This window comes from Pseudomonas sp. TH08 (genome assembly GCF_016651275.1).
Classification (GTDB): Bacteria; Pseudomonadota; Gammaproteobacteria; order Pseudomonadales; family Pseudomonadaceae; genus Aquipseudomonas.
Genome location: NZ_JAEKEE010000003.1, coordinates 464,736 through 521,337, shown reverse-complemented (window position 1 = coordinate 521,337; position 56,602 = coordinate 464,736). Strand labels below are relative to the sequence as shown.

The following is a 56,602-nucleotide window of genomic DNA, read 5'->3' as shown; positions in this document are numbered from 1 at the left end:
GATGGAGTTGTCGAGGAAGATCGAGTCGGACTGGCGCAGGTAATCGAAATCGTCGTTACCGTTGTTGCGCTGGTGAGAGAGGGCGACGGAATGCGCGCCGAGTTTCACGCCGACACGGCCGCTCCAGATGTTGTTGTCGAACTCGCCGAGCAGTTGTTTGCCTTCGTCGACAGCCTTGTAGTAATTCAATCCGCCAAACAGCGACAGGTCATCCGCGAGTGGGTATGTCCACGCGGTGCCGGCGTAGTACTGGTTCCAGGCATCCTTGAGACGACTGGAGTACAGGCTGAAGCTGAGGTTTTTGTTGAGCGCATAGTCGCCGCCACCGTAAGCGATCCACGGCGAATTGACCGGGCCGGCATAGAAGGTCGCGAAGTTCTCGCGCATGTCGCTGGACACCGGTTGGCTCATCGCGTGCAGTCGACCGCCCTGAACCGATAGACCTTCAATACTGGTGTTGGTCGCCGTCACGCCGCGAAAGCTTTCCGGCAGCAAGCGCGAATCGCCAGCGGCAACCACCGGGTTGGCCGGGAACACATCGCCAACTTTGACCACCGTATCGAATGCGCGCACTTTGGCCGCGCCACCAAACTTGGTGTATTCGTCCCGCGCTTTGCCGTCGCTGTTGACCGGCAGCACATCGAACGAACTGCGCCCGCCGTTGCGCCCGTCACCGGTATCAAGCTTCAAGCCGATCATGGCAAACGCATCAACACCAACCCCAACGGTGCCTTGAGTAAACCCGGATTCGAACTTGCTGATCACCGCATGCGCCCACGCTTCGGAATAGCCGTTACCGGTAGGGCTGGACTGGCCGTTGCGGTGATCACGATTGAAGTAGAAGTTACGGTTGAGCACCGTCAGGCTGCTGCCTTCGACAAAGCCTTCAGGCTTGTCTTCTGCAAACACCATGGACGGCCCGGAGCCGACCATCACTGCTAAGGCGGCTATCGACATTTTTGTATTGTTAACCATCAAACACTCCTTGGGTTCGGCAGAACGGGAACGTGCTTCGGCGTGGGTTTTATTGTTCGACGGGCAGGCGCCCGCCGGCATTGGTCGCCGGGTCACATCGTTGCAAGCTGCGGATAACGCCAAGGTGATGGGGCAATTACAATTTCGTCATGTGGTAGATGGATTGAGTGAGCGCCACACAAAACTGTGGGAGCGAGCCTGCTCGCGAAAGCGGAGTTTCAGGCATTCAAGATGGTGGATGTGCTGCCGCCTTCTTCGGAACGCTGCCCGGAGCAGGCTCGCTCCCACAGTGGTCCGGATGATTCTGATAGATCAAATGTGAGCGGATGTGCCTTTTTACCTTTCGAAGGTATCCAGCAAGCTGTGTGATAGAGAGGAATCAATTTCGTCGGGACGCGTAAATTTGCCCTTCATGGTGCCGATCCGTTTTACACGGGTCTTCTCCAAGGTGATTTTTCCTTGGCGCTCTTCGTTTAACGCATCAAGGCCATCCATCAATTCTGAATAAACATCCCGCTTCATGGTTCGTGGATCTCCACTTGATAGGTGATCCTCAAATTTAACCGCAATCACCTTCTGCCGAATGTCAGCCATTGCTCGATACTTTGCAGGAAAATTCTTAAAAAGGTGAGAGTGTGAAGACCAAGAAAGCGTAGCGAGCGATCATCTGGACGCGCTGGCGCAGTCTGCTGATATTGAACCCTACAAACGCGAAGGCGGCACCTGAGGGTGCCGCCTTTTTATAAAGTTCTGCGAGGGCAAGAGTACTTTAGTTGCGTTGTCATCTGTTATCTAAAGCTATCTCTTTTCTATTGATAACTTTTTCGTTAACGATACGGCGTACAACCGGTGCAGAAGGTTTTTCTGGTGGTGTAGGTCTTGTCGAATTTTGTGGCTTAGGCCGATCATTAGTAGCTTTCATTTCTGGTCCCTATTGGCGCCGCCGTTAACATCGTCGTACGTTCTTCTAGAAGATGGAGCAGTCGGTTTCACAGGAGCTTGGGGCAAAGGTTTTTTTCACTTGATGTTGGCTTACTGGATTCGCTCAATTCTTCTGCCCCTTTATCAAGAAGTATATTTTCAAGGATTATAGTCCTTTTTTTCAAATCTGCTACGTCTTCGGCTTTTGAATCATTCAGCAACTGCTTTCTCAAGTCGAATATCTGATCGCCCACGTACGTATCTTTTATTGCAAAATTCTTCCTGGGCGAGGAGGTATCCATGTCAAAAAGGACAAACAGCAAGCTACCGATAGCGAGAGGAATGCAGGCCATCAGAAAAGTTGAAATGGATTTGAAAACCCACCGTGATCGCTCTTCATTGACTAAAGCATTGTGTGTGGAGCAACTGATGTAGGTGTTTGAAATGAAGCTTGCAGTTTCTTTGTCAGGATCGATCAAAGGTATTTGTTCGTGCTGCGATACCTGTGAGTTATATTTGCCAAGTTCAATGTTGTATTCTGTTTGGCTGTCGTAATATTCTTTTATTTTTTCTGCGTATGGCATTCTGTTGAATTCAGATCCGCTAAAGGCTCTGAAGTTGAAGTATGTTGAGATGGTTGAAATTGTCAGGGTTAAACTTACGAGAAAGGAAATGATATATGCAATTTCGGGGTTGAAGGTGAAATCCAAAAAACGAGCTAGGTAGATGGTTGCGGAAGCTAGCGCAAATATCGCAGTGAAAATTATTTGAGTTTTTATCGAGATGCTGTTTTTTATCTCTTCTTCGTATGCATACATTTTTTCATATGTGGTGTGGATGTTGTCAGTGTTCAATATGGTTTCCTTGTGCCCTGTTGGTCGGCAAGTACTTTCAATGTGCCTTCGAGTTTTCGCTTTGCCCCACACATACACAATAGCTCCAACAGCCGGATGCGGACTGTAGGACGAAACCGATAATTGAGCGGGAGCTTTCTGGGCGTTCAGCAGGAAGGGCAGGGCATCAGTAAAAGATCCCACAAAAACAAAAACGGCACCCGAAGGTGCCGTTTTTGTTTGTAGCCCGTCGAGCTATCAGCCCGCCAGACCCGCCTGCTGAACCAGTGTCAGCAATGGCTGCGGGTAAACACCCAAGAAGAACGCAACCAGGGCGATTGCCAGCAGCATCACGCCGCCTGCCTTCTGTTCCCAGTGCAGCTGGGCGTCGTGGCGACGCAGGTTTGGCTCGATCAGGTACAGGGTGACCATCACGCGCAGGTAGTAGAAGACGCCGATGGCGCTGCCCAGAACCAGCGAACCGACCAGCCACCATTGGTGCGATTCGACACCGGTAGCGATGATGTAGAACTTGCCGATGAAGCCTGCGGTCAGCGGGATACCGGCCAGCGACAGCATCATCACGGTCAGAACGGCGGTCAGGTACGGACGGCGCCAGAACAGGCCGCGATACTCGTACAGGGCATCTGCGTCACGGCCGTTGTACGGCGAGGACATTAGAGTGATCACGCCGAACGCGCCAAGGCTGGTGATCACGTAGGTGACCAGGTAGACGCCGATGGCTTCCACCGCCAGACCCTTGCTCGCCACCAGCGCGATCAGCAGGTAGCCGAAGTGCGCGATGGACGAGTAACCGAGCAGACGCTTGAGGTTGCTCTGGGTCAGGGCCAGCAGGTTACCGAACAGGATCGAGGCGATAGCGATGACGGTCAGCACGTCGCTCAGTACGCCACTGCTTGCGGCAGGCGAGATCTGGAACAGACGCACCATCACCGCAAACACTGCCACCTTCGAAGCGGTCGCGAGGAACGCAGCCACCGGTGCCGGAGCACCTTCGTAGACGTCCGGCGTCCACAGGTGGAACGGTACCAGCGACAGCTTGAACGCCAGACCGATCAGCATCATGCCCAGGCCCAGTTGGGCCAGCGGGCTTGGCAGACCGGTAGCCGCCAGGGCCTGACCGATACCGGTGAAGCTCAGCGAACCGGCGTCTGCGTACAGCAGCGCCATACCGAACAGCAGGAACGCGGAACCGGCGGCCGACAGCACCATGTACTTGATGCCGGCTTCCAGCGAACGCTTGTTGAAGAAGGCGTAAGCCACCAGACCGTAAACCGGTACCGAGAGCAGTTCCAGACCGATGAACAAACCGGCCAGGTGCTGCGCGCTGACCAGAACCAGACCACCGGCGGCGGCCATCAGGATCAGCAGGTAGAGTTCTTCACGGTTGCCCGGGTAACCCGATCCGCCATCGCCCAGATAGGCGTGGGCGAGGGTGACGCAAGCGAGGGTGGCGACCAGGATCAACGCCATGTACAGGCAAGCGAAGGTGTCAATTTGCAGCAGTGGCGTCACGGCCAGAGGCGCGACTTTCAGGGCTGGCAGGATCGACAGCAAGGCCAGGTTCAGACCGGCGACCGAGATCAGAAAGGTCTGCGAGTGGTTGCGGCGCCAGGCGATTGCCAGCATCACCACGATAATGGTGAGGCTGGTGATCAACAGTGGCGCAAGCGCAATAAAGTGTTGAATCGTGAATTCCATAGCGCTCTTACCGGGCCGAAGCGAGTTGAGTGAAGGCGGTGCCGAGCCACTGCTGCACGCCATGCATCGTGGCGGCAGAAGTGTCGAGGAACGGTTGCGGGTAAACGCCGAGGTAAATCAGCAGTACCGCAAGGCCCAGCACCATGATCAGTTCGCGAGCGTCCATGCCGTGCAGGATCGAATCCGATTTCGACGGACCGAAGTAGGCACGGTGGATCATGATCAGCGAGTAGACCGAACCGAACACCAGACCGGACGTGGCAATCGCAGTGATCCAAGGAGCGCTGGCGAAAGTGCCGATCAGAATCAGGAACTCGCCGACAAAGTTACCGGTACCCGGCAGACCCAACGACGCGGCTGCAAAGAACAGGCTGATCGCCGGCAGGTAAGCGATACGCGACCACAGACCGCCCATCTCACGCATGTCACGAGTATGCAGACGCTCGTACAACTGACCGCTGAGGATAAACAGTGCGGCTGCCGACACGCCGTGCGCGAGCATCTGGATCACTGCACCTTGCAGGGCCAGTTGGCTGCCGGAGTAGATGCCGATCAACACGAAACCCATGTGGGAAACGGAAGAGAAGGCGATCAGACGCTTGATGTCGGTTTGCGCGAAAGCGAGGAACGCACCGTAGAAGATCCCGATCAGACCGAGGGTCATGGCGATCGGCGCGAACTCGGCCGAGGCGTTCGGGAACAGCGGCAGAGCGAAACGCAGCAGACCGTAAGCAGCGGTTTTCAGCAAGATACCGGCGAGGTCGACGGAACCTGCTGTCGGCGCCTGGGCGTGCGCATCAGGCAACCACGAGTGAAACGGTACGACTGGCAGCTTGACCGCGAAGGCGATGAAGAAGCCGAGCATCAGAATGTACTCGGTGGTCATCGACATCTTGGTTTTCAACAGGTCGGCGTAGTTGAAGGTAATCACGCCAGTGTTGTTGAAGTTGACCAGTACCAGACCGAGGATCGCCACCAGCATGATCAGGCCGGAAGCCTGCGTGAAGATGAAGAACTTGGTCGCTGCGTAGATCCGGGTTTTCTTGCCGTCCGAAGAACTGTGACCCCAGAGCGCGATGAGGAAGTACATCGGCACCAGCATCATTTCCCAGAAGAAGAAGAACATGAACAGGTCGAGGGCGAGGAACACGCCGACAACGCCGCCCAGGATCCACATCAGGTTCAGGTGGAAGAAGCCAACGTGACGTTGAATCTCTTTCCACGAGCAGAGTACCGAGAGGATACCCAGCAGACCGGTCAGCAGGATCATCAACAGCGACAGGCCGTCTAGGGCCAGATGCACGTTGATGCCGAAGCGCTGGATCCAGACATGCTTGAACTCAAGCGCCCAGGTCGGATCGGCGCCAGGCGCCGGAGCAAATGAATAGTCACCGTGGGCCCACAGCCAGAGGCCGAGGGCGAGTTCCAGGGTCATGGTCAACAGCGCAATCCAGCGGGGGAGGGTAGCGCCGAAGCGCTCACCCATCCAGCACAGCAGGCCGCCGATGAAGGGGATCAGGATTAGCCAAGGCAGAATCATGACGGGCTCGTTTCCTTTCGCAAATTCGCAAGGTTCATATCAGACCGCTACCAGCACGATGGCGCCAATAACCAGCACGGCACCAGCAGCCATCGAAGCAGCGTACCAACGCAGTTGACCGGTCTCGGTGCGGCTCAGGGCAGTGTGACCACCCTTGGCCATACGCGGGATCAGACCGATGGTCTGGTCGAGCGGGTCTTTGCGCAGGATGTGGCTGATCGCAAGGTAAGGCTTGACGAACAGTTTGTCGTAGATCCAGTCGAAGCCCCAGGCAGCGAACCACCAGGCCGAAAGGAAACGGCCAATGCCGCTGTTGGCGATAGCTGTGACGAAGCGACGCTTGCCGAGGAACAGCAGCGCTGCCAGCAGGATACCGGCCAGGGCGATGGCGCCCGAAGCGATTTCCAGACTGTGCTTGGCTTCGCCGCCGGCATGGCCAACGCTTTCCGGCAGTACGCCGTGCAGCGGTGGAACGATCATGGCGCCGACGAAAGTCGACAGTACGATCAGCACCGACAGGGGCAGCCAGTGAGCGATGCCGTGACCGGCGTGGGCTTCAGTCTTGGCTTCACCGTGGAACGTGATGAAGATCAGGCGGAAGGTGTACAGCGAAGTCATGAATGCGCCGACCAGACCTGCGTAAAGCAGACCGTGGTTGCCGCTGGCAAACGCTTCCCAAAGGATTTCGTCCTTGGAGTAGAAGCCTGCGGTGACCAGTGGCAGGGCAGACAGTGCCGCGCCGCCGACGATGAAGCTGGCGTAGGCCAGTGGCAGTTTCTTCCACAGACCGCCCATCTTGAAGATGTTCTGCTCGTGGTGGCAGGCAACGATCACCGCACCGGAAGCAAGGAACAGCAGGGCCTTGAAGAAGGCGTGGGTCATCAGGTGGAAAATCGCGCCATCCCATGCACCAACGCCCAACGCCAGGAACATGTAGCCGATCTGGCTCATGGTCGAGTAGGCGAGGATACGTTTGATGTCGGTTTGTACCAGTGCCGCGAAACCTGCCAGAACCAGCGTCACACCACCCACGATGCCGACCAGGTGCAGAATTTCCGGCGCCAGGGTGAACAGACCGTGGGTACGGGCGATCAGGTAGACACCCGCGGTCACCATGGTTGCGGCGTGGATCAGTGCCGACACCGGGGTCGGGCCAGCCATCGCGTCCGCGAGCCAGGTTTGCAGTGGCAGTTGTGCCGATTTACCGACCGCACCACCCAGCAGCATCAGGGTCGCCAGGGTGATCCAGAAGTCGCCGACCTGGAATTTCTGCGGTGCCAGCACCAGCAGTTCCTGGATGTTCAACGTGCCCACTTGCTGGAACAGGATGAACAGGCCGATGGCCATGAACACGTCGCCGATCCGGGTCACGATGAAGGCTTTGAGTGCGGCGTTACCGTTGTTGCGGTTGCTGTAGTAGAAACCGATCAACAGGTAAGAGCACAGGCCCACGCCTTCCCAGCCGAAGTACAGGAACAACAGGTTATCGCCGAGTACCAGGAACAGCATGCTGGCGATAAACAGGTTGGTGTACGAGAAGAAGCGCGAGTAACCCGCTTCGCCGCGCATGTACCAGGACGCGAACAGGTGGATCAGGAAGCCGACACCGACCACCACGCCGAGCATGGTGATCGACAGGCCGTCGACGTAGAGGGCGAAGTCAGGCTTGAAGCCTTCTACCGCCATCCACTTCCACAGCACCAGGGTGTAGTGACCGCCTTCGGGTGGCGCGACGTTGAATTGCCAGATGACGTAGGCGGCGACAATCGCCGACAAGCCAATGGAACCCACGCCGATCAGCGCCGAGAGGTTTTCCGACCAGCGTCCACGGGAGAACGACAGCAGCAGGAAACCGATCAGAGGGAATACGAAAGTCAGAAAGATCAGGTTCATCCGCGCATCTCACTGGCAGCGTCGATATCGAGCGTGTGGAAGCGGCGATACAGTTGCAGCAGGATCGCCAGACCAATACTGGCCTCGGCGGCTGCAAGGCTGATCACCAGGATGAACATGATCTGTCCATCCGGCTGGCCCCAACGGGCGCCCGCAACAATGAACGCCAGTGCAGAGGCGTTCATCATCACTTCCAGACTCATCAACACGAACAAAATGTTGCGGCGGACCATCAGGCCGACCAGACCAAGGCAGAACAGGATGCCGGCGACGGCCAATCCATGTTCGAGAGGGATAGCAGGCATGACTTACTCCTTCGCCTCGTTACGGCCCAAATGGAACGCCGTGACGGCTGCAGCAAGCAGCAACATCGAGGCGAGTTCGACCACCAGCAGGTACGGGCCGAACAGGCTGATGCCCACGGCTTTCGCGTCTACGGTGGTGTGGCCGATGGCCTGGCCGCTCTGGTGAGCGAACAGCACATACAGCAGTTCGGCCAGCAGCAGCGCGGCAAGAATCACCGGCCCTGCCCAGATACCGGGCTTGAGCCAGGCGCGTTCTTGCTGAACCGCGGCGGGGCCGAGGTTGAGCATCATCACCACGAACACGAACAGCACCATGATGGCGCCGGCGTAGGCGATCACTTCCAGCACGCCGGCGAACGGCGCGCCGAGTGCGAAGAAGGTCATGGCCACAGCGATCAACGAGATGATCAGGTAGAGCAGGGCGTGCACAGGGTTGGTGTTGGTGACCACACGTAGCGTGGCCACAACAGCGATACCCGATGCGAAATAGAAAGCGAATTCCATCGTTCTTCCTTAAGGCAGCAAGCTCTTCACGTTGATCGGTTCGGCTTCGTTCTGTGCGGAGCCTTTCGGCTTGCCAGCGATTGCCATACCTGCAACACGATAGAAGTTGTAATCAGGGTTTTTGCCGGGGCCGGAGATCAACAGATCTTCTTTCTCGTACACCAGGTCCTGACGTTTGAACTCGGCCATCTCGAAATCCGGTGTCAGCTGGATTGCGGTGGTCGGACAGGCTTCCTCGCAGAGACCGCAGAAAATGCAGCGCGAGAAGTTGATACGGAAGAAGTCCGGGTACCAGCGACCGTCTTCGGTTTCAGCTTTCTGCAGCGAGATGCAACCCACCGGGCAAGCCACGGCGCACAGGTTGCAGGCTACGCAACGCTCTTCGCCGTCGGGGTCGCGGGTCAGGACGATACGACCACGGTAGCGTGGTGGCAGGTAGACCGCTTCTTCCGGGTATTGCAGGGTGTCACGCTTGCGGAAGCCATGGCCGAAGACCATGACCAGGCTGCGCAACTGGGTACCAGTACCCTTAACGATGTCGCCAATATATTTGAACATGGGTCAAATCCTCACTGAACCGCGACTGCAGGCGTGTTCCACAACACGACCGCAGCGGTCACCAGCAAATTGATCAGGGTCAGTGGCAGGCAGAATTTCCAGCTGAAATCCATCACTTGGTCATAACGCGGACGCGGAATAGAAGCGCGCAGCAAGATGAACAGCATGATGAAGAACGCGGTCTTCAGTGCGAACCAGAGGAAGGACAGTTGCGGCAAGATGCCGAACGGACCGTGCCAGCCACCGAAGAACAGGGTGACCAGCAGCGCCGAGATCAAGATGATGCCGATGTATTCACCAACGAAGAACATGCCCCATTTCATACCGGCGTATTCAATGTGGTAGCCGTCGGCCAGTTCCTGTTCCGCTTCCGGCTGGTCGAACGGGTGACGGTGAGTCACGGCGACGCCAGCGATGAAGAAGGTACAGAAGCCGAAGAACTGCGGAATGATGAACCACAGGTTCTGTGCCTGGTACTCGACGATGTCACGCATGTTGAACGAGCCGACCTGTACCACGATGCCCATCAGCGCGAGGCCCATGAACACTTCGTAGGACACGGTCTGCGCCGAAGCACGCAAGGCACCGAGCAGGGCGAACTTGTTGTTACTCGACCAGCCGGCGAACAACACCGCGTAGACCGACAGACCGGCCATGGCGAAGAAGAACAGCAAGCCGATGTTCAGATCCGCGACGCCCCAGGTCGGGGTGATCGGGATGATCGCAAACGCGATCAGCAAGGCGGACATGGCCACCACCGGTGCCAAAGTGAAGATCACTTTGTCGGCAAACGGCGGGGTCCAGTCTTCCTTGAAGAACATCTTCAGCATGTCGGCGGCGATCTGGAACATACCAAACGGGCCAACGCGGTTCGGACCGTAACGGTCCTGCCACCAGCCCAGCAGGCGACGTTCGACAAAGCTGAGCAACGCGCCCGCGACCACGACGGCCAGCAGAATCACGATAGCTTTGATGACCGTCAGGATCACATCGATCACTTCAGGGGTGAACCAGGTCATTGCGCTGCCTCCTGCAGACCGTCGACGGATACGCCGGCGAATGCCGGTGGAATGCCGGCGATGCCCGCAGGCAATGCCACCAGACCTGCGCCCAGTTCTTCATTGATACGCAGCGGCAGACGCAGGGTCTGACCGGCGACGTTCAGGCTCAGCAGAGCACCGTCGTTGACGCCCAGACGATCCGCTTCGGATTTCGCCAGTGCCACGTAGGCGGCCGGGATGCGCTCTTGCACCGGCGCGGCTTTCGAAGAGTTTTCTTCGCTGCCGAACAGGTGGAAGAACGGCACGGCTTGCCAGGTGCCCGCTGCCGGGTTGAACGCACGCGGCGCTGCCGCGAACCAGTTCAACGAATCACCGGTGCTTTCGATCAGGCGGGTGCCCGGGTCGCCAGCACGGATGTGACCGCCGACTTCGTCCTGGAACTTGTTCCACGCTTGTGGCGAGTTCCAGCCCGGAGACCAGGCGAAAGGAACCTGCTGACGCGGTTCAACCGAACCCGAGTAACCTTCCATGGAGAAGGCGAACGCGGTGTCTTTGTCTTGCGGGGTGCGTGGTTCGTGAACGCTGATGTCGGCGCGCATTGCGGTGCGACCGGAATAACGCAGCGGCTCACGCGCCAGTTTCAGACCCTTGATGCGGAACGCCGCGGACGGTGCTGCGTCGACGATACGCGCCAGTTGCGCGGTGCTCGAAGCAACGGCAGCGGTGACGTGGTCGAGTTGCGTCCAGTCGATCGGCTGGTTCAGCAGCGTCGAGCGCAGTGCGTGCAGCCAGCGCCAGCCTTCGTGAACCAGAATGCTTGCATCCAGGTATTGCGGATCGAAAACCTGGAAGAAGCGCTGGGCGCGACCTTCCTGGCTGACCAGCGTACCGTCGCCTTCGGCGAAGCTTGCCGCTGGCAGTACCAGGTGCGCGCGGTCGGTGGTAGCCGTCTTCTGATGATCAGCAACGATCACTACTTTCGCAGCGTTCAGTGCGGCATCGACCTTGTCTTTGGCGGTGCGGGTGTACAGATCGTTTTCCAGCACAACGATCGCGTCAGCCTTGCCGTCGATGACGGCTTGAAGCGCAGCATCCACCGATTCGCCACCGAGCATGGCCAGGCCGAGGCTGTTGGCTTCCGGCACGATCAGGCTGATCGAACCGTTCTTCTCGCGCAGCTTCAACGCCTTGGCGATGTTTGCGGCGGCTTCGATCAAGGCTTTCGAGCCCAGCGAAGTACCGGCGATGATCAGCGGACGTTGGGCAGCGAGCAGGGCATCGGCAATGCGCTTGGCCAGTTCCAGTGCTTCGGCGTCCAGACCTTCAACGGCCGGAGCGCTGGCGTCCAGCGCGTGAGCAACGGCGAAACCGATGCGCGCAAGATCGTCCGGAGCGGCGTGAACGCACTCTTCAGCGATGTCGTCGAGCTTGGTTTCCGCCAGGCTGGCGATGAACAGCGGGTTCAGCGCGTGCTGACCGATGTTCTTCACTGCGGCGTCGAGCCAAGGTTGAACGCGCATGGCTTCGGCCATGTCTTCAGCCTTGCCTTTGACCGATTGACGCAGCGACAGCGCCATACGCGCGGCGGTCTGGGTCAGGTCTTCACCGAGGACGAAAATCGCGTCGTGGTCTTCGATGTCGCGCATGTTCGGCACAGGCAGCGGGCTGTCGTTCAGCACCTGCAAGACCAGACGGATGCGTTCCAGTTCGGACGCTTCGATACCCGAGTAGAAGTGCTCGGCGCCCACCAGTTCGCGCAACGCGTAGTTGCTTTCAAGGCTGGCACGCGGCGAACCGATACCAACGATGTTGCGACCGCGCAGCAGATCAGCGGCTTTATCCAGTGCAGCGTCCAGGCCCAGTTTGGTGCCGTCGGCCAGCAGCGGCTGACGTGGACGGTCGGTGCGGTTGACGTAGCCATAACCGAAACGGCCACGGTCGCACAGGAAGTACTGGTTCACCGAACCGTTGAAACGGTTTTCGATGCGACGCAGCTCGCCGTAACGCTCGCCCGGGGAGATGTTGCAACCGCTCGAGCAGCCATGGCAGATGCTCGGCGAGAACTGCATGTCCCACTTACGGTTGTAGCGCTCGGAGTGAGTCTTGTCGGTGAACACACCGGTCGGGCAGACCTCGGTGAGGTTGCCGGAGAACTCGCTTTCGAGGGTGCCGTCTTCAACGCGACCGAAGTACACGTTGTCGTGGGCGCCGAACACACCGAGGTCGGTGCCGCCGGCGTAATCCTTATAGAAACGCACGCAGCGGTAGCAAGCGATGCAGCGGTTCATTTCGTGGGAAATGAACGGGCCCAGTTGCTGGTTCTGGTGGGTGCGTTTGGTGAAGCGATAACGGCGCTCGTTGTGGCCGGTCATCACGGTCATGTCTTGCAGGTGGCAGTGACCACCTTCTTCGCACACAGGGCAGTCGTGCGGGTGGTTGGTCATCAGCCATTCAACAACACTGGCGCGGAACGCTTTGGATTCTTCATCTTCGATGGAGATCCAGGTGTTGTCGGTGGCAGGCGTCATGCACGACATGACGATGCGACCACGGGTGTCGTTCTCGTCGGTGTACTGCTTGACCGCGCACTGGCGGCAAGCCCCGACGCTACCAAGCGCGGGGTGCCAGCAGAAATATGGAATGTCGAGGCCCAGCGACAGACATGCCTGTAACAGGTTGTCTGCCCCGTCGACTTCGAGCGCTTTGCCGTCTACGTGGATAGTGGCCATGGTTCAAAGGTCTTCGTTGGCCCGGTGTCAGCGGGCGTGGCTAATGGAATCTTGTTATCCGTGCGAATCAAACCAGCCTCGAAAGGCGTCATCGCAGGAGGCGAAGGGCCCAGGCCCTTCACCTGTTAAGCGTTTACGCGCCGATTACGATCGGCCTTGCCAGAGGCGGGACGGCGGCGCTGACAGGCGCGATACCGGCTTCGAACTCTGGACGGAAGTATTTGATGGCACTGCCCAACGGTTCCACGGCACCCGGTGCGTGGGCGCAGAAGGTCTTGCCTGGGCCGAGGAAGTTGACCAGACCCAGCAGGGTCTCGATATCGCCTGGCTGACCGCGGCCTTCTTCGATGGCCATCAGGAGCTTGACGCTCCATGGCAAACCATCACGGCACGGGGTGCAGAAGCCGCACGACTCGCGAGCGAAGAACTGCTCCATGTTGCGCAGCAGCGACACCATGTTGACGCTGTCATCCACCGCCATGGCCAGGCCGGTACCCATACGGGTGCCCACTTTGGCGATGCCGCCGGCGTACATTTGTGCGTCGAGGTGCTCAGGCAGGAGGAAACCGGTACCGGCACCACCTGGCTGCCAGGCCTTGAGTTTGAAACCGTCGCGCATGCCGCCGGCGTAGTCTTCGAACAACTCGCGACCGGTGACGCCGAATGGCAGTTCCCACAGGCCCGGGTTTTTGACTTTGCCGGAGAAGCCCATGAGCTTTGTGCCCATGTCTTCACTGCCTTCGCGAGCCAACGATTTGTACCAGTCAACGCCGTCGGCAATGATCGCCGGCACGTTGCACAGGGTCTCAACGTTGTTCACGCAAGTCGGCTTGCCCCACACGCCAACAGCGGCAGGGAAGGGCGGCTTGGAGCGCGGGTTGGCGCGGCGGCCTTCGAGGGAGTTGATCAGTGCGGTTTCTTCACCGCAGATGTAACGCCCGGCGCCAGTGTGGACGAACAGCTCGAAATCGAAGCCGCTGCCCAGAATGTTCTTACCCAGCAGGCCCGCTGCCTTGGCTTCTTCCACGGCACGGTTGAGGTGCTTGGCGGCGGTGGTGTACTCGCCACGGAGGAAGATGTAGCCACGGTAGGTTTTCAGCGCGCGCGCACTGATCAGCATGCCTTCGATCAGCAGATGGGGCAGTTGCTCCATCAGCATGCGGTCTTTCCAGGTGTTCGGCTCCATTTCATCCGCGTTGCACAGCAGGTAGCGGATGTTGATGGATTCGTCCTTGGGCATCAGGCCCCACTTCACGCCAGTGGGGAAGCCTGCACCACCGCGACCTTTCAAGCCTGCGTCTTTCACGGTCTGGACGATAGCGTCCTGATCCATGTCGGCGAAGGCTTTGCGCGCAGCGGCGTAACCGTTCTTGGCCTGGTACTCGTCGAGCCACACGGCTTCGCCGTCGTCACGCAGACGCCAGGTCAGCGGGTGAGTCTCGGCCGAACGCTTGATGCTGTTGGCCGGGCCGAAAGATGTCAGGGTCATACGTAGCCCTCGAGCAGTTTGGCGACGCCAGCAGGCTGTACATCACCAAAGGTGTCGTCGTCGATCATCAGCGCCGGTGCCTTGTCGCAGTTGCCGAGGCAGCAGACAGGCAGCAGGGTGAAACGACCGTCGGTGGTGGTCTGACCCAGGCCGATGCCCAGATTGTTCTGGATTTCGCTGACCACCGACTCGTGGCCACCGATGTAGCAGACCATGCTGTCGCAGACGCGAATGATGTGACGGCCAACCGGCTGACGGAAAATCTGGCTGTAGAACGTCGCCACACCTTCAACGTCGCTGGCCGGGATGCCGAGGATCTCGCCGATTGCGTACAAGGCGCCATCCGGCACCCAGCCGCGTTCTTTCTGAACGATCTTCAGGGCTTCGATCGACGCCGCGCGCGGGTCTTCGTAGTGATGCAGCTCGTGCTCGATGGCCGAGCGCTCGGTTTCACTCAGGGTGAAACGGTCTGTCTGGATAAGCGTGCTGTTCATGCTTAGCGGTCCACGTCGGCCATAACGAAGTCGATACTACCCAGGTACGCAATCAAGTCCGCGACCATGCTGCCTTTGATCACCGAAGGGATCTGTTGCAGATGCGGGAAGCTTGGAGTACGGATCCGGGTACGGTAGCTCATGGTGCCGCCGTCGCTCGTCAGGTAATAACTGTTGATGCCCTTGGTCGCTTCGATCATCTGGAAGGATTCGTTGGCCGGCATCACCGGGCCCCACGAAACTTGCAGGAAGTGCGTGATCAAGGTTTCGATGTGCTGCAGCGTGCGCTCTTTCGGCGGCGGCGTGGTCAGCGGGTGATCCGCCTTGTACGGGCCTTCCGGCATGTTGCGCATGCACTGGTCGATGATCTTGATGCTCTGGCGCATCTCTTCGACGCGAACCATGCAGCGGTCATAGGCATCGCCGTTGGCGGCCAGCGGTACTTCGAACTCGAAGTTCTCGTAGCCGGAGTATGGACGCGCTTTACGCAGGTCGAAGTCGCAACCGGTCGAACGCAGGCCGGCACCGGTGACGCCCCATTCCAGGGCCTCTTTGGTGTTGTAGGCAGCGACGCCGATGGTACGGCCCTTGAGGATGCTGTTTTGCAGGGCAGCCTTGGTGTACTCGTCGAGGCGTTTTGGCAGCCACTCAACGAAGTCTTTCACCAGTTTGTCCCAGCCGCGTGGCAGGTCGTGAGCGACGCCGCCGATGCGGTACCAGGCCGGGTGCAGACGGAAACCGGTAATGGCTTCGATCACCGTGTACGCCTTCTGGCGGTCGGTGAAGGTGAAGAACACCGGAGTCATCGCACCAACGTCCTGGATGTAAGTCCCCAAGAACAGCAAGTGGCTGGTGATGCGGAAGAACTCGGCCATCATGATGCGGATGACGTCGACCTTCTCGGGCACCTTGATGCCGGCCAGCTTCTCGACCGAGAGCACGTACGGCAGGTTGTTCATCACGCCGCCGAGGTAGTCGATACGGTCGGTGTACGGGATGAAGCTGTGCCACGACTGACGCTCGGCCATCTTCTCGGCACCACGGTGGTGGTAACCGATGTCCGGCACGCAGTCGACGATCTCTTCACCGTCCAGTTGCAGGATGATACGGAACGCACCGTGCGCAGAAGGGTGGTTCGGGCCCAGGTTGAGGAACATGTAGTCCTCGTTGGTCCCGGAACGCTTCATGCCCCAGTCTTCAGGGCGGAAGCGCGCGGCTTCTTCCTCAAGCTGTTGCTTGGCGAGGGTGAGGCTGTACGGATCGAATTCGGTAGCGCGCGCCGGGAAGTCCTTGCGCAGCGGGTGACCTTCCCAGGTCGGCGGCATCATGATGCGCGACAGGTGCGGGTGGCCTTTGAAGTCGATGCCGTACATGTCCCAGACTTCACGCTCGTACCAGTTGGCGTTCGGCCAGATACCGGTGACGGTCGGCAAGCTCAGGTCGCTCTCGGACAAGGCGACTTTGATCATCACGTCACTATTACGCTCAAGCGACATGAGGTGATAGAACACGGTGAACTCGGCGTCCGATGGCAGCCCTTGACGCTTGGTGCGCAGACGCTCGTCCACGCCGTGCAGGTCATAGAGCATGACGTACGGCTTGGGCAGGTTGCGCAGGAAGGTCAGGACTTCGACGAGTTTGGCGCGGGCCACCCACAGCACCGGCATGCCGGTGCGGGTTGCCTGGGCGGTGAACGCCTCAGGGCCAAAACGGTTGTTCAATTCAACGACCACATCCTGGTCGTCTGCCTTATAAGGCGGGATGTACAGAGCGCTGCCTGTAGTCATGGTTATTTTTTCGCTTTCGGTCAACGTAAAGAATGAAGCCAGCTTCTCGTTTCTTTGTAAGAACAGATCTGGATCAGACTTCGTCAGGGCTGCGCAGGTTGGTGACTGCGATTCGCTGTTCGCGGCGCTGTTCCTTTTGCGAAGGCATATCGGCGCGATAAACGCCTTGATCACCAACGACCCAGGAAAGCGGACGACGCTCCTGTCCAATCGATTCCTGCAACAGCATCAAGCCTTGCAGAAATGCTTCTGGACGGGGCGGGCAGCCAGGTACGTAGACGTCCACCGGCAGGAACTTGTCCACCCCTTGAACCACGGAGTAGATGTCGTACATGCCACCGGAGTTAGCGCACGAACCCATGGAAATAACCCACTTCGGCTCGAGCATTTGCTCGTAGAGACGCTGAATGATCGGCGCCATCTTGATGAAGCAGGTACCGGCGATAACCATGAAGTCGGCCTGACGCGGCGATGCCCGGATAACCTCGGCGCCAAAGCGCGCGATGTCGTGGGGCGCCGTGAAGGCAGTGGTCATTTCCACGTAGCAGCACGACAAGCCGAAGTTGTACGGCCACAGGGAGTTTTTACGTCCCCAGTTGACCGCACCGTTCAGCACGTCTTCCAGCTTGCCCATGAAAATGTTTTTGTGAACTTGATCTTCTAACGGATCGGAAACGGTTTCCCGTTCGCCAATCGGATACTGCTCGTTAGGAGCATCGGGGTCGATTCTGGTGAGATTGTATTGCATTGCCAAAGCCTCATTGTTTCAGCTTCGCCTGCCGCTTGCGACGAGCTTCCGGAGCCCAGTCAAGGGCGCCCACTCGGAACAGGTAGACAAGACCTGCCAACAGAATTGCTATGAAAACGAGAGCTTCGACGAATCCGGTCCAGCCGCTTTCGCGGACGGACACAGACCATGCAAAGAGAAAGAGGGCTTCGATATCGAAGATCACGAACAGCATCGCGACCAGATAGAATTTGGCTGAGAGCCGCAAGCGGGCGCCACCGGTAGGTAGCATGCCCGACTCGAACGGTTCGTTTTTGCTGCGGCCCCAGGCTTTTGACCCGAGGAGGCTGGAGACGCCGAGCATGAAGGCACACAGGCCGACTACACCCAGAAGGAAAATGGCAAAGCCCCAGTTGTGGGCCATGAGTCCTGTCGCTTCGGGCATGCTGGTAATCCTTAACAGAGAGCAAAGGTCTCTGAGCTTGATAAAGAAATAAGGCAGTGACGATATGTCGCAGCAATCAATCGCGCTGATTTTATGGCTAAACACCCTGCAAGTAAAATTCCTATAGCGAAATTATTTATTGGAATAAGGACATAGCGCACCTCGGCTGCCCCGTAGCCCATGCGTTGCGGGCATTAGCCGGGTTTTAGTGAATTATGTTTTGTTGAGAATGTAACGAGCATAGTTGCTGCTAAATGATAATCAATATTGTTTGGCGCGATTTTGTAACTGTTTAACGGGTGGGGTATTGGGAAGTTGTCTTACTTGCACGTTACAACAAGTAGCGACGGCGCCCGTTTTAGCCGATTTTTCTGACGTCCATACCGCTCTGGATCAATGTTTTGTCTCGCCGCCGACGCTTTTCCTGTGGGAGCGAGCCCGCTCGCGAAAGCGGTGGATCAGTTGGCGCATGTGCAAACTGACAAAAAGCCTTCGCGAGCAGGCTCGCTCCCACAGGGGATTTGTGGTGTTCACTAAATCGTGGGCAAAAAAAACGCCCCGAACCAGTCGGGGCGTCAGTCTTGCGGCTCTGCGGTTAGCTTTCTATTCGATCCGCAAAGGCCGTTTGCTCAGCGAAGCAGAATCAGTGGAACTGTTCTTCTTCAGTCGAACCGGTCAGCGCGGTTACCGAGGACGAGCCACCCTGAATCACGGTGGTCATGTCGTCGAAGTAGCCGGTGCCCACTTCCTGCTGGTGAGCCACGAAGGTGTAACCCTTGGCGGCGTCAGCGAATTCCTGCTCTTGCAGCTTCACGTAGGCAGTCATGTCGTTGCGGGCGTAGTCGTGCGCCAGGTTGAACATGCTGTGCCACATGTTGTGAATGCCGGCCAGGGTGATGAACTGGTGCTTGTAACCCATGGCGGACAGTTCGCGCTGGAACTTGGCGATGGTCGCGTCGTCCAGGTTTTTCTTCCAGTTGAAGGAAGGCGAGCAGTTGTACGACAGCAGTTGGTCCGGGTATTCCTTTTTGATCGCTTCAGCGAAGCGACGGGCTTCGTCCAGATCCGGCTTGGCGGTTTCGCACCAGATCAGGTCGGCGTAAGGAGCGTAAGCCAGGCCACGAGCGATCGCTTGATCCAGACCTGCACGAACCTTGTAGAAACCTTCCTGAGTGCGTTCGCCAGTCACGAACGGCTGGTCGTACGGATCGCAATCGGAGGTCAGCAGGTCAGCAGCGTTAGCGTCGGTACGGGCCAGGATGATGGTCGGGGTACCGGCAACGTCAGCCGCCAGACGTGCAGCGGTCAGCTTCTGTACGGCTTCCTGAGTTGGAACCAGTACTTTACCGCCCATGTGACCGCATTTTTTCACGGAAGCCAGTTGGTCTTCGAAGTGAACGCCGGCGGCGCCTGCTTCGATCATGCTCTTCATCAGCTCGTAAGCGTTCAGAACGCCACCGAAACCGGCTTCAGCGTCAGCCACGATCGGCGCGAAGTAGTCGATGTAGCCTTGGTCGCCCGGGTTCTTACCGGCTTTCCACTGGATTTGGTCAGCACGACGGAACGAGTTGTTGATGCGCTTGACCACGGTTGGAACCGAATCCACCGGGTACAGCGACTGGTCCGGGTACATGGATTCTGCGGAGTTGTTGTCCGCAGCAACCTGCCAGCCCGACAGGTAGATCGCCTGGATACCGGCTTTAACCTGTTGAACAGCCTGGCCGCCGGTCAGGGCGCCCATGCAGTTGACGAAATCTTTCTCAGGACGGAAGGCTGGCTTGGCACCCTGGGTGACCAGGTTCCACAGCTTCTCGGCGCCCATTTTTGCAAAGGTGTGCTCAGGTTGAACCGAGCCACGCAGACGGACGACGTCAGCAGCGGAGTAAGTGCGTGTCACGCCTTTCCAGCGCGGGTTTTCAGCCCAGTCTTTTTCGAGGGCTGCAATTTGCTGTTCGCGTGTCAGTGCCATGGAGATAAACCTCGTCGCGTCTTTTATGAAAAGTTGTTCTGCGGTGGAAAATTCCTGCGCTCGCTGACCAGAAGCTTAGGTGGTCAAGTCGGATTTGGCGGGGTAGGCGACGGGATGAACGATGGGCTCGAGGGGAAGTGAGCAGGTAGTGGCGGACTGTGGGCGCATGCGGGCGTCGTGGGCCTTTATACGGACTACAGTGTGATGCCGGGTTACCTAATTACGCTTCCGTCCCTCGGGACAACTTCGTTCCAGTCGGCAACCTCGTCAAACACACCTTGTGGGCGGTACAGACACGAAGCGGTTCGCGGGGTAGGTGCGAACATCGCTTCGAAGGCCCTTGCCAGGGCCTCTGATTAGCGGGAGCGAGGCCATCATGCCTTCGCTTTTTTGGCTCGTCAAACGTTTTGTAGTGCTTTTTTTCAAGCACTACATCTTTCGTCTAATACGACTAATCAGTCAGTTTTCGGTGCTTTAGTCCAAGGCGTCGACTTTCACTCGCAAGGTCATGTCATCCCGGCCTTGAGTCGAGTAGCTGCGGGCCAGGCCCTGTTTGTCGGCCTGAGTCTGGCTGTTTACGCCGGCGAGGGTGATCCATTCGCCGAGGCGTCCGCTGACGGTTGTGTCGGTGCTTTGCACGTTCACTACATCGGGACGTTCCTGGCTCATGCGGTCACGGTTGGTACTGATTGCCAGGTGAACGATGTCGCCGGTGACGCTGGCCGTGACATAGAAGCCCTGGGTCACGTTGCGGTATTGAGTCTGGCTGCTGTAATCGCCGTAGGAATTGCTCTGGCTGCTGGTGATTGGCACGCTTTGGCCGACCTGAATCAGCGCCGGCGCGCCTTCACTGGCCTGCACTTGCTGAATACCACCGTTGCGGCTGGTGGTGCTGCGGCTAATGATGCGAGTCTGGGAGCCGTTGACCGAATAGCCTTCATCGCCGCGACCGTTGTTTTCATTGGTGTCGACGGTGATCAGCAGGCGCTTGGGTGCGGTGTCGAGCCGAGTAATCAGCGCCTTGAGCTCCTGAATCTTGTCCGGCTCGGCCTGGATGATCAGTTGGTTGCCGTAGGCGCTGACCTGACCGTCCTTGCCGATGAAGTCCTGCGCCATCGGCAGCATGTCGGTGCTGGTGCGGTAATTGAGGGGGACGATTTCTGTGGCTGCCATCACCGAAAAACTGCACGCGAGCAGCAGGGTGGTGAGCAGGGTGCGTAGGGACATGTCCGTTATCTCCGCTTTCGAAAGGCTTGATATTGCCAGTTTGTCGGCCTGGGGTGGGGCAAGTTGAATCGTAGACAGCAAAACGCCCCGGCATCCGAAAATGGCGGGGCGTTTTGTGATGTGCTTACGGGCCTTTGTGGCGAGGGGATTTATCCCCGTTGGGCTGCAAAGCAGCCCAAACCCAGAGAACTCGGTATGTCAGTTGAACCGGGTGCGCTGGGTTGGCGACTGCTTCGCAGCCGGTCGGGGATAAATCCCCTCACCACAGGGGTCATCAGAGATCAGAATTTCTCACAGGATCTCTGCCAATCAGGCCGAATGGCGAACCATGTCGACGTGCGGAATCCCGGCTTCGAGGAATTCTTCGCTGACCAGGCTAAAGCCCAAGCGCTCATAAAACGCCGTGGCCTGCACCTGCGCGCTGAGCATTTGCTCTTTCAAGCCGCGCGCTTCAGCTTCGGCAATCACCGCTTGCATCAGCGCATCACCGACCTTCATCCCGCGCCAGTCTTTCAGCACCGAAACCCGGCCAATGTGGCCATCCGGCAGCAAGCGCGCAGTGCCGATCGGAAAGTCGCCTTCAAACGCCAGAAAATGCACGGCGGTCGCGTCATCCGCGTCCCATTCCAACTCAGGTGGCACCGATTGCTCGGCAATGAACACCGTTTCACGAATGCGCCGGATCTCGGCGATGTCCTTCTGCCAGTCTGCGACACGTACGCGAATCTTATTCATCGGCGAACCCCAGGCTCCCTTGCTTGACCAGCTCGCACAGCAGGCCGCGACCGTCTTCATCATTCAGCCACTCACCAAGGTTGTCGGCGTGCAGGGCGTCAGCGGCGCAGATCAGCTTCAGCAGTTCGCGCAGTTTGCCCGGCAGATAACGGCTCTGACCGCTGGCGAACAGCAGCAGATCGTCATCGACTTCCGACCAGGCCAAGCGTGCGCTCGGGTTGCGGATCAGCACGGCGCCATCTTGCAGAGCGCTGAGGAAATCTTCTTCTTCGACGTCTTCCGGGCCAACCACCAGCTCTGGGTAACGCGGCTCGGTCATGTATTGGCCGAACCAGGTCAGCAACAGGCGCTCGTCGCTCATGTGTTCGGCGAGCAGGCTTTTCAGGCGATCCAGTGCGTCGTGCTGAATCTGGTGCGGATCGACGGCTGGCTTGGCGTCGGCGTCGGTGTAGCGCTCTTCGTCAGTCAGGAACTGGCTGAGGAAGTCGGTGAAGTGGGTCAGCACTTCGGAAGCGCTTGGCGCACGGAAACCGACCGAGTAGGTCATGCAGTTGTCCACGGCTACACCGCAGTGAGCCAGACGCGGCGGCAGGTAGAGCATGTCGCCCGGTTCCAGCACCCACTCTTCGGTTTCGTGGAATTCGGCGAGGATGCGCAGGTCGGCGTGTTGCAGCAGCGGGCTCTCGGAATCGCACATCTGGCCGATTTTCCAGTTGCGCTTGCCGTGGCCTTGCAGCAGGAACACGTCGTAGTTGTCGAAGTGCGGACCAACGCTGCCACCCGGGGCGGCGAAGCTGATCATCACGTCGTCGACGCGCCAGCTCGGCAGGAAGCGGAAGTTTTCCAGCAGTTCGCTGACTTCCGGGACGAACTGGTCAACGGCTTGAACCAGCAGGGTCCACTCTTTTTCCGGCAGCTTGCTGAATTCGTCTTCAGCGAACGGGCCGCGACGCAGTTCCCATGGGCGCTCGCCGTGCTCGATCACCAGGCGCGATTCGACTTCTTCTTCCAGGGCCAGGCCGGCCAGTTCGTCGGCGTCGATCGGGCTTTCGAAGTCAGGAATTGCCTGACGGATCAGCAGTGGCTTTTTCTGCCAGTAGTCGCGCAGGAATTCGCGCGCCGTGATGCCGCCCAGAAGTTGAAGAGGAATATCGGGATTCATATGTAACCTATTGAAAAAAAGCACTTTTCAGACGGGAATAAAAACGCCCGGCGCGGCCGGGCGTCTCAAACGGGTCAAACGGTCGATCAGATGCGTTTGGCTTGCGCTACAGCGTTGCCGATGTAGTTGGCCGGGGTCAGTTGCTTGAGCTCGGCTTTCGCTTCGGCTGGCATGTCCAGGCCGTCGATGAAAGTCTGCAACGCTTCAGGGCTGATGCCCTTGCCGCGGGTCAGTTCTTTCAGTTTTTCGTACGGGTTTTCGATGTTGTAGCGGCGCATCACGGTCTGGATCGGCTCGGCCAATACTTCCCAGCAAGCGTCGAGGTCGGCAGCAATCTTCTGAGCGTTCAGCTCGAGCTTGCTGATGCCTTTGAGGCTGGCTTCGTAAGCGATCACGCTGTGGGCGAAGCCGACACCGAGGTTGCGCAGTACGGTGGAGTCGGTCAGGTCGCGCTGCCAGCGGGAGATCGGCAGTTTGCTCGCCAGGTGCTGGAACAGTGCGTTGGCGATGCCCAGGTTGCCTTCGGAGTTTTCGAAGTCGATCGGGTTGACCTTGTGCGGCATGGTCGACGAACCGATTTCGCCAGCGATGGTGCGCTGCTTGAAGTAACCCAGGGAGATGTAGCCCCAGATGTCACGGTCGAAGTCGATCAGAATGGTGTTGAAGCGCGCGATCGCGTCGAACAGTTCGGCGATGTAGTCGTGCGGCTCGATCTGCGTGGTGTACGGGTTGAAGCCCAGACCCAGCTCGTCTTCGATGAAGGCGCGGGCGTTGGCTTCCCAGTCGATCTGCGGGTAGGCCGACAGGTGCGCGTTGTAGTTGCCGACAGCGCCGTTGATCTTGCCCAGCAGCGGCACGGCAGCGACTTGAGCGATTTGACGCTCGAGACGATAAACCACGTTCGCCAGCTCTTTACCCAGAGTGGTCGGCGACGCTGGTTGACCGTGGGTGCGCGAGAGCATCGGCACGTCAGCGAAACGGATGGCCAGTTCGCGGATGGCTTCGGCGGTCTGGCGCATCAGCGGCAGCATCACGTCATCACGGCCTTCGCGCAGCATCAGGGCGTGGGACAGGTTGTTGATGTCTTCGCTGGTGCAGGCAAAGTGGATGAACTCGCTGACCTTGGCCAGCTCCGGCAGCTTGGCCGCCTGCTCTTTGAGCAGGTATTCGATCGCTTTGACGTCGTGGTTGGTGGTGCGCTCGATCTCTTTGACGCGCTCGGCGTGCTCCAGCGAGAAGTTTTCAGCCAGTTCATTGAGAACGGCGTTGGCCTCGGCGGAGAAGGCTGGCACTTCAGGGATGCCAGCGTGGGCGGCCAGGCGCTGGAGCCAGCGCACTTCAACCAGAACGCGGGCACGGATCAGGCCGTACTCGCTGAAAATCGGGCGCAGGGCCTGGGTTTTGCCGGCGTAGCGGCCGTCAACAGGGGAAACCGCAGTGAGCGAAGAAAGCTGCATGGGGTGTTCTCGGACAGTCGGGCAACGAAATGGGGCGCGTATCATACATGAAAAAATCCGCCGGTCCGTTGCCAACTGACCGGCGTATTACGCGTTACAGACTACAAAGCTTTTATTGCGCAGCGATTTACTCGCTGCGCATCAACGGATACAGCTCTTTGAGCAGCTTGCGCCGGCTGATTACCAACTGCCAGCGATGACCGCCGAGCTGTCGCCACAAGCGTGCCGAACGGATGCCGGCGAGGAGCAGGGCGCGGATCTTCGAGGCATTGCTCGGCTGCTGCAGGTTGCGCATGTCGCCGTGCACCTGAATGCGTTGGCGCAGGGTGCTCAAGGTGTCCTGATACAGCGCACCGCAGGCGGCGACCACGTTCTCGTGGGCCGGGCCGAAATGCTCGACTTGCGACTGAATCTGCGGCAGGCGCTTACCGATGGTGTCGAGCATGTCGTCACGTTTGGCCAGTTGGCGTTCGAGACCGAGCATCGACAGTGCATAACGCAAAGGTTCGCGCTGCAAAGTGCTCGGGTCGCGTTCAAGCGCGCCGATCAATGCGCGGTAGCCTTCGCGCAAATTGAGATCGTCGCCGCCGTACACGTCCAGCGTGTCCTTCGGGTCGCGCACCAGCAGACTGCCGAGCATGCAGCTCAGGCCGGCTTCGCTGGTCTGCCCGGTCTTGGCGATCCGGTCAACCAGCACGGCGGCCAGAAACACGCCGCCCAGCGCCGTCAGTTGCTCCTGAGTCGGGCTCATGCCTGGCCGCTCCACGGCTCGGCGACTTCGATTACGCCGCCGCCGAGGCAGATTTCACCGTCATAGAACACCACCGATTGGCCCGGCGTCACCGCGCGTTGCGGTTCGTCGAACACGGCGCGGTAGCCGCTGGCGGTTTTTTCCAGGGTGCAGGCTTGATCGCTCTGGCGATAGCGAACCTTGGCCGTCAGGCGCAACGGCTGGCTCAAGTCGATCGGGTTGACCCAGTAGATTTCCGAAGCGAGCAGGGCGCTGGAGAACAGCCATGGATGGTTGTTGCCCTGGCCGACGATCAGCTCGTTGGTGTCCAGGTCCTTGCGCAGCACGTACCACGGCTCATCGCCGGCGTCTTTCAAGCCGCCAATGCCGAGGCCCTGACGCTGACCGATGGTGTGGTACATCAAGCCGTGGTGGCGGCCGATGACTTCGCCTTCGGTGGTTTTGATTTCGCCCGGTTGCGCCGGCAGGTATTGCTTGAGGAAATCGCTGAAGCGTCGTTCGCCGATAAAGCAGATCCCGGTGGAATCCTTCTTCTTGGCGGTCGCCAGTTCGTATTTCTCGGCAATTGCGCGCACTTCCGGCTTTTCCAGTTCGCCGACCGGGAACAGGGTCTTGGCGATCTGTTCGCCGCCGACGGCGTGCAGGAAGTAGCTTTGATCCTTGTTCGGATCGAGGCCTTTGAGCAATTCGGTGCGACCATCGATGTCGCGGCGGCGCACGTAGTGACCGGTGGCGATCAGGTCGGCGCCGAGCATCATGGCGTAATCGAGGAACGCCTTGAACTTGATTTCGCGGTTGCACAGGATGTCCGGGTTCGGCGTGCGCCCGGCCTTGTATTCGGCCAGGAAGTGTTCGAACACGTTGTCCCAGTATTCGGCCGCGAAGTTGGCGGTGTGCAGTTTGATACCAATCTTGTCGCACACAGCCTGCGCATCCGCCAGGTCGTCCATGGCGGTGCAGTATTCCGTTCCGTCGTCTTCTTCCCAGTTCTTCATGAACAGGCCTTCCACCTCATAACCCTGCTCGATCAGCAGGAGAGCGGAAACGGAAGAGTCCACGCCGCCGGACATGCCGACAATGACGCGCTTCTTGGATGTGTCAGAAGGGGCTGGATCACGCATAGGGATTCAATGAGTGTCTTGAAAAAGGACGCGATTCTATCAGGCTCACGGCCTCAAGGCTAAAGAGAAGGGCGGATCAGTTCGAGGCCGAAGTGATTGCCCGCCAGATAATCGTCGATGCAACGGATGATCAGTTCACTGCGCCAGTTGTCGCGTTGAGCCATTAATTCTTCGCGGGTCAGCCACTTGGCGCCGACGATGCCGTCGTCGAGTTGGTAGTCGGGGTGATGTTTCAAGGCTTTGGCGCTGAAGCAGACGCGCTGGTAGGTCACGCCGTTGCTTGGGGCGGTGTACAGGTAAATGCCGATGACGCCGGTGGGTTCGACGTCCCAGCCGGTTTCTTCAAGGGTTTCACGCACGGCGGCTTCGATCAGGGTTTCGTCCGGGTCGAGATGGCCCGCGGGCTGGTTGAGTACGTTGCGTCCGGCTTTGTGTTCTTCAACCATCAGGAAGCGGCCGTTGTCCTCGACGATCGTGGCGACGGTGATGTGGGGGAGCCATTCCATAAATCTTCCTCAAATCCGGGATTGAAATGCGATCCGTGTAGGAGTGAGCCTGCTCGCGATAGCGCACTGTCAGTCACCATAATTGTTGAATGGTATACCGCTATCGCGAGCAGGCTCACTCCTACAATGAGTTTTGTGTGAGCTCTGGAAACACAAACCCCGGCACAGGGCCGGGGTTTGTTTACAGCACTACAACCTTAAACCAGCGCAGCAATCGCCGCGTTGAGGGTTGCGCTTGGGCGCATGGCCTTGCTGATCAGCTCGGCATTGGCGTGGTAGTAACCGCCGATGTCGACTGGCTTGCCCTGAACGGCGTTGAGTTCGGCAACGATGGCTGCTTCGCTCTCGGTCAGAGTCTTGGCCAGAGTCGCGAACTGCGCTTGCAGTGCAGCGTCTTCAGTCTGGGCGGCCAGAGCCTGAGCCCAGTACATCGCCAGGTAGAAGTGGCTGCCGCGGTTGTCGATGTTGCCGACTTTGCGCGATGGCGATTTGTTGTTGTCGAGGAACTGGCCGGTGGCCTGATCCAGGGTCTTGGACAGCACCAGCGCTTTCGGGTTGTTGTAGTTCACACCCAGATGCTCAAGAGACGCTGCCAGTGCGAGGAATTCGCCCAGCGAGTCCCAGCGCAGGAAGTTCTCTTCAACCAGTTGCTGCACGTGCTTCGGAGCCGAACCGCCGGCGCCGGTTTCGAACAGACCACCGCCGTTCATCAGCGGTACGATCGACAGCATCTTGGCGCTGGTGCCCAGTTCCATGATCGGGAACAGGTCAGTCAGGTAGTCGCGCAGTACGTTGCCGGTCACCGAAATGGTGTCCTTGCCTTCGCGGGTGCGCTGCAGGGTGAACTTCATTGCGTCGACCGGCGCCATGATCTGGATGTCCAGACCGGCCGTGTCGTGATCCTTCAGGTAAGCCTGAACCTTCTCGATCACTACGCCGTCGTGAGCGCGCATTGGGTCGAGCCAGAAGATCGCCGGGGTGCTGCTGGCGCGAGCACGATTGACGGCCAGTTTGACCCAGTCCTGGATCGGCGCGTCTTTGGTCTGGCACATGCGGAAGATATCGCCAGCTTCAACAGCCTGCTCCATCAGCAGGGTGCCTTTGCTGTCGGTTACGCGAACCACACCGTCAGCCTTGATCTGGAAGGTCTTGTCGTGCGAGCCGTACTCTTCGGCTTTCTTCGCCATCAGGCCAACGTTTGGCACGCTGCCCATGGTGGTCGGATCGAAAGCGCCATTTGCTTTGCAATCTTCGATCACAGCCTGGTAGATGGTCGCGTAGCAACGATCCGGGATCACAGCCTTGGTGTCGTGCAACTGACCGTCGGTGCCCCACATCTTGCCGGAGTCACGGATCATCGCTGGCATCGAAGCGTCGACGATAACGTCGCTCGGCACGTGCAGGTTGGTGATGCCTTTGTCGGAGTTGACCATCGCCAGCGATGGGCGAGCGGCATAGACCGCAGCCATGTCAGCTTCGATCTGTGCTTGCTGCTCGGCCGGCAGGGCCTTGATGCGTGCGTACAGATCACCGATGCCGTTGTTCAGGTTGAAGCCGATCTGGGCCAGCACGTCAGCGTGCTTGGTCAGCGCGTCTTTATAGAACTCGGCAACGATCTGGCCGAACATGATTGGGTCGGAGACCTTCATCATGGTCGCTTTCAGGTGAACCGACAGCAGCACGCCCTGGGCCTTGGCGCTTTCGATTTCAGCAGCGATGAACGCACGCAGAGCGTTTTTGCTCATCACGGCGCAGTCGAGGATCTCGCCGGCCTGAACGGTGGTTTTTTCTTTCAGGACGGTAGCGGTACCGTCTTTGGCGATCAGTTCGATCTTCACAGCGTCAGCGGCGTCGATCAGGGCAGCTTTTTCGCTGCCGTAGAAATCGCCGGTGCTCATGTGAGCAACGTGGGACTTGGAGTCTTTGGCCCAGGCGCCCATTTTGTGCGGGTGCTTACGAGCGTAGTTTTTGACCGACAGCGGAGCGCGACGGTCAGAGTTGCCTTCGCGCAGAACCGGGTTCACGGCGCTGCCTTTGACCTTGTCGTAACGCGCCTTGGCGTCTTTGTCGGCGTCGCTGGTCACGGTTTCCGGGTAGTCCGGCAGGTTGTAACCCTGAGCTTGCAGTTCTTTGATCGCGGCTTGCAGCTGCGGCACCGAAGCGCTGATGTTCGGCAGCTTGATGATGTTGGCTTCAGGCGTAACGGCCAGGTCGCCCAGTTCGGCGAGGTGGTCGGCTACGGCTTTGTCGCCCAGTTGCTCGGGGAAGCTGGCCAGAATACGCGCTGCAAGAGAGATATCGCGGGTTTCCACGGCGATATCGGCCGAGGCGGTGTAAGCCTCGATGATCGGCAGCAGGGAATAGGTGGCGAGGGCTGGAGCTTCGTCGGTGAAGGTATAGATGATCTTCGAGCGGGTGGGCATATTCGGATTAACTCTCTCTTCTTTGCTAAAGCGTGCGCAGAAACTCGAGGGGCGCCGGGTAAGCGCGTTCGTTCAAAGTCATCCATGAACCGAATGTCGAGATTCTTCGCGGTGATGTTGGGTGCATCAGTAGAGCGTCAAGCAGTCAGGCTGCGGTAACAACCCGACCAATCAGGCGGAAAGTCTCGTTCTAGAGAGGCCAGCCGTCGTGACCCTGTGGTCAGCGGACGGCATTATACATAGGTAGCTGGCAATCTGCCGATGGTTCATATGCAACCAATCTCGTCCATTGGTCTAAAGGTCGCAGGGCGGGGTGGCGCGTAGAGTCGCCGCGAATGCTTGAAATTGGCGCTTTTCCCTTTGCTTTCAGGCTTGTACGAAACGAGTTGTGCGAATGCCGGGAACAGAGGGTTTGCGTGTTGATTTAACTGGGTTACGCTCGAACCAAGCCAGATGTTCAATCCAAACAATGGAGTTCAGCATGGGTTACAAGAAGATTCAGGTTCCAGCCGTCGGCGACAAAATCACCGTCAATGCAGACCATTCTCTCAATGTTCCTGATAACCCGATCATCCCCTTCATCGAAGGTGACGGCATTGGTGTCGACATCAGCCCGGTGATGATCAAGGTTGTCGATGCTGCAGTTCAAAAGGCATACGGCGGTAAGCGCAAGATTTCCTGGATGGAAGTCTACGCCGGGGAAAAAGCCACTCAGGTTTACGACCAGGACACCTGGCTGCCTCAGGAAACCCTCGATGCAGTCAAGGATTACGTGGTCTCCATCAAAGGCCCGCTGACCACCCCGGTCGGTGGCGGCATTCGCTCACTGAACGTCGCCCTGCGTCAGCAACTCGACCTGTACGTCTGCCTGCGCCCGGTGCGCTGGTTCGAAGGCGTGCCTAGCCCGGTGAAAAAGCCTGGCGATGTCGACATGACCATTTTCCGCGAGAACTCCGAAGACATCTACGCAGGCATTGAGTGGAAGGCCGGCTCGCCGGAAGCCACCAAAGTCATCAAATTCCTCAAAGAAGAAATGGGCGTCACCAAAATCCGTTTCGACGAAAACTGCGGCATCGGCGTCAAGCCGGTATCGCTGGAAGGCACCAAGCGTCTGGCGCGCAAGGCTCTGCAATATGTGGTCGACAATGACCGCGATTCGCTGACCATCGTGCACAAAGGCAACATCATGAAGTTCACCGAAGGTGCCTTCAAGGAATGGGCCTACGAAGTGGCTGCCGAAGAGTTCGGCGCGACCCTGCTCGACGGCGGTCCGTGGATGCAGTTCAAAAACCCGAAAACCGGCAAGAACGTTGTGGTCAAAGATGCCATCGCCGACGCCATGCTCCAGCAGATCCTGCTGCGCCCGGCCGAATACGATGTGATTGCGACCCTCAACCTCAACGGCGACTATCTGTCTGACGCGCTGGCGGCAGAAGTAGGCGGTATCGGTATCGCCCCGGGCGCCAACCTGTCCGATACCGTGGCAATGTTCGAAGCGACCCACGGTACCGCGCCGAAGTACGCCGGCAAGGATCAGGTCAACCCGGGCTCGCTGATTCTCTCGGCAGAGATGATGCTGCGCCACATGGGCTGGATCGAAGCGGCGGATCTGATCATCAAGGGCACCAACGGCGCTATTTCGGCCAAGACCGTGACCTATGACTTCGAGCGTCTGATGGACGGGGCCAAACTGGTGTCGTCGTCGGGCTTCGGCGATGCGCTGATCTCGCACATGTAAGCATCGCAGGCATGCGAAAAACCGCCCGTCTCGAGTGATCGAGGCGGGCGGTTTTTTTCTGGCAGGCGATGAACTGGTTTTAGCTGGTGACCGATTGCGCCAGGGCGGCGGTCGAGGCTGCATCTGTTGCGGTCGCGACGTTCTGAATGTTTGTCGCGTGCAAGCCTTTGGGGCCCTGGACGATTTCGAAGTTCACGTCTTGTCCAGCCTTGAGGGTTTTGTACCCGTCCATTTCAATGGCCGAATAGTGCGCAAAGAAATCAATGTCTTTGCCGTCCTCATCACGTCCTTCGCGGGCGTCGGTATTGATAAAGCCGAATCCCTTGGCATTGTTGAACCATTTCACCTTGCCGACAGCCATGCTCAAATCCCTCTGCAACAGACTCCATCGCTGGAGTATCATCCAATTCATCCGCAATCTAATTCGTTAAAAGAATTGACTCCGCGGATCTTTTTTACCCACTGTGGGCTCTATTGGTTGTAACACCGTTTTCCCGATAGTCAAGCTGACCGGGCAGTCGGAGTTGAAAACGTGGACAGCCGCCCCCACCACTGTATTTGCACAACTGACGAACCTTTCTTTCCCATGCATGCAATCAGCCAGATTCGACTAACATTCAATCAGGATCGCCCGCTTCTCCAAAAGGATCTTCCACAGGAGCACGACGACGATTCGGCAGGCGTTGCTGTTCAGGAAGCAAAGCCTGCGTTACAGGCGCCGCCGATGTACAAGGTGGTTTTGTTTAACGATGACTACACACCGATGGATTTCGTCGTCGAAGTGCTCGAGGTGTTTTTTAACCTGAATCGCGAGCTGGCGACCAAGGTCATGCTGGCCGTCCACACAGAAGGACGGGCAGTATGTGGAGTGTTTACCCGCGACATCGCCGAGACAAAGGCAATGCAGGTCAACCAGTACGCCAGGGAAAGCCAGCATCCGCTACTCTGTGAAATCGAGAAGGACGGTTAATCGCCGACCACTTGGGTATGAGGTGAAGCTATGTTAAACCGCGAGCTCGAAGTCACCCTCAATCTTGCCTTCAAGGAGGCTCGTTCGAAGCGTCATGAATTCATGACCGTCGAACACCTTTTGCTGGCCCTATTGGACAATGAGGCTGCCGCCACCGTTTTGCGTGCCTGCGGCGCAAACCTCGACAAACTCAAGCATGACCTGCAGGAGTTCATCGACTCCACCACGCCATTGATCCCCGTTCATGACGAAGATCGCGAAACCCAGCCAACTCTGGGCTTCCAGCGTGTACTGCAACGTGCTGTGTTCCACGTACAGAGCTCGGGCAAACGCGAAGTAACCGGCGCCAATGTGCTGGTTGCAATCTTCAGTGAGCAAGAGAGTCAGGCGGTGTTTCTGCTGAAACAGCAGAGCGTCGCGCGCATCGATGTCGTCAATTACATCGCTCACGGCATTTCCAAAGTGCCGGGGCATGGCGATCACTCTGAAGGTGAACAAGATATGCAGGACGACGAGGGCGGTGAGTCTTCTTCTTCAGGCAATCCTCTGGATGCTTATGCCAGCAACCTCAACGAACTCGCGCGCCAGGGTCGTATCGATCCGCTGGTCGGTCGCGAAATGGAAGTCGAGCGTGTCGCGCAGATTCTGGCGCGTCGTCGCAAGAACAATCCGCTGCTGGTAGGCGAGGCTGGCGTGGGTAAAACCGCGATTGCCGAAGGTCTGGCCAAGCGCATTGTCGACAACCAGGTACCTGACCTGCTGGCCGGCAGCGTTGTTTATTCCCTTGATCTGGGTGCTCTGCTCGCGGGTACCAAGTATCGCGGTGATTTCGAGAAGCGCTTCAAGGCGCTGCTCAATGAACTGAAAAAACGTCCGCAAGCGATCCTGTTCATCGACGAAATTCACACCATTATTGGTGCGGGTGCTGCGTCCGGTGGTGTCATGGATGCTTCGAACCTGCTCAAGCCGCTGCTGTCGTCTGGCGACATTCGCTGCATCGGCTCGACCACGTTCCAGGAGTTTCGCGGCATCTTCGAGAAGGATCGTGCGCTCGCACGGCGCTTCCAGAAGGTCGATGTCGTCGAGCCGTCGGTGGAAGACACCATCGGTATCCTGCGCGGTCTGAAAGGGCGTTTCGAACAGCATCACAACATCGAATACAGCGATGAGGCGTTGCGTGCGGCTGCTGAACTGGCCTCGCGTTACATCAATGACCGGCATATGCCGGACAAGGCCATCGACGTGATCGACGAGGCGGGTGCCTACCAGCGTCTGCAGCCGGTCGAGAAGCGTGCCAAACGCATCGAAGTGCCGCACGTCGAAGACATCGTGGCGAAGATTGCGCGGATTCCGCCGAAGCACGTGACCAGCTCCGACAAGGAGTTGCTGCGTAACCTTGAGCGTGACCTCAAGCTGACGGTGTTTGGTCAGGACGCGGCGATCGATTCGCTGTCGACCGCGATCAAGCTGTCCCGTGCGGGCCTCAAGTCGCCTGACAAGCCTGTGGGTTCGTTCCTGTTCGCAGGGCCGACCGGTGTGGGTAAAACCGAGGCGGCGCGGCAATTGGCCAAGGCGTTGGGCATCGAACTGGTGCGTTTCGACATGTCCGAGTACATGGAGCGTCACACCGTATCGCGTCTGATCGGTGCGCCTCCTGGCTATGTCGGCTTCGATCAGGGTGGTTTGTTGACCGAAGCGATCACCAAGCAGCCGCACTGCGTATTGCTCCTCGATGAAATCGAGAAGGCGCACCCGGAAGTCTTCAACCTGCTGTTGCAGGTGATGGACCACGGTACGCTGACCGATAACAACGGGCGCAAGGCGGACTTCCGCAATGTGATCGTGATCATGACGACCAACGCCGGTGCCGAAACGGCAGCCCGTGCTTCGATCGGTTTCACCCATCAGGATCACTCGTCTGATGCGATGGAAGTGATCAAGAAGAGCTTCACGCCGGAATTCCGTAACCGTCTGGACACCATTATCCAGTTTGGTCGCCTCAGTCATGAGGTCATCAAAAGTGTGGTGGACAAGTTCCTTACCGAGCTTCAGGCGCAATTGGAAGACAAGCGTGTGTTGCTGGAAGTGACCGATGCTGCGCGCAGTTGGCTGGCGGCGGGTGGTTATGATTCGGCGATGGGCGCACGTCCGATGGCGCGTCTGATTCAGGACAAGATCAAGCGTCCGTTGGCGGAGGAGATTCTGTTTGGCGAGTTGGCCGAGCATGGCGGCGTGGTTCACATCGACATCAAGGATGGCGAGATGACCTTCGACTTCGAGACTACCGCGGAAATGGCCTGACGGCTGTAGATCAAGAGGGCGCCTTCGGGCGCCTTTTTGTTGTCTGGTGTTTTTGGGTTTTGGGTGTATATCCGTTGCTGCGGTGGTGGCTTATTACGGTTTCGCCCTTACGGCGACTCACTTTTTTTCAAACGCCAAAAAAAGTAAGCAAAAAACGCTTGCTCCTACGTTCGGCCCGCTCGCTGGGGCTCGGGGTTCCTTCGCTCCGGGATCGATCCGGGCGCAGCGCCTACGGTTTGCTGCGCTGCACCTCCTCTCGCTGTGTTTGGCTGCGCCAAACGGTCGCTGCGCTCCCACGCCCGGATCAATCCCTCCACTCAGCCTTCCGACGGGCTCCGAGATCAAGAGCGGTACTCGAGCTAACGCTCATTGTGTTGAGTGGGGCGGCATGCGCCGCGTTTTGGGGTGTACTCGTTTTTTGTGGCAGTGATGGCGGCCTGACAGCCGACCAATCTCTAGCAGACTGCATACGATCCCATTGTAGGAGTGAGCCTGCTCGCGATGACGGCCTGACATCCGACCTGTTTCTGCCGGTTGTACTCGACCCCTGTGGGAGCTGGCTTGCCAGCGATGGCGGCCTTACAGCCAATCAAGCTCTGGCAGGTATACCCATTCCCTGTATGAGCTGCTGAAGGCTGCGATCTTTTGATCTGCTCTGGCTCTGGCTCTGGCTTTGCTTTTGATCTATTGCCCCTTCGGCAGGCCGAGCGAAGGTGTTCATCCGGGGGTTAGGCGCGCAGCGCCGTTTGGCGAAGCCAAACACATCGAGAGGAGGTGCAGCGCAGCAAACCGTAGGCGATGCCCCCGGATGGGCACCGTAGCGAGGGAACACTGAGCCTCAGCGAAGTGCCGTACGCCGGGGCCAAGCCTTTTGGGTTACCTTTTCGGCGTTTGGAAAAGGTGACTCGCTGTAAGAGCGAAACCGCCAGCGGCAGCTCCCGAAAAAACGGATATGCCCCCAACCCACCAACCCCAAAGACAAAAAAATCAAAAGATCGCAGCCTTCGGCAGCTCCTACAGGGGAAAAGTCAGGCTGCGATCTTTTGATCTTGCTTTGGCTTTTGATTTTTTGCCCCTTCGGCAGGCCGAGCGGAGGTGTTCATCCGGGGGGTAGGCGCGCAGCGCCGTTTGGCGAAGCCAAACACATCGAGAGGAGGTGCAGCGCAGCAAACCGTAGGCGATGCCCCCGGATGGGCACCGTAGCGAGGGAACACTGAGCCTCAGCGAAGTGCCGTACGCCGGGGCCAAGCCTTTTGGGTTACCTTTTCGGCGTTTGGAAAAGGTGACTCGCTGTAAGAGCGAAACCGCCAGCGGCAGCACCCGAAAAAACGGATATGCCCCCAACCCACCAAACCCAAACCCCAAAACGCACATACAAAAACGCCCGGCATAAACCGGGCGTCTTGTATTGACTTGATTAACGAGCGCGGTAAGTAATGCGCCCTTTGCTCAAGTCATAGGGCGTCAGCTCGACGCGCACTTTGTCACCGGTAAGAATACGAATGTAGTTCTTGCGCATCTTGCCGGAAATATGCGCGGTTACGACGTGCCCATTTTCCAACTCCACACGAAACATGGTGTTGGGCAGGGTGTCGACGACAGTGCCTTCCATTTCGAAGCTGTCTTCTTTCGACATGCAGTAAAGCCCTCGGTATCCAATGAATGGCCCGGTGCAACTGCGCCAGGCAAAAGCGGCGTGCATTGTGCCCGAAAAATGGGGTTTACGCCAAGGGGTTTACGGCTTGTGTTCAGTTGAGGATGACCCAGCGCTGATTAATCAGCAATTCGATAGGGCGATATTGGGTTTTGTAGTTCATCTTTTTGCAGTTCTTGATCCAGTACCCCAAGTAAACCGCCTCAAGCCCCAGGCGCTGGCTTTCGCCTATCTGCCAAAGGATCGCGTAACGCCCTAGGCTACGGCGCTCTTCATCAGGTTCGTAGAACGTGTACACCGCTGACAAACCGTTAGGGAGCAAATCGGTCACCGCCACCGCCAGCAACCGTCCGTCGAGTCGAAACTCGTAAAACCGCGAGAAGGGCAGGTCGCGCACCAGAAAAGTCGAGAATTGATCACGGCTCGGCGGGTACATATCGCCATCGGCGTGGCGCTGTTCTATGTAGCGCTGGTACAAATCGAAATATTCTTCGCTGAATTTGGGTTTGGCCGGGCGCACCTGTAAATCGGCATTGCGCTTGAAAATACGCTTCTGCTGACGATTGGGGGTGAACTGCGCCACCGGAATGCGCGCAGGCACGCACGCATTGCAGTTCTGGCAATGAGGTCGATACAGATGATCGCCGCTGCGACGAAAGCCCATTTCCGACAGGTCTGCGTAGACATGCACATCCATGGGCTGACTCGGATCGAGAAACAGGGTCGTGGCCTGCTCCTCCGGCAGATAGCTGCAAGAGTGAGGCTGAGTGGCATAGAACTTCAAACGCGCCAACTCGGTCATGATCAACCCTCGGGATAAGCTGGTGAATTAAGTGTAAGCCACGCGCGCAAAAGTCGCTCAGCAAACCCAAGTGGCGTGATTGGGTTGATCGAGGTGCCGGGCCAGATAGTCCGCGAATGCGTGGCGGGGTATCGCCCGCGCACCGAGACTGTGCAGATGATCGGTCGGCATCTGGCAGTCGATCAACACAAAACCCGAGTCTTTCAAGTGGCGCACCAGGGTGGCGAAGCCATATTTGGAAGCGTTATCGGCGCGACTGAACATGGACTCACCAAAAAACAGCTGGCCCATCGCCAAGCCATAAAGTCCGCCGACCAGTTCGCCTTGATCCCAGACTTCCACAGAATGGGCGAACCCGCGTCGATGCAATTCAATGTAGGCATTCTGCATGGCTTCGGTGATCCAGGTGCCGTCGGCGTAGTCCCGTGGCGCGGCGCAGGCGCGGATCACCGCGTCAAAGTCCTGATCGAAGGTGACCTGGTAACGTTCTTGGCGCAGCAATTTGCCGAGGCTGCGCGAGACATGCAGTTCGTCGGGAAACAGCACGGTGCGCGGATCCGGCGACCACCAGAGAATCGGCTGGCCTTCAGAGAACCATGGGAAACAACCATGGCGATAAGCCTGGATCAATCGATCGGCGGACAGATCGCCGCCCGCAGCGAGCAATCCGTTAGGCTCGCGCATGGCCTTTTCCAGTGGCGGAAACGTCAGGGAATTACGTTGTAACCAAGTCAGCATGGCATCCAGGCTTGCAGAAGGGGAGGGCGGTACGGGCCGTTTGGCCCGCGCTAAAGTGTGCCGTTAAATGACCGGAATGTCGTCCAGATACTTCTCGGCATCGAGCGCGGCCATGCAACCGGCGCCGGCCGAGGTCACGGCCTGACGGTAGACATGGTCGGCGACGTCGCCGGCGGCAAACACCCCGGGGATCTCTGTAGCGGTGGCGTCACCGTCGCTGCCGCCCTTGATCCGTAGATAACCGTCGTGCATTGGCAACTGGCCCAGAAACAGGTCGGTGTTGGGTTTGTGACCGATAGCGATGAACACGCCTGCCAAGGCCATTTCGCGGGTTGCGCCGGTATGGCTGTCGCGCAGGCGGGCGCCGGTGACGCCGCTGGCATCGCCGAGCACTTCGTCGAGATTCTGGTTCCAGTGCAGGCGGACATTGCCGTTGGCGGCTTTCTCGAAGAGTTTGTCCTGGAGGATTTTCTCCGAGCGCAGTTTGTCGCGCCGATGGATCAGGTGCACTTCCTTGGCGATGTTCGACAGGTACAGTGCCTCCTCGACAGCGGTATTTCCGCCACCGATCACGGCGACAACCTGATTGCGATAAAAAAAGCCGTCACAGGTCGCGCAAGCGGAAACACCCTTGCCGGCGAAGGCCTCTTCCGAGGGCAGGCCCAGATACTGCGCCGAGGCGCCAGTGGCGATGATCAGCGCGTCACAGGTGTAAGTGCCGCTGTCGCCGATGAGTTCAAACGGGCGTTGCTGCAACTTGGCGGTGTGGATGTGGTCGTAAACGATCTCTGTGGCAAAGCGTTCAGCGTGTTTCTGCATGCGCTCCATCAGCACCGGGCCGGTCAAGCCTTCGACGTCGCCGGGCCAGTTATCGACTTCGACGGTCGTGGTGAGCTGGCCACCGGCCTGTAGCCCGGTGATGACCACGGGTTTGAGGTTGGCGCGGGCGGCATAGACGGCGGCGCTGTAGCCTGCAGGGCCAGAGCCGAGAATGATCAGGCGTGAATGCTTCGCTACGTTCATCAAATACACCTCATAAGCCTTTGTCACAAAAGGTAATGCATGCTCAAATTGAGTCGCAGGTTCTGCGAGTCTGACTATGCTCAACACTGGGGTTTGAAGCATGGCATCGGACGCACAAACCCGTACAATGCCGGGCTGTTACAGAATATTCGCCGCGCGCCGTGTTTATAAAAGCTGCAGCGCAGTGTTAAAAGTAGTCTCAGTTGTGCCCGTCAACTTTTTACCTGCCTGGATTGGGCAGTTTTTTATCGTCATTCAATAGATGGACGCGCCTCGGGCGCAGGAAAAGTAGCGTTTTGAAGAAATCCACCGCAGCACCCAAAACAGTCGTTCCGCTCTGGCGCCAACAGTTGCACTACCGGCTCAAGGAAGGTGCATTGATCGCCATTGGCGCCTTGTGCCTGTTCCTGATGATGGCCTTGCTGACCTATGGCAAGGACGATCCGGGCTGGAGCCACAACAGCAAGATCGACGACGTGCAGAACTTCGGCGGCCCGGCGGGCTCCTACAGCGCCGATATTCTGTTCATGGTGTTGGGTTATTTCGCTTACATCTTCCCGTTGCTGCTGGCGATCAAGGCCTATCAGATCTTCCGTCAGCGCCATGAACCGTGGCAGTGGAGCGGCTGGCTGTTCTCCTGGCGCCTGATCGGTCTGGTGTTTCTGGTGCTGTCCGGCGCTGCGCTGGCGCACATCCATTTCCATGCCGCGACCGGTCTGCCGGCAGGTGCTGGTGGCGCTTTGGGCGAGAGCCTTGGCGATCTGGCGAAGAATGCGCTGAACATTCAGGGCAGCACATTGCTGTTCATTGCGCTGTTCCTGTTCGGCCTGACGGTGTTTACCGACCTGTCGTGGTTCAAGGTGATGGACATTACCGGCAAGATCACCCTCGACCTGTTCGAGCTGTTTCAGGGCGCGCTCAATCGCTGGTGGTCGGCGCGTACCGAACGCAAACAACTGGTTGCGCAACTGCGTGAAGTCGATGATCGCGTGCATGACGTGGTCGCGCCGACGGTCACCGACAAGCGTGAGCAGGCCAAGGTCAAGGAACGATTGATCGAGCGTGAACAAGCGCTGAGCAAGCACATGTCTGACCGCGAGAAACAGGTGCCGCCAGTCATTGCGCCAGCCCCGGCGAAGGCCCCCGAGCCAAGCAAGCGCGTGCAAAAAGAGAAGCAGGCGCCGTTGTTCGTCGACAGCGCCGTCGAAGGCACTTTGCCGCCGATCTCGATTCTCGACCCTGCGGAAAAGAAACAACTCAATTACTCGCCGGAGTCCCTGGCAGCGGTCGGCCACTTGCTGGAGATCAAACTCAAGGAGTTCGGCGTCGAGGTCACGGTGGATTCGATCCATCCGGGCCCGGTGATTACCCGGTACGAAATCCAGCCGGCGGCCGGCGTCAAAGTCAGCCGTATCGCTAACCTGGCGAAAGACCTTGCTCGTTCCCTGGCCGTGACCAGTGTGCGTGTGGTTGAGGTGATTCCGGGCAAGACCACGGTCGGTATCGAGATCCCGAACGAAGACCGGCAGATCGTGCGCTTCTCCGAAGTGCTGTCGACGCCCGAGTACGACAACTTCAAATCGCCGGTTACCTTGGCCTTGGGGCACGATATCGGGGGTAAACCGGTCATCACCGACCTGGCGAAAATGCCGCACTTGCTGGTGGCCGGTACCACCGGTTCCGGTAAATCGGTGGGCGTGAACGCGATGATCCTGTCGATCCTGTTCAAGTCTGGGCCGGAAGACGCCAAGCTGATCATGATCGACCCGAAAATGTTGGAATTGTCGATCTACGAAGGCATTCCGCACTTGCTCTGCCCGGTCGTGACCGATATGAAGGACGCCGCCAATGCCCTGCGCTGGAGCGTTGCCGAGATGGAGCGCCGCTATAAGCTGATGGCAAAAATGGGCGTGCGTAACCTGTCCGGCTTCAACGCCAAGGTCAAGGAAGCCCAGGACGCCGGCGAACCGCTGACTGATCCGTTGTACAAGCGCGAAAGCATCCACGACGAAGCGCCGCTGCTGACCAAGCTGCCGACCATTGTAGTGGTCGTCGACGAATTCGCCGACATGATGATGATCGTCGGCAAGAAGGTCGAAGAACTGATCGCCCGTATCGCCCAGAAGGCGCGTGCCGCCGGTATTCACTTGATCCTTGCGACCCAGCGGCCGTCGGTTGACGTGATCACCGGTCTGATCAAGGCCAACATTCCGACGCGCATGGCGTTCCAGGTGTCGAGCAAGATCGACTCCCGTACGATCATCGATCAGGGCGGTGCCGAACAACTGCTCGGCCACGGTGACATGCTCTACATGCCGCCAGGCACCAGCCTGCCGATCCGCGTTCACGGTGCGTTCGTGTCCGATGAAGAAGTTCACCGTGTGGTCGAGGCGTGGAAACTGCGCGGCGCACCGGAATACAACGACGACATCCTCAACGGTGTCGAAGAGGCGGGCAGCGGTTTTGAAGGCAGCAGCGGTGGCGGCGATGGCGATGATCCTGAAACCGACGCGCTGTACGACGAAGCCGTGCAGTTCGTGCTGGAAAGCCGTCGAGCCTCGATTTCCGCTGTGCAGCGCAAGCTGAAGATCGGTTACAACCGCGCGGCACGGATGATCGAAGCCATGGAAATGGCTGGGGTCGTCACATCAATGAACACCAACGGTTCGCGTGAAGTCCTGGCTCCTGGCCCGGTACGCGACTGATTGCAAAAGCAAGAGGCGGGACAATGATGTGCCGCCGCTCTCCCAACGAGTATTCAAGAGGACTCCCATGCGTCTTATCCGCATGCTGCTGCCAGTATTGGCTTTGACCACACTCACGGCCCACGCCGATGACAAGGACGTGGCTCGTCTGACCCAACTGCTGGAAACATCCAAGACCCTGAGCGCGAACTTTTCGCAGCTGACCCTCGATGGCAGCGGCACTCAGTTGCAGGAAACTACCGGCGACATGACCCTGCAGCGTCCGGGCCTGTTCTACTGGCACACCAATGCGCCGGCCGAGCAGACCATGGTTTCCGACGGCAAGAAGGTCACCCTGTGGGATCCGGATCTGGAACAGGCGACCATCAAGAAGCTCGATGAGCGTCTGACCCAGACCCCGGCGCTGCTGCTGTCCGGTGACGTGTCGAAGATCAGCCAGAGCTTCGACATCAGCGCGAAAGAGGCGGGCGGCGTGATCGACTTCACCCTCAAGCCGAAAACCAAGGACACCCTGTTCGACAACCTGCGCCTGTCGTTCCGCAACGGTCTGCTCAATGACATGCAGCTGATCGACAGTGTCGGCCAGCGCACCAACATCCTGTTCACCGGGGTCAAGGCCAACGAACCAGTGCCAGCCTCGAAATTCAAGTTCGACATCCCCAAGGGTGCGGACGTGATCCAGGAATAAACCCCGGCCCAGTGGCGTTGCCTAGGGGCTTTTTGTGGCGAGGGGATTTAGCGAGACGTCGCACCGCCTCGATGGGCTGCGAAGCAGCCCCAAAACCTGCAACCCGGTTGAGTCAGACGTACCGCGTAGAATGGTTTTACGACTGCTGCGCAGCCGGTCGGGGATAAATCCCCTCACCACAGGGTTCACCAATAGGTTTTCACAGGGTTTTCCACAGAATTCGAAAATCAGAGGTTTCAACGTTACGTGATGGATCTGTTTCGCAGTGCACCGATTGCCCAGCCACTGGCCGCGCGTTTGCGCGCGACCAATCTGGATGAGTACGTCGGTCAGGAGCACTTACTCGCTCGCGGCAAGCCTTTGCGTGAGGCGCTGGAGCAGGGCGCCCTGCATTCGATGATCTTCTGGGGCCCGCCGGGCGTGGGTAAAACCACGTTGGCACGGTTGCTCGCGGAAGTCTCGGACGCGCACTTCGAAACAGTCTCGGCAGTGCTCGCCGGGGTCAAGGAGATCCGTCAGGCCGTTGAAATCGCCAAGCAGCAGGCCGGCCAGTACGGCAAGCGCACGATTCTGTTCGTCGATGAAGTACACCGTTTCAACAAATCCCAGCAGGACGCGTTCCTGCCGTACGTTGAAGACGGCACGCTGATCTTCATCGGCGCTACCACCGAAAACCCTTCGTTTGAACTCAACAACGCCTTGTTGTCGCGTGCCCGCGTCTACGTGCTGAAAAGCCTCGACGAGGCGGCGCTGCGCAAACTGGTGCACCGCGCCCTTACCGAAGAGCGCGGCCTGGGCAAACGCAACCTGACGCTCAACGACGAAGGTTTCCAGATGCTGCTGTCGGCCGCCGATGGCGATGGCCGACGTCTGCTCAATCTGCTGGAAAACGCCTCTGATCTGGCCGAAGACAACAGCGAGATCGGTACCGAGCTCCTGCAAAGTCTGCTCGGCGATACGCGTCGGCGTTTCGACAAGGGCGGCGAAGCGTTCTACGACCAGATCTCGGCGCTGCACAAGTCGGTACGCGGCTCCAACCCCGACGGCGCTTTGTACTGGTTTGCGCGGATGATCGACGGCGGTTGCGATCCGCTGTACCTGGCGCGGCGCGTGGTGCGCATGGCCAGCGAAGACATCGGCAATGCCGATCCCCGCGCGCTGAGCCTTTGCCTCGCCGCATGGGAAGTGCAAGAGCGTCTCGGCAGCCCGGAAGGCGAGTTGGCCGTAGCTCAAGCCATCACCTATCTGGCCTGCGCGCCAAAAAGCAACGCGGTGTACATGGGGTTCAAAACCGCCCTGCGCGCTGCCGCCGAACACGGTTCGCTGGAAGTGCCGCTGCACTTGCGCAATGCGCCGACCAAACTGATGAAGCAATTGGGCTACGGCGACGAATACCGCTACGCCCACGATGAACCGGACGCTTACGCCGCTGGTGAAGACTATTTTCCGGAAGAACTCGAGCCGATCCCGTTCTACCAACCAGTGCCGCGCGGCCTCGAATTGAAGATCGGCGAGAAGCTCAACCACCTCGCGCAACTTGACCGTTTAAGCCCTCGGCAGCGGAGAAAATAGTGCTTCCATTGATCATTGCGGTCTCCGCCGGCGGGGTTGCCGGCACGTTGTTGCGCTTCGCCACTGGCAATTGGATCAACGCCAATTGGCCGCGGCACTTCTATACCGCGACGCTGGCCGTTAATATCGTGGGCTGTCTGCTGATTGGCGTGTTGTACGGCCTGTTTTTGATACGCCCGGAAGTGCCGATCGAGGTGCGCGCCGGGTTGATGGTCGGCTTCCTCGGGGGGCTGACGACTTTTTCATCCTTTTCACTGGATACGGTGCGCCTGCTGGAAAGCGGGCAGGTGCCGCTAGCCCTGGGCTATGCGGCACTCAGCGTATTCGGCGGGCTGCTCGCGACGTGGGCTGGCCTGTCTTTGACCAAACTTTGATAACGAGAAACCGACATGCTCGATTCCAAACTGTTACGTAGCAACCTCCAGGACGTAGCGGACCGCCTGGCTTCCCGTGGCTTTGCCCTGGATACCGCGCGCATCGAAGCGCTGGAAGAACAGCGCAAGACCGTCCAGACCCGCACCGAAGCACTGCAGGCTGAGCGTAACGCGCGTTCCAAATCCATCGGTCAGGCCAAGCAGCGCGGCGAAGACATCGCGCCGTTGATGGCGGACGTCGAGCGTATGGCGGGCGAATTGAGTGCCGGTAAAGTCGAGCTGGACGCGATCCAGACCGAACTGGATTCGATCCTGCTGGGCATCCCGAACCTGCCGCACGAATCCGTTCCGGTCGGCAAAGACGAAGACGACAACGTCGAGGTGCGTCGCTGGGGCACCCCGACTGCGTTCGATTTCGAAGTGAAAGACCACGTTGCCCTGGGCGAGAAGTTCGGCTGGCTGGACTTTGAAACCGCCGCCAAGCTGTCCGGCGCACGTTTCGCGCTGTTGCGTGGCCCGATCGCGCGTCTGCACCGCGCACTGGCGCAGTTCATGATCAACCTGCACGTCAACGAGCACGGCTACGAAGAGGCTTACACGCCTTATCTGGTTCAGGCTCCAGCCCTGCAAGGCACCGGTCAACTGCCGAAGTTCGAAGAAGACCTGTTCAAGATCGCCCGCGAAGGCGAAGCCGATCTGTACCTGATCCCGACCGCCGAAGTGTCGCTGACCAACATCGTTGCTGGCGAAATCGTTGACTCGAAACTGTTGCCGATCAAGTTCGTCGCCCATACCCCGTGCTTCCGCAGCGAAGCCGGCGCGTCGGGTCGCGACACTCGCGGCATGATTCGTCAGCACCAGTTCGACAAAGTTGAAATGGTCCAGATCGTAGAGCCATCGACCTCGATGGAAGCGCTGGAAGGCCTGACCGCCAACGCCGAAAAAGTCCTGCAACTGCTGGGTCTGCCTTATCGCACCCTGGCGCTGTGCACCGGCGATATGGGCTTCAGCGCGGTCAAGACGTACGACCTCGAAGTGTGGATCCCGAGCCAGGACAAGTACCGCGAAATCTCCTCGTGCTCGAACTGCGGCGACTTCCAGGCCCGTCGCATGCAAGCACGTTTCCGTAACCCGGAAACCGGCAAGCCTGAACTGGTACACACCCTGAACGGTTCCGGTCTGGCGGTGGGGCGTACCCTCGTTGCGGTGCTGGAAAACTACCAGCAGGCTGACGGCTCGATCCGTGTGCCGGACGTACTGAAGCCGTACATGGGTGGCCTTGAGGTCATCGGCTAAATGAAATATCTGCCGCTGTTTCACAACCTGCGCGGCAGTCGTGTGTTGGTCGTCGGTGGGGGGGAAATTGCCTTGCGCAAATCCCGCCTGCTGGCCGATGCCGGTGCGCTGCTGCGGGTGGTCGCACCTGAAATCGAAGCGCAACTGCGTGAACTGGTCGTCGCCTCTGGCGGCGAATGCCTGTTGCGCGGTTACGTCGAAGCGGATCTGGACGGTTGCGGGCTGATCATCGCTGCCACTGACGACGAAGCGCTGAACGCACAAGTTTCTTCCGATGCTCATCGCCGCTGTGTACCGGTCAACGTGGTCGACGCGCCTGCCTTGTGCAGCGTGATCTTCCCGGCGATTGTGGATCGCTCGCCGCTTATCGTGGCTATTTCCAGCGGCGGCGATGCGCCAGTGCTGGCGCGGTTGATTCGCGCCAAGATTGAAACCTGGATTCCGTCAACTTACGGCCAATTGGCCGGACTCGCTGCACGTTTTCGTAACCAGGTGAAAAGCCTGTTTCCGGATGTGCAGCAACGTCGTGGGTTTTGGGAAGACGTGTTTCAAGGCCCGATTGCCGATCGGCAACTGGCCGGGCAGGGCGCCGAAGCCGAACGTCTGCTGCAAGCCAAGATCGATGGCGAGGCGGCAGTCACCACCGGTGAGGTGTATTTGGTTGGCGCGGGTCCGGGTGACCCGGATCTGCTGACCTTCAAGGCCTTGCGATTGATGCAGCAGGCCGATGTGGTGCTGTACGACCGTTTGGTCGCCCCAGCGATTATCGAGCTGTGCCGTCGTGATGCCGAGCGGGTTTACGTCGGCAAGCGTCGCGCCGAACATGCTGTGCCGCAGGACCAGATCAACCAGCAACTGGTGGATCTGGCCAAGGCCGGCAAGCGCGTGGTGCGCTTGAAGGGCGGTGATCCGTTCATCTTCGGCCGCGGCGGCGAAGAGATCGAGGAATTGGCAGCTCACGGCATTCCCTTCCAGGTGGTACCGGGCATTACAGCGGCCAGTGGTTGCGCGGCGTATGCCGGGATTCCGCTGACCCATCGTGATTACGCGCAGTCAGTTCGCTTCGTTACCGGGCACTTGAAGGACGGTTCCACCGATCTGCCGTGGGCCGACCTTGTCGCGCCGGCGCAGACGCTGGTGTTCTATATGGGCCTGGTCGGGTTGCCGGTGATTTGTGAGGAGTTGATCAAGCACGGGCGTTCGGCAGATACCCCGGCAGCGCTGATTCAGCAGGGCACCACGGTCAATCAGCGGGTCTTCACCGGCACGCTGGCCGATTTGCCGCGACTGGTGGCGGAGCATGAAGTGCATGCGCCAACGCTGGTGATCGTCGGTGAAGTGGTGCAACTGCGTGAAAAGCTGGCTTGGTTCGAAGGCGCTCAGGCGCAGGTCTGAATACCGAGTCGCCCCATTCGCGAGCAGGCTCGCTCCCACAGGGGATTTGTGCACGACACAGATCCAATGTGGGAGCGAGCCTGCTCGCGAAGAGGCCTGCAAAAACACAGCATCAATCAACCTTGGCGCCAAACCCCTTTGCCAGCCAACCGCGCCCGATCATGGGCCACGGTGAAATCCTGCTCCGGCCCCTTCGGCACGATCCCCGTCGGGTTAATGGTCTTGTGACTGCCGTAGTAATGATTTTTGATGTGCTGGAAATCCACCGTCTCGCCAATCCCCGGCCACTGATACAACTCACGCAACCAGTTCGACAGATTCGGGTAATCGGCAATCCGCCGCAGGTTGCACTTGAAGTGCCCGTGATACACCGCATCAAAACGGATGATCGTGGTGAAGAGGCGAATGTCCGCTTCAGTCAGGTATTCCCCGGTCAGATAGCGGTTGGCGCCTAATACGCGCTCAAGATGATCGAGTTCGGCAAACACCTCATCAAACGCTTCTTCATAAGTCTGTTGCGACGTGGCAAACCCGGCGCGATACACGCCGTTGTTCACCGCTGGATAAATCCGCTCATTCAACGCATCGATTTCCCCGCGCAACGGCGTCGGGTAGAAGTCCAGCTCGTTGCCAGTCAAACCATCAAACGCGCTGTTGAACATGCGGATGATCTCCGCTGACTCGTTGCTGACAATGCGTTTGAGCTTCTTGTCCCACAGCACTGGAACCGTCACGCGACCGGTGTAATCGGCAGTGTCGGCGGTGTAACGCTGGTGCATGAAGTCAAAGCCATCGAGCTTGTCGCCGGTCGAGCCGTGAGCCTTGTCGAAGGTCCAGCCGTTTTCCAGCATCAGCCAGCTGACCACCGAAACGTCGATCAGGCTTTCCAGCTCTTTGAGCTTGCGCAGAATCAGGGTGCGGTGCGCCCAAGGGCAGGCAAGCGACACGTAGAGATGATAGCGCCCGGCTTCGGCGGCAAAACCGCCTTCGCCACTTGGGCCAGGTTGGCCGTCAGCGGTAACCCAGTTGCGCCGTTTTGCCTGTTCGCGCTGAAACGCGCCGTCCTTGCTGCTTTCGTACCACTTGTCCTGCCAGTGGCCATCAACGAGTAAACCCATGATCAAGACTCCACAATCCAATAAACGTTGGAGCCGAGTCTATGCCCATGAGTTCGAACGAAAAGCGCAAAGATCGGGCGCCTATGATCGATTAAATCGATTTATCCCGTGCGGCCCAGTATTGTTCGGCGGTTTCGAAAGCCTGTTCACGGGATTGACCGAGGCCGCGCAAGGCCAGGGCCATGGTCGAAATCAGGGCCATTTGCGGATAACTGTCGACCACGTCGCCACGCCACACGGCTTTCAAATGCTCAACGTCCAGCGATGCCGGTTTGACGTGGCGTTGCGCCGACAATTGCGGCCATTCCTCGTCCCAGCTTTCGCCGCCGGTGGTGCCGTAGAGGTGACTGTCGGCATCCGGGTTGATCTCGATTTCGCCGCCGTCGCCCTTGACCACAATCGCCGTGTCGCCGAGCAGGCCACTGGCATCACGGTGCACGGCCTGATAGCCGGGGTGGAAGATGCTTTGCAGGCCACAACGTGCGCCCAGCGGGTTGAGAATCCGCGCCAGCGAATGAATCGGCGAACGCAGACCCAAGGTGTTGCGCAGGTCGATCATGTTCTGCAGCTGTGGCGCCCAGTCCAGCAACGGCATGAACGCCAGACCACCGTTATCCAGTGCTGAGCCGACCTGCTGCCAGTTACGGCACAAAGGGATATTCAATTCGCCGAGCAATTGCTCGCTGTACAGGCGCCCGGCGGTGTGCGCGCCGCCGCCGTGCATAAAGATGCGCACGCCGTTCTGTGCCAGGCATTTAGCCGCCAGCAAATACCAAGGCAGATGGCGTTTTTTGCCCGCATAGGTCGGCCAGTCCAGATCGACATTCAGGGCTGGCGCCTGCAAGCGTTCGCGCAGGGCCTCGGTAAAACCGGCCATTTCCTCGGCGCTTTCTTCCTTGTGCCGCAGCAGCATCAGGAATGCACCTAACTGGGTGTCTTCGACCTTGTCGTCGAGCACCATGCCCATGGCTTCCCGGGCCTCTTCACGGGTCAGGTCGCGGGCGCCACGTTTACCCTTGCCGAGGATGCGCACGAATTGGGCGAACGGATGCTCGGCGGGCGTTTCGAGGGTCAGTGCTGGAAAGTCGGTCATAAGCAATTCGTCGGTTTGGGCAGGCCCGCCAGTTTCGCGGCGAGTTTGGCGGGGGTGCCTTTGAACAGTCGGTTCAGGTGCAGGCTGTTGCCTTTGTCCGGGCCGAGTTTGAGTGCGGTGTACTTGATCAATGGCCGCGTGGCCGGGGACAGCTGGAATTCGGCATAAAAGCTGCGCAGCAGTTCGAGGACTTCCCAGTGTTCGGCGGTCAACTCGATTTCTTCGGCAGCAGCGAGGGCGCTGGCGACATCGTGCGACCAATCGCTCAGGTCGACGAGGAAGCCGTCCTTGTCCAGTTCGATGGCGCGGGCGCCGACGGTCATGGAGTTCATAGCCAACTGTTGACCTTGTCATGGTGGATCGACAGTTCGACGAAGGCCGGGTAATCGATGGCTTCGGCCCAGTCCGGGACCTGCACGGCGCGCGCCTGAGCGTCTTCGGTCAGCACGAGCAATTTGATCTGGCGGCTTTGCAGCGCCAAGAACGGCGCGGTGCCGGGTTGCAGCGCGTAGGCCGCGTCACCGCACAGCAACACAGCATCAGCGCTGCCGAGCAAGCGCAGGCAACTGTTGAGGCGATCGTCGCCGAATGGGGAATGAGACAACACATGCAAAGTCGACATCAGAGGGTGATCACCTGGTCGTAACGGTCAATAAGCGCGGTGATTTGCTCGGCTGCGAGCGGCTGCGCCGCGTCCAGGGACAGATCGGCGAGACTGCGAGTGCTGGCGCTGTCGGCGCAGTAAAACAACTCTTCGACGCCAAACATCGGCAGCGCTTGCAGATTGGCGCTGAGGTCTTTTTGTTGCAACGCCTTGGCGTTTTGCCCGGCTGCGAGTTGCAGCACGCCGTCGTCCAGAAACAGCAGGCCGATCGGCAGATCGAACGCGCCGCCAGCGAGCACGATGTCCAGGGCTTCGCGGGCACCGGGGCCGGACCACGGCGATTGACGGCTGATGATCAACAGGGACTTGGCCATCTCACGCGCCTCCAAAGCAGAGCAGACGGTCGGCGTCTTGCACCGCGTCATGCAACTGACCTAGGCCGGATAGTTCCCACGGAGCGCTCACCGAAATAGCCTCTCGTTGATAGCGCTTGGCTTCTTCAGCATTGAGCGCGCCACGGCGAAGCGCAGCGGCGATGCACACCACGCCATCCAGTTTCTGCTCGGCGATAAAACTGCGCCATTGCTTGGGCAAGTCCAGTTCATCCTGCGGAGTGACTACCGCGTCGGAGGCGTTGTAGACGCCATCCTGATAGAAAAACAGCCGGACAATTTCATGCCCGCCGGCCAGTGCCGCCTGCGCAAACAGCAGGGCACGGCGCGAGGAGGGCGCATGGGCAGCGGAAAACAGCGCGATGGCAAACTTCATGACGGACTCGATCTGCAAAACTGCGGCCATGATAAAGCTTTATCGGTGTAGCGGCGAAACCCAAGTTGCCTGAGTGAATGAGCTTGTAGGAGCTGTCGAGTGAAACGAGGCTGCGATCTTTTGATTTTGCTTTTTAAAAACAAGATCAAAAGATCGCAGCGTGCCGCAGCTCCTACAGTATTAAGTGCGTTTTCAGCGGGGCATGTAGCCGAGCTGCCAGCGACGGGGGATGGTCAGGGACAACAATCCCAGGATCGCCGCCAGCAAGCCGCTGACGAACAAGGCCTTGAGCCCCAGATGATGTTCCAGCACTGCACCCAGAATCGCCCCGACAAACATGCCGCTCCACGGCACCAGTTGCACCCGCCAGCCGCTGCGGCGCTCGCCGAGCATCCAGCGCCCCAGTCCTCGGCCGAATCGCGACAGTGCCCCGGTCACGTAGGTCAACCCGACCGGCAGACCGTTCACTTCTTCGACGGCTGCGTTAAGCATGCCCATCGCGACAATCGCCGCCAGCAGCGCTGGCAACTGCGCGTCGGCAGGCCAGGCTGCCGCTGCGCAGAGCAGGGTGGCGATGCACAGCAGCAACGGCAACGTGCGCCGGCCGCCCAGCCGTGCGATCAACACGCCCAAGGCATTGCCGACTATAAACGTGGCCACGAGGATGACCAGGCGCAACGCCAGCCCCCAGTCGCCATCACTGATCGCCACCGCCAATCGAGTGGTGTTACCGCTCATGAACGAGACGAAATCGCCGCTGGCCATGAAACCGATGGCGTCGGTCATGCCAGCCAGTACCGACAGGCTCGCGACCAGCGCCAGTCCCACGCGACCGCGCCATTTCTGCGTGTGCAGATGACCGGGACTGGCATGCCGGGTTGAGGTCGAGGGCAGCATCGATACAAGAGTCCTTGAGTGGCGGTTACGGTTCTATGCCATACAGTTCGCAGTATTCCAGCCAGTCCATCCCGGCCATTTCCGCCACTTCACGGTGCACTTCCAGACGCTGCGCCTGATACTCCTCAGGCGAATCAGCGGTCAGTTGCAGCGTCAGTTCCCAGGCGAACAATCCAAGATGTTCTGCTTCCGCCTCAAAGGCTTCGTGCAGACGCTCTTCGCGATACTGTGCCTGGGTTTCGCCTTTGGCCTGGGCCAGCAATGGATTGAGATGGTCGAGGGTTTCGCGCAAGTCAGGTCGCGCGTCGAGAAACATTTTCAGGGCGTGTTCATGTCGCTGATCGGTAGGCGCCATGGGTTTTCCTTGTGAGGCTGATGACCTTAGGTTGCCGCAGCGGTGCGTGCGTGTCGCGCTATAAATGCAGTAAAGCAGAACGATTCCGGCTGCTGCGGTGATACAGTCCGCTTTTTTCTGAATGAGCGAATGCAATGCGAATGCTGATGGTAGCGCTGGCGGCGACGCTGCTGGCCGGTTGCGCGGGATCGGTGATGGACGATGCTCGCACTAAAACACCTTCCAGGGTTTTGACTTCGGACAAAGCCGAGAAAGTCGTTGCCCAGTGCGTGCAATTTGGCTGGCAGGACGAGGCGGTGTTCGGTGTGGATGCAGGGGCTTACCTGGAGCCACGCAAGCCGGGTGGCACCACGGTGTATACGCGTTCCGCTGAATCGTTTGTCGATGTCATCACCGAGCCCTCGGGCACGACGCTGAATTACTACGCGCAGAAGGATGATTTTGTTGCCAAGCGGCGTTTGGCGGCGTTGGCGACTTGTCTGTAGCGGCAGTCAGTTGCGTGCTGTGGTGACGGTACTCGCCTCTTCGATTTGCTCGCGAAGAGGCCGGTTGATTCAACCGATCAAGCGCTTCTGAAAAAAATGCCGTTTGTGCCCCGGCGGGTAATCGACGATCTCGCCGAACTGGCTATAGCCGAGTTTTTTGTAGAACTCCGGCGCCTGGAAGTCGAAAGTGTCCAGCCAGGCCCCGATGCAGCCTTTCTCCCGCGCCAGGTCTTCGGCCATGCGCATCAACTTCGATCCAATCCCCTGGCCCCGGCCTTCCTCCGGCACTGACAGTAAATCGATAAACAGCCATTGGCAGACCAGCCGGCCATACAGCCCGCCGAGGATCTGATCGTGATCGTCGCGCACCAGCAGGGTCAGCGGTTCCGATTTTGCAATCCCGGCCTGGGCGACGTTATAGGCATGCAGTGGCGCCAGAATGGCCTGGCGTTCTTCTTCCGTTGAATGTTGCGACAGCTCGATCCGCAAATTCATTTGCGCTTCCTTGATAGCAATGAAACCGCAGCCTATCCCGTCCGCAGGCCTCGATTCAACACGCTTGGAACCGTCGCGCGAGCGCTGCGGTCTAGCCTTTACAGCGTCATTCCAGAACGCGGTTGATGAGGACATCCCATGAACATTTTCGAAGCCCTTCGCGAAAGCCATGACCGCCAGCGCACCTACGCCAAAAGCCTGATCAAAACCAGCGGTGACACCCCGGAACGGGTGGAGGCTTACAAATTGTTGAAAGCCGAACTGCAAGCCCACGAAACCGCCGAAGAACGCCACTTCTACATTCCGTTGATGGAGTTCGACAACGGTGTCGATCTCAGTCGCCATGCCATTTCCGAACACCACGAAATGGACGAGATGATGGAAGAGCTCGACGAGACCGAGATGTCCAGCCCTGCCTGGCTGGCCACGGCGAAAAAGTTGTCGGAAAAGGTTCACCATCACCTTGAGGAAGAGGAACAGAAATTCTTCCAGATGGCCGGTAAATTGCTCGACGAAAAGCAGAAAGTGCAACTCGCCGGGCAATACGAAAAAGAGTTCCAGGCGCAACTGCCGTAAATCGCTGAATGCAGGTTTTCGTAGCCTCGGCGCGTACGCCTTTGCCTACACGCCGAGTGCGACGGCTCGCAATACACTGTTCATCCATCCAGTCTTTTCGTGATTTTGCGGGGTGTGCCTTGTCTGAGTGCGACAAAAGCGCCGATGGACAAAAAAACCACCTCCGTTAGCTTGAAGGCCTCTCCTCGGAAGGGAGAGTTCTTAAATCAACGGAGTGAAAAACATGAATCAACCACAAGCACAAACCCAACTGCGACACGGTCGCGTTACCTCCCCGGCGAGCCGCGGTGCGGTCGCTATCGAGCAAGGATTGCTCGGCGCCTGGCAGGTTAACGAAATGGAGGGAGGCAAGAACTTCCCGGCATTGGTGGCCGGTCCGTTTCCTGCGCCATACCAGACCGACTCGGCCAGTGTCGCGCCGCCGGCTGATGGCTACATTCTCAGCGGTGGCAAGACCGATGCCCGCGATTGTGTGAACTTCACCAGCGAGGAAATGAGCAAAAAACTCGGCCGGCCTTTCACTTGGCCGCTGTTGAATGTCACCCCGGGGCAGGTCCTCGAAGTCAAATGGGAATACACCGCGCCGCACACCACTCGCGGCTATCGTTGGCTGATCACCAAGGATGGCTGGGACCCGAAACAACGCATCAGCCGCGCGCAACTCGAAGCGCAGCCGTTCTTCGAGGACTTCTACACCCAAGTGCCGTATTACAGCTATCCGAATGAGCTGAAAGCCAAGGTCAATCACTCGGTGAAACTGCCTGACGGCAAAAAAGGTCATCACGTCATCGTGCTGATGTGGATTGTCGCCAACACCGGCAACGCTTTCTATCAGGCCTTCGACGTCGACTTCAAATAAGGCGGCGAAGCTGAACTCACACGTTCTGAAGGATTAGAACATGTCAAAAATCGACTTCTCTTTGATGCAAAACCCGGCGAGCGATGCAGCTTCGCTGATGCCGAGCATTGCCGGCAAAAAGATCCTCATGGGCTTCTGGCATAACTGGCCGGCGGGGCCGAGTGATGGTTACCGTCAAGGGCGCTTCGCCAGCCTCTCGCTGGAAGATGTGCCCAAGGAATACAACGTGGTCGCGGTGGCGTTCATGAAGGGCAGCGGTATTCCGACCTTCAAGCCGTTCAACGTTTCCGACGCCGAGTTTCGCCGTCAGGTCGGCGTGCTCAACAGTCAGGGGCGGGCGGTGCTGATTTCCCTGGGTGGCGCTGACGCACATATCGAACTGCGCGCCGGTCAGGAGCAACCGCTGGCCAATGAAATCATCCGTCTGGTGGAAACCTACGGCTTCGATGGGCTGGACATCGATCTTGAACAGAGCGCGATTGATTTCGCTGCCAACAAGACTGTGCTGCCGGCCGCACTGAAACTGGTCAAGGATCACTACGCAGGCCAGGGCAAGCATTTCATCATCAGCATGGCCCCGGAGTTTCCGTACCTGACCAGCACCGGTAAATACGTCGATTACCTGCAAGCGCTGGAGGGTTACTACGACTTCATTGCCCCGCAGTTTTATAACCAGGGCGGCGATGGTGTCTGGGTACCGGAAGCCAACAACGGCGCAGGTGCGTGGATCGCGCAGAACAACGATGCGCTGAAGGAGGATTTCCTCTACTACCTGACCGAAAGTCTGGTGACCGGGACGCGGGGGTTCACAAGGATCCCATCGGACAAGTTTGTCATCGGTCTGCCAGCCAACGTCGACGCGGCTGCTACCGGTTATGTCATCGACAAGACCGTGGTGGGTAACGTGCTCAAGCGTCTGGCGATCAAGGGACTACCGATCAAGGGTCTGATGACCTGGTCGGTGAATTGGGACAACGGCACTAACAAGGATCATGTGCCGTACAGCTGGGAGTTCAGCCGGCGCTATGGCCCGCTGATTCACGGAACCCTCGCCGGTTAGCTGTAAATAAAGAAGCCCGGTAGCGCTGCCGGGCTTTTTTTGTGGGCGCGATTGTTCGACCATGGCTGCCTATTGATGAGAAAAAGGACTGAACGTCATGCCCAATACCGCCGAGCGGGTCAACATCGTCGACACTCAGGTGTTGTCCCACGACTGGTATCTGTTGAAGAAAATCACCTTCGACTATCACCGCAATAACGGCGAGTGGCAGCGCCAGACTCGCGAGGTCTACGACCGCGGTAATGGCGCGGCGATACTGTTGTTCAACCGTGAGAAGCGCAGCGTGGTGCTGACCCGGCAGTTCCGCTTGCCGGTGTTCGTCAACGGTCATGACGGATTGCTGATCGAAGTGGCGGCGGGCTTGCTTGAAGGTGAAGCGCCGGAGCAACGCATTCGTGCGGAAGCCGAGGAAGAAACCGGCTACCGCGTCAGCGATGTAAAGAAGGTGTTCGAGGCGTACATGAGTCCGGGCTCGGTGACCGAAAAATTGCATTTCTTCATTGCTGAATACGACACGTCATCGAAGGTCAGTGACGGTGGTGGTCTGGAAGAAGAGACCGAAGAACTGGAAGTGCTTGAATGGTCTTTCGATGATGCGCTGGCAGCGTTCCATCGCGGCGAGATCTGCGATGCCAAGACCATCATGCTGTTGCAGTATGCGGCGATGAATAACCTGTTTACCTGATCAATCAAAAGATCGCAGCCTTCGGCAGTTCCTACAGGAAAACGCATTCCAGGGCAGGAACTGCCGAAGGCTGCGATCCCTTGATCTGTTTTAACTGACTAAAACAAATCCCCGGTTTTACCGACCTGTGCCCAGTCACCACCCTCCAGCCTCAACAACCGTTCCTTCGCCGCAAGCCCCCCGGCAAATCCGGTCAGTTTTCCCGAAGCACCAATAACCCGGTGGCACGGTGCAATGATGGAAATCGGATTTCGCCCATTTGCCGCACCGACCGCCCGCACCGCGGAAGGGTTGCCAATCTGCTCGGCAATCTGGCTATACGTGCGCGTTTCGCCAAACGGGATGGTCAGCAGCGCTGCCCAGACCTGTTTTTGAAAATCGGTACCAACAAAATCCAGCTCCAGATCGAAGTGATCCCGCGTACCGGCGAAATACTCCTCAAGCTGCCGAGCGGTTTTGAGCAGAATCGGATTGTCCCGCGCTTCGCTCATCGAGCCGAGACGCACCCTATTCGGTTTGTCGTTTTCCCAGAGGATGGCTGCCAGTCTTGAACCGTTCGCGACCAGCTTCAGTTTGCCGACCGGCGAGGGCAGGGTGATGAACGTGTAAGGCATGACAGCAGGCTCCGGATCAGCACGGCAACAGCGCTCAGCATACTGCCTGATCGGGGAGGCGCAAACCGCAAAGCCGACCATACTGCTTGTTGCTCTTGAAGCGTTCCCCTCTGTTTTGCACAGACCCTAAAACAAAAAAAGAGATCGACTCATGAAGTACGAACCTTTGGCCAAATCGCTGATAGCGACCTCATTGGCACTCAGCTGTCTCATGGCTCACGCTGCTTCGGTAGCGCCGGTTGCTGCAGAAAACGGCATGGTGGTCACCGCGCAACATCTGGCAACTCATGTCGGCGTCGATGTATTGAAAAACGGCGGCAATGCTGTGGATGCGGCGGTCGCCGTGGGTTATGCGCTGGCGGTGGTTTATCCCGCGGCCGGTAACCTCGGCGGTGGCGGTTTCATGACCATTCAACTGGCGGACGGGCGCAAGACCTTCCTCGATTTCCGCGAAAAAGCCCCG

At 58.5% G+C, this 56,602-nt stretch carries 55 protein-coding genes and 1 pseudogene (2 of these 56 only partly in view); 15 read left to right on the top strand and 41 right to left on the bottom strand.

Features of this window, described 5'->3' with window-relative positions; translation table 11 throughout:
- From JFT91_RS15740 to JFT91_RS15615, 26 genes are all read right to left on the bottom strand, one after another.
- Positions 1-975: the 5' portion of an OprD family porin gene (locus JFT91_RS15740; protein ID WP_201232956.1), read on the bottom strand. The gene continues 351 nt to the left of window position 1, outside the view; 975 of the gene's 1,326 nt are visible here — the first part of the coding sequence; its start codon is at positions 973-975; the stop codon falls past the left edge of the window.
- Positions 976-1,311: 336 nt separating this feature from the next.
- The gene (locus tag JFT91_RS15735) at positions 1,312-1,569 is read right to left on the bottom strand and encodes a hypothetical protein (protein ID WP_242489281.1); all 258 of its coding nucleotides are present in this window, start codon (positions 1,567-1,569) and stop codon (positions 1,312-1,314) included.
- Between the two features lie 187 nt (positions 1,570-1,756).
- On the bottom strand, positions 1,757-1,897 hold the full coding sequence (locus JFT91_RS15730) for a hypothetical protein (protein ID WP_201232955.1): 141 nt from the start codon (positions 1,895-1,897) through the stop codon (positions 1,757-1,759).
- A 67-nt stretch (positions 1,898-1,964) separates the two neighbouring features.
- Positions 1,965-2,750 carry a hypothetical protein gene (locus JFT91_RS15725; protein ID WP_201232954.1) on the bottom strand — a complete coding sequence of 262 codons (786 nt, stop codon included), beginning with the start codon at positions 2,748-2,750 and terminating at the stop codon, positions 1,965-1,967.
- Positions 2,751-2,987: 237 nt separating this feature from the next.
- Positions 2,988-4,451, bottom strand: coding sequence for an NADH-quinone oxidoreductase subunit NuoN (gene nuoN / locus JFT91_RS15720; protein WP_201226377.1), 1,464 nt, complete (start codon positions 4,449-4,451; stop codon positions 2,988-2,990).
- Between the two features lie 7 nt (positions 4,452-4,458).
- Entirely contained in the window at positions 4,459-5,991 is a 1,533-nt protein-coding gene (nuoM, locus tag JFT91_RS15715; protein ID WP_064117787.1) for an NADH-quinone oxidoreductase subunit M, read from the bottom strand.
- 39 nt (positions 5,992-6,030) lie between these two features.
- Positions 6,031-7,884 carry an NADH-quinone oxidoreductase subunit L gene (gene nuoL, locus JFT91_RS15710; RefSeq protein WP_201226376.1) on the bottom strand — a complete coding sequence of 618 codons (1,854 nt, stop codon included), beginning with the start codon at positions 7,882-7,884 and terminating at the stop codon, positions 6,031-6,033.
- Entirely contained in the window at positions 7,881-8,189 is a 309-nt protein-coding gene (gene nuoK / locus JFT91_RS15705; protein WP_003223790.1) for an NADH-quinone oxidoreductase subunit NuoK, read from the bottom strand. Before nuoK ends, nuoL begins: the two co-directional genes overlap by 4 nt.
- A gap of 3 nt (positions 8,190-8,192) precedes the next feature.
- Positions 8,193-8,693: an NADH-quinone oxidoreductase subunit J gene (gene nuoJ, locus JFT91_RS15700; RefSeq protein WP_095189666.1), complete on the bottom strand. Its 501-nt coding sequence runs from the start codon at positions 8,691-8,693 to the stop codon at positions 8,193-8,195.
- A 9-nt stretch (positions 8,694-8,702) separates the two neighbouring features.
- Positions 8,703-9,251: an NADH-quinone oxidoreductase subunit NuoI gene (gene nuoI, locus JFT91_RS15695; RefSeq protein ID WP_007920177.1), complete on the bottom strand. Its 549-nt coding sequence runs from the start codon at positions 9,249-9,251 to the stop codon at positions 8,703-8,705.
- Positions 9,252-9,262: 11 nt separating this feature from the next.
- On the bottom strand, positions 9,263-10,270 hold the full coding sequence (nuoH, locus tag JFT91_RS15690; RefSeq protein WP_008082852.1) for an NADH-quinone oxidoreductase subunit NuoH: 1,008 nt from the start codon (positions 10,268-10,270) through the stop codon (positions 9,263-9,265).
- Positions 10,267-12,981 (bottom strand): NADH-quinone oxidoreductase subunit NuoG, encoded by a 2,715-nt coding sequence (gene nuoG / locus JFT91_RS15685; RefSeq protein WP_201232953.1) that lies wholly within the window; start codon positions 12,979-12,981, stop codon positions 10,267-10,269. Before nuoG ends, nuoH begins: the two co-directional genes overlap by 4 nt.
- Positions 12,982-13,114: 133 nt before the next feature.
- Entirely contained in the window at positions 13,115-14,470 is a 1,356-nt protein-coding gene (nuoF, locus tag JFT91_RS15680) for an NADH-quinone oxidoreductase subunit NuoF (RefSeq protein ID WP_201232952.1), read from the bottom strand.
- A complete protein-coding gene (nuoE, locus tag JFT91_RS15675) occupies positions 14,467-14,964 on the bottom strand; it encodes an NADH-quinone oxidoreductase subunit NuoE (protein ID WP_007920186.1) in 498 nt (165 codons plus the stop codon). The genes nuoF and nuoE overlap by 4 nt, the downstream gene beginning before the upstream one ends.
- A gap of 2 nt (positions 14,965-14,966) precedes the next feature.
- Positions 14,967-16,751: an NADH-quinone oxidoreductase subunit C/D gene (gene nuoC, locus JFT91_RS15670; RefSeq protein WP_201226374.1), complete on the bottom strand. Its 1,785-nt coding sequence runs from the start codon at positions 16,749-16,751 to the stop codon at positions 14,967-14,969.
- Positions 16,752-16,824: 73 nt separating this feature from the next.
- Positions 16,825-17,499, bottom strand: a complete 675-nt coding sequence (locus JFT91_RS15665; protein ID WP_103306792.1) for a NuoB/complex I 20 kDa subunit family protein — start codon at positions 17,497-17,499, stop codon at positions 16,825-16,827.
- Positions 17,500-17,509: 10 nt separating this feature from the next.
- Positions 17,510-17,923, bottom strand: a complete 414-nt coding sequence (locus JFT91_RS15660) for an NADH-quinone oxidoreductase subunit A (protein ID WP_003223812.1) — start codon at positions 17,921-17,923, stop codon at positions 17,510-17,512.
- Positions 17,924-18,566: 643 nt separating this feature from the next.
- Complete coding sequence (gene aceA, locus JFT91_RS15655; protein ID WP_201148381.1) at positions 18,567-19,892, bottom strand: isocitrate lyase; 1,326 nt, start codon at positions 19,890-19,892, stop codon at positions 18,567-18,569.
- A gap of 474 nt (positions 19,893-20,366) precedes the next feature.
- Complete coding sequence (locus tag JFT91_RS15650; protein ID WP_201232951.1) at positions 20,367-21,119, bottom strand: secretin N-terminal domain-containing protein; 753 nt, start codon at positions 21,117-21,119, stop codon at positions 20,367-20,369.
- A gap of 309 nt (positions 21,120-21,428) precedes the next feature.
- Complete coding sequence (locus JFT91_RS15645) at positions 21,429-21,854, bottom strand: GNAT family N-acetyltransferase (RefSeq protein WP_016987414.1); 426 nt, start codon at positions 21,852-21,854, stop codon at positions 21,429-21,431.
- Entirely contained in the window at positions 21,847-23,016 is a 1,170-nt protein-coding gene (locus tag JFT91_RS15640; protein WP_201226372.1) for a ribosomal protein uL16 3-hydroxylase, read from the bottom strand. The genes JFT91_RS15645 and JFT91_RS15640 overlap by 8 nt, the downstream gene beginning before the upstream one ends.
- A gap of 86 nt (positions 23,017-23,102) precedes the next feature.
- A complete protein-coding gene (gene purB / locus JFT91_RS15635; RefSeq protein ID WP_008082884.1) occupies positions 23,103-24,473 on the bottom strand; it encodes an adenylosuccinate lyase in 1,371 nt (456 codons plus the stop codon).
- A 127-nt stretch (positions 24,474-24,600) separates the two neighbouring features.
- On the bottom strand, positions 24,601-25,224 hold the full coding sequence (hflD, locus tag JFT91_RS15630; protein ID WP_122854414.1) for a high frequency lysogenization protein HflD: 624 nt from the start codon (positions 25,222-25,224) through the stop codon (positions 24,601-24,603).
- Entirely contained in the window at positions 25,221-26,345 is a 1,125-nt protein-coding gene (gene mnmA, locus JFT91_RS15625) for a tRNA 2-thiouridine(34) synthase MnmA (protein WP_003223826.1), read from the bottom strand. The genes hflD and mnmA overlap by 4 nt, the downstream gene beginning before the upstream one ends.
- A gap of 59 nt (positions 26,346-26,404) precedes the next feature.
- Positions 26,405-26,851 carry an NUDIX hydrolase gene (locus JFT91_RS15620; protein WP_201148387.1) on the bottom strand — a complete coding sequence of 149 codons (447 nt, stop codon included), beginning with the start codon at positions 26,849-26,851 and terminating at the stop codon, positions 26,405-26,407.
- Between the two features lie 197 nt (positions 26,852-27,048).
- A complete protein-coding gene (locus JFT91_RS15615; RefSeq protein WP_201232949.1) occupies positions 27,049-29,274 on the bottom strand; it encodes an NADP-dependent isocitrate dehydrogenase in 2,226 nt (741 codons plus the stop codon).
- Positions 29,275-29,755: 481 nt separating this feature from the next.
- Between JFT91_RS15615 and icd the strand changes: the two genes are divergently transcribed.
- Positions 29,756-31,012 (top strand): NADP-dependent isocitrate dehydrogenase, encoded by a 1,257-nt coding sequence (gene icd / locus JFT91_RS15610; protein WP_201226368.1) that lies wholly within the window; start codon positions 29,756-29,758, stop codon positions 31,010-31,012.
- A 79-nt stretch (positions 31,013-31,091) separates the two neighbouring features.
- Here the strand turns inward: icd and JFT91_RS15605 are convergent, their stop codons facing one another.
- A complete protein-coding gene (locus JFT91_RS15605; protein WP_201232947.1) occupies positions 31,092-31,373 on the bottom strand; it encodes a cold shock domain-containing protein in 282 nt (93 codons plus the stop codon).
- A 225-nt stretch (positions 31,374-31,598) separates the two neighbouring features.
- Here JFT91_RS15605 and clpS point away from each other — a divergent pair, with 225 nt between their 5' ends.
- Positions 31,599-31,982: an ATP-dependent Clp protease adapter ClpS gene (clpS, locus tag JFT91_RS15600; RefSeq protein WP_011334948.1), complete on the top strand. Its 384-nt coding sequence runs from the start codon at positions 31,599-31,601 to the stop codon at positions 31,980-31,982.
- Between the two features lie 30 nt (positions 31,983-32,012).
- Positions 32,013-34,283 (top strand): ATP-dependent Clp protease ATP-binding subunit ClpA, encoded by a 2,271-nt coding sequence (gene clpA / locus JFT91_RS15595; RefSeq protein ID WP_201226366.1) that lies wholly within the window; start codon positions 32,013-32,015, stop codon positions 34,281-34,283.
- Positions 34,284-35,700: 1,417 nt separating this feature from the next.
- On the opposite strand, the gene infA is transcribed toward clpA, so the two are convergent.
- The 4 genes from infA to trxB all read right to left on the bottom strand — a co-directional run bounded on the left by infA (position 35,701) and on the right by trxB (position 38,500).
- Positions 35,701-35,919: a translation initiation factor IF-1 gene (gene infA, locus JFT91_RS15590; RefSeq protein WP_002553999.1), complete on the bottom strand. Its 219-nt coding sequence runs from the start codon at positions 35,917-35,919 to the stop codon at positions 35,701-35,703.
- A gap of 112 nt (positions 35,920-36,031) precedes the next feature.
- Complete coding sequence (locus tag JFT91_RS15585) at positions 36,032-36,739, bottom strand: arginyltransferase (protein WP_201148846.1); 708 nt, start codon at positions 36,737-36,739, stop codon at positions 36,032-36,034.
- A 57-nt stretch (positions 36,740-36,796) separates the two neighbouring features.
- Positions 36,797-37,477 carry a leucyl/phenylalanyl-tRNA--protein transferase gene (aat, locus tag JFT91_RS15580; RefSeq protein WP_201226364.1) on the bottom strand — a complete coding sequence of 227 codons (681 nt, stop codon included), beginning with the start codon at positions 37,475-37,477 and terminating at the stop codon, positions 36,797-36,799.
- A 63-nt stretch (positions 37,478-37,540) separates the two neighbouring features.
- A complete protein-coding gene (gene trxB / locus JFT91_RS15575; protein WP_201232945.1) occupies positions 37,541-38,500 on the bottom strand; it encodes a thioredoxin-disulfide reductase in 960 nt (319 codons plus the stop codon).
- A 296-nt stretch (positions 38,501-38,796) separates the two neighbouring features.
- Here trxB and JFT91_RS15570 point away from each other — a divergent pair, with 296 nt between their 5' ends.
- The 6 genes from JFT91_RS15570 to cysG all read left to right on the top strand — a co-directional run bounded on the left by JFT91_RS15570 (position 38,797) and on the right by cysG (position 46,530).
- Positions 38,797-41,205 carry a DNA translocase FtsK gene (locus tag JFT91_RS15570; protein WP_201232944.1) on the top strand — a complete coding sequence of 803 codons (2,409 nt, stop codon included), beginning with the start codon at positions 38,797-38,799 and terminating at the stop codon, positions 41,203-41,205.
- 67 nt (positions 41,206-41,272) lie between these two features.
- Positions 41,273-41,893 carry an outer membrane lipoprotein periplasmic chaperone LolA gene (lolA, locus tag JFT91_RS15565; protein ID WP_008087013.1) on the top strand — a complete coding sequence of 207 codons (621 nt, stop codon included), beginning with the start codon at positions 41,273-41,275 and terminating at the stop codon, positions 41,891-41,893.
- Between the two features lie 249 nt (positions 41,894-42,142).
- Entirely contained in the window at positions 42,143-43,465 is a 1,323-nt protein-coding gene (locus JFT91_RS15560; protein WP_201226361.1) for a replication-associated recombination protein A, read from the top strand.
- Positions 43,465-43,839 (top strand): fluoride efflux transporter CrcB, encoded by a 375-nt coding sequence (gene crcB, locus JFT91_RS15555; protein ID WP_053121588.1) that lies wholly within the window; start codon positions 43,465-43,467, stop codon positions 43,837-43,839. Before JFT91_RS15560 ends, crcB begins: the two co-directional genes overlap by 1 nt.
- A 15-nt stretch (positions 43,840-43,854) precedes the next feature.
- Positions 43,855-45,135 (top strand): serine--tRNA ligase, encoded by a 1,281-nt coding sequence (gene serS / locus JFT91_RS15550; protein WP_007908080.1) that lies wholly within the window; start codon positions 43,855-43,857, stop codon positions 45,133-45,135.
- On the top strand, positions 45,136-46,530 hold the full coding sequence (gene cysG / locus JFT91_RS15545) for a siroheme synthase CysG (RefSeq protein ID WP_201226360.1): 1,395 nt from the start codon (positions 45,136-45,138) through the stop codon (positions 46,528-46,530). It abuts the gene before it with no gap.
- A 116-nt stretch (positions 46,531-46,646) separates the two neighbouring features.
- On the opposite strand, the gene JFT91_RS15540 is transcribed toward cysG, so the two are convergent.
- The 8 genes from JFT91_RS15540 to JFT91_RS15505 all read right to left on the bottom strand — a co-directional run bounded on the left by JFT91_RS15540 (position 46,647) and on the right by JFT91_RS15505 (position 51,365).
- Entirely contained in the window at positions 46,647-47,648 is a 1,002-nt protein-coding gene (locus JFT91_RS15540; RefSeq protein ID WP_201232943.1) for a glutathione S-transferase family protein, read from the bottom strand.
- Positions 47,649-47,739: 91 nt separating this feature from the next.
- Positions 47,740-48,741: a glycosyl transferase family protein gene (locus JFT91_RS15535; RefSeq protein WP_201232942.1), complete on the bottom strand. Its 1,002-nt coding sequence runs from the start codon at positions 48,739-48,741 to the stop codon at positions 47,740-47,742.
- On the bottom strand, positions 48,738-49,073 hold the full coding sequence (locus tag JFT91_RS15530) for a TusE/DsrC/DsvC family sulfur relay protein (RefSeq protein ID WP_201232941.1): 336 nt from the start codon (positions 49,071-49,073) through the stop codon (positions 48,738-48,740). The genes JFT91_RS15535 and JFT91_RS15530 overlap by 4 nt, the downstream gene beginning before the upstream one ends.
- Entirely contained in the window at positions 49,070-49,363 is a 294-nt protein-coding gene (gene tusB, locus JFT91_RS15525; RefSeq protein WP_201226356.1) for a sulfurtransferase complex subunit TusB, read from the bottom strand. Before tusB ends, JFT91_RS15530 begins: the two co-directional genes overlap by 4 nt.
- Positions 49,363-49,719 carry a sulfurtransferase complex subunit TusC gene (tusC, locus tag JFT91_RS15520; protein ID WP_201232940.1) on the bottom strand — a complete coding sequence of 119 codons (357 nt, stop codon included), beginning with the start codon at positions 49,717-49,719 and terminating at the stop codon, positions 49,363-49,365. The genes tusB and tusC overlap by 1 nt, the downstream gene beginning before the upstream one ends.
- 1 nt (position 49,720) lies before the next feature.
- A complete protein-coding gene (gene tusD / locus JFT91_RS15515; RefSeq protein WP_201226354.1) occupies positions 49,721-50,113 on the bottom strand; it encodes a sulfurtransferase complex subunit TusD in 393 nt (130 codons plus the stop codon).
- 192 nt (positions 50,114-50,305) lie between these two features.
- Positions 50,306-51,010: a YoaK family protein gene (locus JFT91_RS15510; RefSeq protein ID WP_201204555.1), complete on the bottom strand. Its 705-nt coding sequence runs from the start codon at positions 51,008-51,010 to the stop codon at positions 50,306-50,308.
- Positions 51,011-51,035: 25 nt separating this feature from the next.
- Positions 51,036-51,365: a DUF6388 family protein gene (locus tag JFT91_RS15505; protein ID WP_201204554.1), complete on the bottom strand. Its 330-nt coding sequence runs from the start codon at positions 51,363-51,365 to the stop codon at positions 51,036-51,038.
- Between the two features lie 134 nt (positions 51,366-51,499).
- On the opposite strand from JFT91_RS15505, the gene JFT91_RS15500 reads away from it, so the two are divergent.
- Positions 51,500-51,850: a hypothetical protein gene (locus JFT91_RS15500; RefSeq protein ID WP_201232939.1), complete on the top strand. Its 351-nt coding sequence runs from the start codon at positions 51,500-51,502 to the stop codon at positions 51,848-51,850.
- A gap of 69 nt (positions 51,851-51,919) precedes the next feature.
- Here JFT91_RS15500 and JFT91_RS15495 read toward each other — a convergent pair whose 3' ends face one another.
- On the bottom strand, positions 51,920-52,345 hold the full coding sequence (locus tag JFT91_RS15495; RefSeq protein ID WP_201232938.1) for a GNAT family N-acetyltransferase: 426 nt from the start codon (positions 52,343-52,345) through the stop codon (positions 51,920-51,922).
- Positions 52,346-52,483: 138 nt separating this feature from the next.
- Between JFT91_RS15495 and JFT91_RS15490 the strand changes: the two genes are divergently transcribed.
- The 4 genes and pseudogenes from JFT91_RS15490 to JFT91_RS15475 all read left to right on the top strand — a co-directional run bounded on the left by JFT91_RS15490 (position 52,484) and on the right by JFT91_RS15475 (position 55,525).
- The gene (locus JFT91_RS15490) at positions 52,484-52,921 is read left to right on the top strand and encodes a hemerythrin domain-containing protein (protein ID WP_201226350.1); all 438 of its coding nucleotides are present in this window, start codon (positions 52,484-52,486) and stop codon (positions 52,919-52,921) included.
- 223 nt (positions 52,922-53,144) lie between these two features.
- Entirely contained in the window at positions 53,145-53,780 is a 636-nt protein-coding gene (locus tag JFT91_RS15485; RefSeq protein ID WP_201226349.1) for a lytic polysaccharide monooxygenase auxiliary activity family 9 protein, read from the top strand.
- Positions 53,781-53,820: 40 nt separating this feature from the next.
- Positions 53,821-54,822 (top strand): annotated as a pseudogene (locus JFT91_RS15480) (chitinase); the annotation flags it as partial.
- Between the two features lie 115 nt (positions 54,823-54,937).
- A complete protein-coding gene (locus tag JFT91_RS15475) occupies positions 54,938-55,525 on the top strand; it encodes an NUDIX domain-containing protein (protein ID WP_201226347.1) in 588 nt (195 codons plus the stop codon).
- 98 nt (positions 55,526-55,623) lie between these two features.
- On the opposite strand, the gene JFT91_RS15470 is transcribed toward JFT91_RS15475, so the two are convergent.
- Positions 55,624-56,139 carry a methylated-DNA--[protein]-cysteine S-methyltransferase gene (locus tag JFT91_RS15470; protein WP_201232936.1) on the bottom strand — a complete coding sequence of 172 codons (516 nt, stop codon included), beginning with the start codon at positions 56,137-56,139 and terminating at the stop codon, positions 55,624-55,626.
- Between the two features lie 151 nt (positions 56,140-56,290).
- Here JFT91_RS15470 and ggt point away from each other — a divergent pair, with 151 nt between their 5' ends.
- Positions 56,291-56,602, top strand: the beginning of a protein-coding gene (gene ggt, locus JFT91_RS15465) for a gamma-glutamyltransferase (RefSeq protein WP_201226346.1). 1,416 nt of this gene lie beyond the right edge of the window; only the first 312 of its 1,728 coding nucleotides appear in the window; the start codon lies at positions 56,291-56,293; its stop codon lies off the right edge, out of view.

Excerpts from the sequence above, each read along its gene's own strand:
- JFT91_RS15735 (WP_242489281.1), bottom strand. The coding sequence starts at position 1,569 with ATGGCTGACATTCGGCAGAAGGTGATTGCGGTTAAATTTGAGGATCAC.
- JFT91_RS15730 (WP_201232955.1), bottom strand. The coding sequence starts at position 1,897 with ATGAAAGCTACTAATGATCGGCCTAAGCCACAAAATTCGACAAGACCT.
- nuoN (WP_201226377.1), bottom strand. The coding sequence starts at position 4,451 with ATGGAATTCACGATTCAACACTTTATTGCGCTTGCGCCACTGTTGATC.
- nuoM (WP_064117787.1), bottom strand. The coding sequence starts at position 5,991 with ATGATTCTGCCTTGGCTAATCCTGATCCCCTTCATCGGCGGCCTGCTG.
- nuoL (WP_201226376.1), bottom strand. The coding sequence starts at position 7,884 with ATGAACCTGATCTTTCTGACTTTCGTATTCCCTCTGATCGGTTTCCTG.
- nuoK (WP_003223790.1), bottom strand. The coding sequence starts at position 8,189 with ATGCCTGCTATCCCTCTCGAACATGGATTGGCCGTCGCCGGCATCCTG.
- nuoJ (WP_095189666.1), bottom strand. The coding sequence starts at position 8,693 with ATGGAATTCGCTTTCTATTTCGCATCGGGTATCGCTGTTGTGGCCACG.
- nuoI (WP_007920177.1), bottom strand. The coding sequence starts at position 9,251 with ATGTTCAAATATATTGGCGACATCGTTAAGGGTACTGGTACCCAGTTG.
- nuoH (WP_008082852.1), bottom strand. The coding sequence starts at position 10,270 with ATGACCTGGTTCACCCCTGAAGTGATCGATGTGATCCTGACGGTCATC.
- nuoG (WP_201232953.1), bottom strand. The coding sequence starts at position 12,981 with ATGGCCACTATCCACGTAGACGGCAAAGCGCTCGAAGTCGACGGGGCA.
- nuoF (WP_201232952.1), bottom strand. The coding sequence starts at position 14,470 with ATGACCCTGACATCTTTCGGCCCGGCCAACAGCATCAAGCGTTCGGCC.
- nuoE (WP_007920186.1), bottom strand. The coding sequence starts at position 14,964 with ATGAACAGCACGCTTATCCAGACAGACCGTTTCACCCTGAGTGAAACC.
- nuoC (WP_201226374.1), bottom strand. The coding sequence starts at position 16,751 with ATGACTACAGGCAGCGCTCTGTACATCCCGCCTTATAAGGCAGACGAC.
- JFT91_RS15665 (WP_103306792.1), bottom strand. The coding sequence starts at position 17,499 with ATGCAATACAATCTCACCAGAATCGACCCCGATGCTCCTAACGAGCAG.
- JFT91_RS15660 (WP_003223812.1), bottom strand. The coding sequence starts at position 17,923 with ATGCCCGAAGCGACAGGACTCATGGCCCACAACTGGGGCTTTGCCATT.
- aceA (WP_201148381.1), bottom strand. The coding sequence starts at position 19,892 with ATGGCACTGACACGCGAACAGCAAATTGCAGCCCTCGAAAAAGACTGG.
- JFT91_RS15650 (WP_201232951.1), bottom strand. The coding sequence starts at position 21,119 with ATGTCCCTACGCACCCTGCTCACCACCCTGCTGCTCGCGTGCAGTTTT.
- JFT91_RS15645 (WP_016987414.1), bottom strand. The coding sequence starts at position 21,854 with ATGAATAAGATTCGCGTACGTGTCGCAGACTGGCAGAAGGACATCGCC.
- JFT91_RS15640 (WP_201226372.1), bottom strand. The coding sequence starts at position 23,016 with ATGAATCCCGATATTCCTCTTCAACTTCTGGGCGGCATCACGGCGCGC.
- purB (WP_008082884.1), bottom strand. The coding sequence starts at position 24,473 with ATGCAGCTTTCTTCGCTCACTGCGGTTTCCCCTGTTGACGGCCGCTAC.
- hflD (WP_122854414.1), bottom strand. The coding sequence starts at position 25,224 with ATGAGCCCGACTCAGGAGCAACTGACGGCGCTGGGCGGCGTGTTTCTG.
- mnmA (WP_003223826.1), bottom strand. The coding sequence starts at position 26,345 with ATGCGTGATCCAGCCCCTTCTGACACATCCAAGAAGCGCGTCATTGTC.
- JFT91_RS15620 (WP_201148387.1), bottom strand. The coding sequence starts at position 26,851 with ATGGAATGGCTCCCCCACATCACCGTCGCCACGATCGTCGAGGACAAC.
- JFT91_RS15615 (WP_201232949.1), bottom strand. The coding sequence starts at position 29,274 with ATGCCCACCCGCTCGAAGATCATCTATACCTTCACCGACGAAGCTCCA.
- icd (WP_201226368.1), top strand. The coding sequence starts at position 29,756 with ATGGGTTACAAGAAGATTCAGGTTCCAGCCGTCGGCGACAAAATCACC.
- JFT91_RS15605 (WP_201232947.1), bottom strand. The coding sequence starts at position 31,373 with ATGGCTGTCGGCAAGGTGAAATGGTTCAACAATGCCAAGGGATTCGGC.
- clpS (WP_011334948.1), top strand. The coding sequence starts at position 31,599 with ATGCATGCAATCAGCCAGATTCGACTAACATTCAATCAGGATCGCCCG.
- clpA (WP_201226366.1), top strand. The coding sequence starts at position 32,013 with ATGTTAAACCGCGAGCTCGAAGTCACCCTCAATCTTGCCTTCAAGGAG.
- infA (WP_002553999.1), bottom strand. The coding sequence starts at position 35,919 with ATGTCGAAAGAAGACAGCTTCGAAATGGAAGGCACTGTCGTCGACACC.
- JFT91_RS15585 (WP_201148846.1), bottom strand. The coding sequence starts at position 36,739 with ATGACCGAGTTGGCGCGTTTGAAGTTCTATGCCACTCAGCCTCACTCT.
- aat (WP_201226364.1), bottom strand. The coding sequence starts at position 37,477 with ATGCTGACTTGGTTACAACGTAATTCCCTGACGTTTCCGCCACTGGAA.
- trxB (WP_201232945.1), bottom strand. The coding sequence starts at position 38,500 with ATGAACGTAGCGAAGCATTCACGCCTGATCATTCTCGGCTCTGGCCCT.
- lolA (WP_008087013.1), top strand. The coding sequence starts at position 41,273 with ATGCGTCTTATCCGCATGCTGCTGCCAGTATTGGCTTTGACCACACTC.
- JFT91_RS15560 (WP_201226361.1), top strand. The coding sequence starts at position 42,143 with ATGGATCTGTTTCGCAGTGCACCGATTGCCCAGCCACTGGCCGCGCGT.
- serS (WP_007908080.1), top strand. The coding sequence starts at position 43,855 with ATGCTCGATTCCAAACTGTTACGTAGCAACCTCCAGGACGTAGCGGAC.
- cysG (WP_201226360.1), top strand. The coding sequence starts at position 45,136 with ATGAAATATCTGCCGCTGTTTCACAACCTGCGCGGCAGTCGTGTGTTG.
- JFT91_RS15540 (WP_201232943.1), bottom strand. The coding sequence starts at position 47,648 with ATGGGTTTACTCGTTGATGGCCACTGGCAGGACAAGTGGTACGAAAGC.
- JFT91_RS15535 (WP_201232942.1), bottom strand. The coding sequence starts at position 48,741 with ATGACCGACTTTCCAGCACTGACCCTCGAAACGCCCGCCGAGCATCCG.
- JFT91_RS15530 (WP_201232941.1), bottom strand. The coding sequence starts at position 49,073 with ATGAACTCCATGACCGTCGGCGCCCGCGCCATCGAACTGGACAAGGAC.
- tusB (WP_201226356.1), bottom strand. The coding sequence starts at position 49,363 with ATGTCGACTTTGCATGTGTTGTCTCATTCCCCATTCGGCGACGATCGC.
- tusC (WP_201232940.1), bottom strand. The coding sequence starts at position 49,719 with ATGGCCAAGTCCCTGTTGATCATCAGCCGTCAATCGCCGTGGTCCGGC.
- tusD (WP_201226354.1), bottom strand. The coding sequence starts at position 50,113 with ATGAAGTTTGCCATCGCGCTGTTTTCCGCTGCCCATGCGCCCTCCTCG.
- JFT91_RS15510 (WP_201204555.1), bottom strand. The coding sequence starts at position 51,010 with ATGCTGCCCTCGACCTCAACCCGGCATGCCAGTCCCGGTCATCTGCAC.
- JFT91_RS15505 (WP_201204554.1), bottom strand. The coding sequence starts at position 51,365 with ATGGCGCCTACCGATCAGCGACATGAACACGCCCTGAAAATGTTTCTC.
- JFT91_RS15500 (WP_201232939.1), top strand. The coding sequence starts at position 51,500 with ATGCGAATGCTGATGGTAGCGCTGGCGGCGACGCTGCTGGCCGGTTGC.
- JFT91_RS15495 (WP_201232938.1), bottom strand. The coding sequence starts at position 52,345 with ATGAATTTGCGGATCGAGCTGTCGCAACATTCAACGGAAGAAGAACGC.
- JFT91_RS15490 (WP_201226350.1), top strand. The coding sequence starts at position 52,484 with ATGAACATTTTCGAAGCCCTTCGCGAAAGCCATGACCGCCAGCGCACC.
- JFT91_RS15485 (WP_201226349.1), top strand. The coding sequence starts at position 53,145 with ATGAATCAACCACAAGCACAAACCCAACTGCGACACGGTCGCGTTACC.
- JFT91_RS15475 (WP_201226347.1), top strand. The coding sequence starts at position 54,938 with ATGCCCAATACCGCCGAGCGGGTCAACATCGTCGACACTCAGGTGTTG.
- JFT91_RS15470 (WP_201232936.1), bottom strand. The coding sequence starts at position 56,139 with ATGCCTTACACGTTCATCACCCTGCCCTCGCCGGTCGGCAAACTGAAG.